The sequence below is a fragment of the Nostoc sp. genome (assembly GCF_036917135.1).
In the GTDB taxonomy this organism is placed as follows: domain Bacteria; phylum Cyanobacteriota; class Cyanobacteriia; order Cyanobacteriales; family Nostocaceae; genus Nostoc.
On sequence record NZ_JBALEA010000023.1, the window covers coordinates 1 to 57,671 of the forward strand.

52 protein-coding genes (1 of these 52 running past the window's edge) are annotated in these 57,671 nt (G+C 42.1%); 31 read left to right on the forward strand and 21 right to left on the reverse strand.

Going from position 1 to position 57,671, the window contains the following annotated elements:
* Window positions 1–912: 912 nt before the first annotated feature.
* A complete protein-coding gene (locus V7K50_RS04675; protein WP_334957731.1) occupies window positions 913–2,259 on the forward strand; it encodes a GTP-binding protein in 1,347 nt (448 codons plus the stop codon).
* Between the two features lie 198 nt (window positions 2,260–2,457).
* Window positions 2,458–2,715, forward strand: a complete 258-nt coding sequence (locus V7K50_RS04680; RefSeq protein WP_334957733.1) for a Calvin cycle protein CP12 — start codon at window positions 2,458–2,460, stop codon at window positions 2,713–2,715.
* Here the strand turns inward: V7K50_RS04680 and V7K50_RS04685 are convergent.
* A complete protein-coding gene (locus tag V7K50_RS04685; protein ID WP_334957734.1) occupies window positions 2,712–3,530 on the reverse strand; it encodes a TlyA family RNA methyltransferase in 819 nt (272 codons plus the stop codon). The genes V7K50_RS04680 and V7K50_RS04685 overlap by 4 nt on opposite strands.
* On the reverse strand, window positions 3,531–3,965 hold the full coding sequence (locus V7K50_RS04690) for a DUF29 family protein (RefSeq protein WP_334957735.1): 435 nt from the start codon (window positions 3,963–3,965) through the stop codon (window positions 3,531–3,533). It lies immediately after the preceding gene.
* A 545-nt stretch (window positions 3,966–4,510) separates the two neighbouring features.
* Here V7K50_RS04690 and V7K50_RS04695 point away from each other — a divergent pair.
* The gene (locus V7K50_RS04695; RefSeq protein WP_334957737.1) at window positions 4,511–4,933 is read left to right on the forward strand and encodes a hypothetical protein; all 423 of its coding nucleotides are present in this window, start codon (window positions 4,511–4,513) and stop codon (window positions 4,931–4,933) included.
* 128 nt (window positions 4,934–5,061) lie between these two features.
* On the opposite strand, the gene apcB is transcribed toward V7K50_RS04695, so the two are convergent.
* Window positions 5,062–5,571, reverse strand: a complete 510-nt coding sequence (apcB, locus tag V7K50_RS04700) for an allophycocyanin subunit beta (protein ID WP_334803930.1) — start codon at window positions 5,569–5,571, stop codon at window positions 5,062–5,064.
* A 359-nt stretch (window positions 5,572–5,930) separates the two neighbouring features.
* Here apcB and glnA point away from each other — a divergent pair, with 359 nt between their 5' ends.
* On the forward strand, window positions 5,931–7,352 hold the full coding sequence (gene glnA, locus V7K50_RS04705; protein WP_334803931.1) for a type I glutamate--ammonia ligase: 1,422 nt from the start codon (window positions 5,931–5,933) through the stop codon (window positions 7,350–7,352).
* Window positions 7,353–7,467: 115 nt separating this feature from the next.
* Here glnA and V7K50_RS04710 read toward each other — a convergent pair whose 3' ends face one another.
* A complete protein-coding gene (locus tag V7K50_RS04710) occupies window positions 7,468–7,668 on the reverse strand; it encodes a hypothetical protein (protein ID WP_334957739.1) in 201 nt (66 codons plus the stop codon).
* Window positions 7,669–7,920: 252 nt separating this feature from the next.
* On the opposite strand from V7K50_RS04710, the gene V7K50_RS04715 reads away from it, so the two are divergent.
* Window positions 7,921–8,820 (forward strand): ferritin-like domain-containing protein, encoded by a 900-nt coding sequence (locus tag V7K50_RS04715; protein WP_334957741.1) that lies wholly within the window; start codon window positions 7,921–7,923, stop codon window positions 8,818–8,820.
* Window positions 8,821–9,460: 640 nt separating this feature from the next.
* On the opposite strand, the gene V7K50_RS04720 is transcribed toward V7K50_RS04715, so the two are convergent.
* From V7K50_RS04720 to V7K50_RS04735, 4 genes are all read right to left on the reverse strand, one after another.
* Entirely contained in the window at window positions 9,461–9,736 is a 276-nt protein-coding gene (locus tag V7K50_RS04720) for a hypothetical protein (protein WP_334957743.1), read from the reverse strand.
* 59 nt (window positions 9,737–9,795) lie between these two features.
* Entirely contained in the window at window positions 9,796–10,020 is a 225-nt protein-coding gene (gene patX, locus V7K50_RS04725; protein ID WP_334803935.1) for a heterocyst-inhibiting protein PatX, read from the reverse strand.
* A gap of 107 nt (window positions 10,021–10,127) precedes the next feature.
* Window positions 10,128–11,945, reverse strand: a complete 1,818-nt coding sequence (locus V7K50_RS04730) for an FAD-dependent oxidoreductase (protein ID WP_334957745.1) — start codon at window positions 11,943–11,945, stop codon at window positions 10,128–10,130.
* Window positions 11,946–12,159: 214 nt separating this feature from the next.
* On the reverse strand, window positions 12,160–12,495 hold the full coding sequence (locus V7K50_RS04735) for a hypothetical protein (protein WP_334957747.1): 336 nt from the start codon (window positions 12,493–12,495) through the stop codon (window positions 12,160–12,162).
* Window positions 12,496–12,823: 328 nt separating this feature from the next.
* Between V7K50_RS04735 and V7K50_RS04740 the strand changes: the two genes are divergently transcribed.
* The 9 genes from V7K50_RS04740 (at window position 12,824) to hetR (ending at window position 28,552) form a co-directional block, all read left to right on the forward strand.
* Window positions 12,824–16,306 carry an RNA-directed DNA polymerase gene (locus V7K50_RS04740; protein WP_334957749.1) on the forward strand — a complete coding sequence of 1,161 codons (3,483 nt, stop codon included), beginning with the start codon at window positions 12,824–12,826 and terminating at the stop codon, window positions 16,304–16,306.
* A gap of 17 nt (window positions 16,307–16,323) precedes the next feature.
* Window positions 16,324–18,780 carry a 3'-5' exonuclease gene (locus V7K50_RS04745; protein ID WP_334957751.1) on the forward strand — a complete coding sequence of 819 codons (2,457 nt, stop codon included), beginning with the start codon at window positions 16,324–16,326 and terminating at the stop codon, window positions 18,778–18,780.
* 243 nt (window positions 18,781–19,023) lie between these two features.
* Window positions 19,024–19,485 carry a helix-turn-helix domain-containing protein gene (locus tag V7K50_RS04750; protein WP_334957753.1) on the forward strand — a complete coding sequence of 154 codons (462 nt, stop codon included), beginning with the start codon at window positions 19,024–19,026 and terminating at the stop codon, window positions 19,483–19,485.
* A 207-nt stretch (window positions 19,486–19,692) separates the two neighbouring features.
* On the forward strand, window positions 19,693–20,154 hold the full coding sequence (locus V7K50_RS04755; protein WP_334957755.1) for a PIN domain-containing protein: 462 nt from the start codon (window positions 19,693–19,695) through the stop codon (window positions 20,152–20,154).
* Window positions 20,155–20,203: 49 nt separating this feature from the next.
* Window positions 20,204–21,250: a zinc-dependent dehydrogenase gene (locus tag V7K50_RS04760; RefSeq protein ID WP_334957757.1), complete on the forward strand. Its 1,047-nt coding sequence runs from the start codon at window positions 20,204–20,206 to the stop codon at window positions 21,248–21,250.
* Between the two features lie 72 nt (window positions 21,251–21,322).
* Entirely contained in the window at window positions 21,323–22,639 is a 1,317-nt protein-coding gene (locus V7K50_RS04765; RefSeq protein ID WP_334957759.1) for an inorganic phosphate transporter, read from the forward strand.
* An 808-nt stretch (window positions 22,640–23,447) separates the two neighbouring features.
* The gene (locus V7K50_RS04770) at window positions 23,448–25,781 is read left to right on the forward strand and encodes an EamA family transporter (RefSeq protein ID WP_334957760.1); all 2,334 of its coding nucleotides are present in this window, start codon (window positions 23,448–23,450) and stop codon (window positions 25,779–25,781) included.
* Window positions 25,782–25,919, forward strand: a complete 138-nt coding sequence (locus V7K50_RS04775; protein ID WP_334957762.1) for a hypothetical protein — start codon at window positions 25,782–25,784, stop codon at window positions 25,917–25,919. It begins immediately after the preceding gene.
* 1,733 nt (window positions 25,920–27,652) lie between these two features.
* The gene (gene hetR / locus V7K50_RS04780) at window positions 27,653–28,552 is read left to right on the forward strand and encodes a heterocyst differentiation master regulator HetR (RefSeq protein WP_334957764.1); all 900 of its coding nucleotides are present in this window, start codon (window positions 27,653–27,655) and stop codon (window positions 28,550–28,552) included.
* 559 nt (window positions 28,553–29,111) lie between these two features.
* Here the strand turns inward: hetR and asnS are convergent.
* Both asnS and V7K50_RS04790 read right to left on the reverse strand, forming a co-directional pair.
* Window positions 29,112–30,503 (reverse strand): asparagine--tRNA ligase, encoded by a 1,392-nt coding sequence (asnS, locus tag V7K50_RS04785; protein ID WP_334957766.1) that lies wholly within the window; start codon window positions 30,501–30,503, stop codon window positions 29,112–29,114.
* Window positions 30,504–30,670: 167 nt separating this feature from the next.
* Window positions 30,671–31,033, reverse strand: a complete 363-nt coding sequence (locus V7K50_RS04790) for a hypothetical protein (protein ID WP_334958361.1) — start codon at window positions 31,031–31,033, stop codon at window positions 30,671–30,673.
* Between the two features lie 121 nt (window positions 31,034–31,154).
* Between V7K50_RS04790 and V7K50_RS04795 the strand changes: the two genes are divergently transcribed.
* Window positions 31,155–31,433, forward strand: a complete 279-nt coding sequence (locus V7K50_RS04795) for a DUF6439 family protein (protein WP_334958363.1) — start codon at window positions 31,155–31,157, stop codon at window positions 31,431–31,433.
* 80 nt (window positions 31,434–31,513) lie between these two features.
* Here the strand turns inward: V7K50_RS04795 and V7K50_RS04800 are convergent, their stop codons facing one another.
* The 3 genes from V7K50_RS04800 to V7K50_RS04810 form a co-directional block, all read right to left on the reverse strand.
* Window positions 31,514–31,963: an ATP-binding protein gene (locus V7K50_RS04800; RefSeq protein WP_334803947.1), complete on the reverse strand. Its 450-nt coding sequence runs from the start codon at window positions 31,961–31,963 to the stop codon at window positions 31,514–31,516.
* A 388-nt stretch (window positions 31,964–32,351) separates the two neighbouring features.
* Window positions 32,352–33,758 (reverse strand): 23S rRNA (uracil(1939)-C(5))-methyltransferase RlmD, encoded by a 1,407-nt coding sequence (rlmD, locus tag V7K50_RS04805; RefSeq protein WP_334957768.1) that lies wholly within the window; start codon window positions 33,756–33,758, stop codon window positions 32,352–32,354.
* Window positions 33,759–33,785: 27 nt separating this feature from the next.
* On the reverse strand, window positions 33,786–34,001 hold the full coding sequence (locus tag V7K50_RS04810; RefSeq protein WP_334957770.1) for a hypothetical protein: 216 nt from the start codon (window positions 33,999–34,001) through the stop codon (window positions 33,786–33,788).
* Between the two features lie 5 nt (window positions 34,002–34,006).
* Here V7K50_RS04810 and V7K50_RS04815 point away from each other — a divergent pair, with 5 nt between their 5' ends.
* Both V7K50_RS04815 and V7K50_RS04820 read left to right on the forward strand, forming a co-directional pair.
* The gene (locus V7K50_RS04815) at window positions 34,007–34,492 is read left to right on the forward strand and encodes an allophycocyanin subunit alpha-B (RefSeq protein ID WP_012407637.1); all 486 of its coding nucleotides are present in this window, start codon (window positions 34,007–34,009) and stop codon (window positions 34,490–34,492) included.
* A gap of 117 nt (window positions 34,493–34,609) precedes the next feature.
* A complete protein-coding gene (locus tag V7K50_RS04820; RefSeq protein ID WP_334957772.1) occupies window positions 34,610–34,822 on the forward strand; it encodes a hypothetical protein in 213 nt (70 codons plus the stop codon).
* Window positions 34,823–35,153: 331 nt separating this feature from the next.
* Here the strand turns inward: V7K50_RS04820 and V7K50_RS04825 are convergent, their stop codons facing one another.
* Window positions 35,154–36,533 (reverse strand): hypothetical protein, encoded by a 1,380-nt coding sequence (locus tag V7K50_RS04825; protein WP_334957774.1) that lies wholly within the window; start codon window positions 36,531–36,533, stop codon window positions 35,154–35,156.
* A 430-nt stretch (window positions 36,534–36,963) separates the two neighbouring features.
* Between V7K50_RS04825 and V7K50_RS04830 the strand changes: the two genes are divergently transcribed.
* The 4 genes from V7K50_RS04830 (at window position 36,964) to purF (ending at window position 42,094) form a co-directional block, all read left to right on the forward strand.
* A complete protein-coding gene (locus tag V7K50_RS04830) occupies window positions 36,964–37,278 on the forward strand; it encodes a hypothetical protein (protein WP_334957776.1) in 315 nt (104 codons plus the stop codon).
* Window positions 37,265–37,657, forward strand: a complete 393-nt coding sequence (locus V7K50_RS04835; RefSeq protein WP_334957778.1) for a type II toxin-antitoxin system death-on-curing family toxin — start codon at window positions 37,265–37,267, stop codon at window positions 37,655–37,657. The genes V7K50_RS04830 and V7K50_RS04835 overlap by 14 nt, the downstream gene beginning before the upstream one ends.
* A 43-nt stretch (window positions 37,658–37,700) precedes the next feature.
* The gene (gene purL / locus V7K50_RS04840) at window positions 37,701–40,181 is read left to right on the forward strand and encodes a phosphoribosylformylglycinamidine synthase subunit PurL (protein WP_334957780.1); all 2,481 of its coding nucleotides are present in this window, start codon (window positions 37,701–37,703) and stop codon (window positions 40,179–40,181) included.
* Between the two features lie 407 nt (window positions 40,182–40,588).
* A complete protein-coding gene (gene purF / locus V7K50_RS04845; RefSeq protein ID WP_334957782.1) occupies window positions 40,589–42,094 on the forward strand; it encodes an amidophosphoribosyltransferase in 1,506 nt (501 codons plus the stop codon).
* A gap of 259 nt (window positions 42,095–42,353) precedes the next feature.
* On the opposite strand, the gene lysS is transcribed toward purF, so the two are convergent.
* Window positions 42,354–44,039: a lysine--tRNA ligase gene (lysS, locus tag V7K50_RS04850; RefSeq protein WP_334957784.1), complete on the reverse strand. Its 1,686-nt coding sequence runs from the start codon at window positions 44,037–44,039 to the stop codon at window positions 42,354–42,356.
* Window positions 44,040–44,151: 112 nt separating this feature from the next.
* Here lysS and V7K50_RS04855 point away from each other — a divergent pair, with 112 nt between their 5' ends.
* The 5 genes from V7K50_RS04855 to V7K50_RS04875 all read left to right on the forward strand — a co-directional run bounded on the left by V7K50_RS04855 (window position 44,152) and on the right by V7K50_RS04875 (window position 50,470).
* Window positions 44,152–44,391 carry a hypothetical protein gene (locus tag V7K50_RS04855; RefSeq protein WP_334957786.1) on the forward strand — a complete coding sequence of 80 codons (240 nt, stop codon included), beginning with the start codon at window positions 44,152–44,154 and terminating at the stop codon, window positions 44,389–44,391.
* Between the two features lie 140 nt (window positions 44,392–44,531).
* Window positions 44,532–44,765 (forward strand): EF-hand domain-containing protein, encoded by a 234-nt coding sequence (locus V7K50_RS04860; RefSeq protein ID WP_334957788.1) that lies wholly within the window; start codon window positions 44,532–44,534, stop codon window positions 44,763–44,765.
* Between the two features lie 273 nt (window positions 44,766–45,038).
* Window positions 45,039–45,377: an RNA-guided endonuclease InsQ/TnpB family protein gene (locus V7K50_RS04865; protein WP_334957790.1), complete on the forward strand. Its 339-nt coding sequence runs from the start codon at window positions 45,039–45,041 to the stop codon at window positions 45,375–45,377.
* A gap of 1,254 nt (window positions 45,378–46,631) precedes the next feature.
* Entirely contained in the window at window positions 46,632–48,524 is a 1,893-nt protein-coding gene (locus V7K50_RS04870; RefSeq protein WP_334957792.1) for a beta strand repeat-containing protein, read from the forward strand.
* Window positions 48,525–48,820: 296 nt separating this feature from the next.
* Complete coding sequence (locus V7K50_RS04875) at window positions 48,821–50,470, forward strand: beta strand repeat-containing protein (RefSeq protein ID WP_334957794.1); 1,650 nt, start codon at window positions 48,821–48,823, stop codon at window positions 50,468–50,470.
* Between the two features lie 77 nt (window positions 50,471–50,547).
* Here V7K50_RS04875 and V7K50_RS04880 read toward each other — a convergent pair whose 3' ends face one another.
* The 4 genes from V7K50_RS04880 to V7K50_RS04895 all read right to left on the reverse strand — a co-directional run bounded on the left by V7K50_RS04880 (window position 50,548) and on the right by V7K50_RS04895 (window position 53,051).
* Window positions 50,548–50,973: a hypothetical protein gene (locus V7K50_RS04880; protein ID WP_334957795.1), complete on the reverse strand. Its 426-nt coding sequence runs from the start codon at window positions 50,971–50,973 to the stop codon at window positions 50,548–50,550.
* Window positions 50,974–51,161: 188 nt separating this feature from the next.
* Window positions 51,162–51,710, reverse strand: coding sequence for a ribosome recycling factor (gene frr, locus V7K50_RS04885; protein WP_334957798.1), 549 nt, complete (start codon window positions 51,708–51,710; stop codon window positions 51,162–51,164).
* A complete protein-coding gene (pyrH, locus tag V7K50_RS04890) occupies window positions 51,697–52,425 on the reverse strand; it encodes a UMP kinase (RefSeq protein ID WP_334957800.1) in 729 nt (242 codons plus the stop codon). The genes frr and pyrH overlap by 14 nt, the downstream gene beginning before the upstream one ends.
* Before the next feature lie 71 nt (window positions 52,426–52,496).
* Window positions 52,497–53,051, reverse strand: a complete 555-nt coding sequence (locus V7K50_RS04895; RefSeq protein ID WP_334957801.1) for a thioredoxin family protein — start codon at window positions 53,049–53,051, stop codon at window positions 52,497–52,499.
* A 447-nt stretch (window positions 53,052–53,498) separates the two neighbouring features.
* Between V7K50_RS04895 and V7K50_RS04900 the strand changes: the two genes are divergently transcribed.
* A complete protein-coding gene (locus V7K50_RS04900; RefSeq protein ID WP_334957803.1) occupies window positions 53,499–54,407 on the forward strand; it encodes an alpha/beta fold hydrolase in 909 nt (302 codons plus the stop codon).
* A gap of 419 nt (window positions 54,408–54,826) precedes the next feature.
* Here V7K50_RS04900 and V7K50_RS04905 read toward each other — a convergent pair whose 3' ends face one another.
* Window positions 54,827–55,015 carry a hypothetical protein gene (locus V7K50_RS04905; protein WP_334957805.1) on the reverse strand — a complete coding sequence of 63 codons (189 nt, stop codon included), beginning with the start codon at window positions 55,013–55,015 and terminating at the stop codon, window positions 54,827–54,829.
* Window positions 55,016–55,145: 130 nt separating this feature from the next.
* Between V7K50_RS04905 and V7K50_RS04910 the strand changes: the two genes are divergently transcribed.
* Window positions 55,146–55,523, forward strand: coding sequence for a hypothetical protein (locus tag V7K50_RS04910; RefSeq protein WP_334957807.1), 378 nt, complete (start codon window positions 55,146–55,148; stop codon window positions 55,521–55,523).
* A 182-nt stretch (window positions 55,524–55,705) separates the two neighbouring features.
* Here V7K50_RS04910 and V7K50_RS04915 read toward each other — a convergent pair whose 3' ends face one another.
* Entirely contained in the window at window positions 55,706–56,407 is a 702-nt protein-coding gene (locus V7K50_RS04915; protein ID WP_334957809.1) for a diacylglycerol/polyprenol kinase family protein, read from the reverse strand.
* Window positions 56,408–56,632: 225 nt separating this feature from the next.
* On the opposite strand from V7K50_RS04915, the gene yidD reads away from it, so the two are divergent.
* The 3 genes from yidD to ychF form a co-directional block, all read left to right on the forward strand.
* Window positions 56,633–56,869 (forward strand): membrane protein insertion efficiency factor YidD, encoded by a 237-nt coding sequence (yidD, locus tag V7K50_RS04920; protein WP_334957811.1) that lies wholly within the window; start codon window positions 56,633–56,635, stop codon window positions 56,867–56,869.
* 241 nt (window positions 56,870–57,110) lie between these two features.
* Window positions 57,111–57,338, forward strand: coding sequence for a hypothetical protein (locus V7K50_RS04925; protein ID WP_334957813.1), 228 nt, complete (start codon window positions 57,111–57,113; stop codon window positions 57,336–57,338).
* A 45-nt stretch (window positions 57,339–57,383) separates the two neighbouring features.
* On the forward strand, window positions 57,384–57,671 hold the 5' end (the start) of the coding sequence (gene ychF / locus V7K50_RS04930; RefSeq protein WP_334957815.1) for a redox-regulated ATPase YchF. It continues 804 nt past the right edge of the window; the window shows 288 of its 1,092 coding nt (coding positions 1–288); it begins with the start codon at window positions 57,384–57,386; its stop codon lies off the right edge, out of view.

Consider the following 57,671-nt stretch of genomic DNA (forward strand, 5'->3'; position numbering starts at 1 on the left):
GAGATTTCATTTCCTCAAAGCTTTATGTAGTTTGAGTCTTGGTGTATTTCACCCTGATTCAGGCTCTCAATATTTAGATGCGTTTGCCCTGGGTGCGCGATAGCGCAGGTGGGGTATTAAGTTGAAATATCCTGCATCAGTATTTTTGCTGTATCAATGGCGAAAAGCTGTAAGTTTAATTTGCGAGGATTTACGCAATAACGATCGCCACAACTTCAACATATTTTCATTAAAAATATTTTTTAGCGCCCAAAGATTAAAACTTATAAGAAGTAGCCACTTCCACATTTGACATCAGAGTATATCGCTTCAATAATGTTCTTATGTAAAAATTCGTACTCATATAGGACGCCTATTTGATTATTGCTAAATATACTGAGAGGCAAAACCTGATCCGGCTAGCTCTCAGTCAGCTTGGCTTTGACAAATCAAATGGGATTGCTATATTAACTGACATTAATAAGGTTGCATTATGCTTTTCTCGAATTCAAAAACCAGTTTAAAAACTCGCCAAAAAAATAAAATAGGTACAGTTTTTTGGACTCATAGTAACATTGTGCTCCTTGTTGGATATTTAACAATTTTACCGATTTGTACACTGATAACTTTTTCCTCATTATTGCCCTTATTCACTGCTAGCTTATCCGCTTCCATTGGAAACTCGTACCACTCTACATCGATTCCTTGGATAAATGATGCATCTGAATGTGAACATACTGGCAGAAATTGGAGCGATCGCAAGTGTTGGGATGATAAACACAGTCCTCTGTTCTGAATGGAGATTGCACTCAGAGGGTATACAAACAATTAGAACAATTGCCTAGGAAAGACAAAACAGGTTAACAGTCCGGGAATTAGATCAAAATGGATATGTAGCCTGTTTTTTGTCCAACCTTAAATCAACCTAACTTTGTGCGAAATTTGCAAGAAACTCATTTAAATCGTGCCCGCGCCAGTCTCAGACAAGCGCTGTCTTGGTATGGATATCTCCGCAAATCAGGACAGCTTTCATCTAACCCAGAATTGCTAGGTTTGATGAAACCAGAATTGGAAGCAATGAATGCCACACTCAACAAGCTGGATTCTAACGTCATTAGAATTGCTGCCTTTGGTTTGGTGAGTCGGGGAAAGTCAGCAGTTTTAAATGCCTTGCTGGGAGAGAAGATTCTGCAAACTGGACCACTAAACGGTGTCACCCAATGGCCTCGTTCTATCCGGTGGCAGCCCGGTGGTAAGGTACTAGTAGAGTTAATTGATACTCCCGGATTAGACGAAATTGAGGGTGAGTCACGGGCAGATATGGCGCGAGAAGTGGTACATCAGGCTGATTTAATTTTGTTTGTCGTGTCTGGTGATATCACGCGCACTGAATATCAAGCACTGCTGGAATTAAGGCGATCGCAAAAACCCCTGATTTTAGTGTTTAACAAAATAGATTTATACCCAGATACAGACAAGTCCGCGATTTACCAAAATTTGCAACAACTTGGTGCTGGTAATCCCCAAGCAAAACCTCTACTACCTGATGAAATTGTCATGGTGGCGGCGGAACCAGCAGCAATGGAAGTTCGGGTTGAGTGGCCTGATGGGCGTGTCAGTTATGAATGGGAAACACCACCACCGCAAGTAGACGAACTCAAAGAGACTATTCTGAATATTCTGAATCGGGAAGGGCGATCGCTTTTAGCTTTAAATGCACTCATCCAAGCCCGGGATGCAGAAGCCGCCATCGCTCAAAAAACTATCGACTTACGCGAAAAAGAAGCCGAAGAGATCATTTGGCAGTTTACCAAATACAAAGCTTTGGCAGTCATGCTCAATCCCATCGCCTTTTTAGATATCCTTGGCGGAACTGTTGCCGATTTAGCTTTAATTCGCGCCCTCGCTAGATTGTATGGTTTGCCGATGACTAGCTATGAAGCCGGGAAAATTTTAAAAACGATTTTATTTAGTTCTGGTGGCTTGCTACTGGGAGAATTAGGTAGTAGTTTCCTTCTCGGTTTAGGTAAAAGTACTGCCGCACTAACCAGTGGTGACAATCCCAGTAATATTACTGCCTTTGCTGGCAGTGCGATCGCTCAAGCTGGTATCGCTGGTTATGGCGCATATTCCGTTGGCAAAGCCGCTCAACTTTATCTCGAAAAAGGCTGCACCTGGGGACAGTTGGGCGCTAGCAGCGTCATTCAAGAAATTCTCTCTCAAGTTGACCAAAATACAATTCTGTATCGGTTACGACAAGAGTTAGGGATAAAATATTGAGAATCAATAAGATTTGTTTCCCCATTGTTACCGTTTATAAGTGTTTATCAACTTCTATCAAGCTCTTCTGACAATTGACTGACATTCCCAATTTGGGATGCAAGATTGAGGGTACAGGTTACAGGGAAGAGGTAATAGGAAATAAAACTATCCTCCATCCCCTAATATCTCTCTGTGTAAATTAAAGGTGACAATATCATGACAACTACCCTAAACTCATTTGAAACTGCTGGGGCGACAAATCTTGAAGAAGCCATTATTGAAGCCATTACTGAAGCCCGCACAACTTGTGAGCTAGATGGCAATTCTGCTGATTGTGCCGTAGCTTGGGACATTGTGGAAGAATTACAAGCTGAAAAATCCGATCAACAGCAAGCAAAATTAAAGAAAACTTCTTTGGAAAATTACTGCGATCGCCATCCAGCTTCCGTAGAATGTCTAATCTACGACGTTTAACTCTTCCGTAAATCAGTTGTTGCTGATTGCGCGATTTGCTTAATTGCCTCTAAATCAGTTGGTGGTGTTTCACTTTCCATTGCCAACCACAAAAGATATTCAATATTCCCAGCCGGACCAGTGATCGGCGACCAAGTTAAACCTTTGTATTTCCATCCTAATTCGTGGGCTACTTGCAACACCTGGAAAATGGCATCAGCTTGGTCGTTTGGATCGCGCACAACACCTTTTTTACCCACACGGGATCTGCCAACTTCAAACTGTGGCTTGACTAACAACACAGCTTCTCGGTTAGCTTGAGTTAGTTGCCACAAAGCAGGGAGAATTTTCGTTAAAGAAATAAACGATACATCCACCACCGCCAAATCAGGAATCTGGTCATTTTCGCCATACAACTCATCTGGTCGAAGTTGGCGTAAATTGGTGCGTTCCCGCAAAATCACCCGCGAATCATTTCGCAACCGCCAGTCAACTTGTCCGTAACCAACATCAATACCGTAAACTTTTGTTGCTCCAGCTTGTAAAAGACAATCAGTAAAACCACCAGTAGAAATCCCACCATCTAAACAAATGCGATCTACTACAGGAATGGCAAATACTGACAAAGCTTTGGAGAGTTTTTCACCGCCTCTAGAAACAAAAGGCGATCGCACCTTAATATTTATTTGAGCCGTAATATCAACCTCTGTCCCAGCTTTATCAACTAACTGCTGATTAACAGTAACTTCGCCCGCCTGAATTAACCTCTGTGCTAAGGCGCGAGAAGTACATAAATTTAACTCTACTAATAGTGTGTCGAGTCGCTGTTTAGCCAATTAATTAGACTCTCCTGGTAAGATTAAAGCCAAAGCACGATTGATAATTTCTTCGCGGTTAACAACTTTTTCTAACTCTTCTGGTTCATAACGACCTTCTTCTACTTCTAAGGAAGCCTCATCAATGGCATTTAAATAGGCTTCTGCTAAGATTTCTAACAATTCTTCTGGCGTGAGATAATAACCTCCATCTTTGTGTAACTTATTTTCTCGTTGAATTTCCCGAACCGAATTCCGAATAGAGACTTCCCAAGAGCGAGTCGTGTGATTTTCAGCTTGTTGTTTAATGAGATGCAACAGCAAAATCACTGCATAGTTACGAATCGTCTTAATTATGTCATTTCGGCTCATTTCCTCTAATTCTTCCACTATAAGCAATGCTCCTTGAACATCGCCCTTAACAAGCAAGTCTTTCAGAGTTAATAATTCTTCCATAATCAACCCATCAAACATCCGCAACTTCTATTGTGGCTTATGGCGGTTGTAGTTTACTCTAGTAATTCCTAGCGGTAATTCATTAATTACCGCTACTGACAAAGTATTTTGCCTAGCCAAAGAAGATAAGAGACTGCCGCAACCTCAAAATGCCCTCAACAAGAACTACCTTCTCTTAATAAGCCGATACTAGGACTTACGCACTGTACAAATGCATCGTGATGTGAATTACCTAAAATAGGTTGTTTCAGGCTTTTGTTAATTATCCTGTTATCGTAAATAGACCATGCTGTAGGGCACAGCATTGCTGTGCCCCTACGAAAGATATGGTTTTTAACCTTTACACATATTTAGTATTTCTTGTCAATGCGTAAGTCCGAGATTTTCATTTTGGACATTTAAGCATAATTACAGTTGAATAGCTTGAAGTTTCAATCTACAAAATTGTATAGACACTCACGAGTCGGGGAAAATCACTCAACTTTTCCGTAAACAAACCTGTGGGACGAGTAGTTATTACAGATACTAAAAACTTCAACTTTATTATGAAACATCTCTTAATCGCTAGTTTATCAACCCTACTTTTTACCGCCGGAGCTTATGTTTTACCAGCTCCCTCAATGGCACAGTTTGCAAATGTCAAACAGCATTTGAATTCTCTGACTACAAGCCGTGTAGCTTTTGCTAGAGGAAAAAGTAGTACCACAATTGAAAATGCCGAAAATAACATCTATATATTAAGAGCTAAAGCTGGACAAACATTGACTTTAAAAGTTAATAGTTTAGGCGCTCGTGCCAGTGTTACTCTCTATGGTGTTAATGGTAAACCTTTGAGTCCAGTTTTCGCTGGTGCTGACGGTGAAGGTAAAAGTTTTCGCCTGCGTCTTCCTAACACAGGTGATTACTATATTGTAGGCGGCTCTGGTTCGAGTAATCATTTATACAATTTCACAGTTTCCATTAAATAACAGATCAAACTTGAATAAAGCCCTTCTCAACGCCTGGTAGATTTGAGAAAAAAGCGATCGCTCTATAAAACCAAAGTGCGATCGCTATTTATAATTATTGTGGGGCAGACACCTTGCCCACCTAAAATCTAAATATCCTGTTCGCTCAACTCGCGTGTGATGTGATCAAACGGTTCATCCACAAAAGCAGTATTAACAACACCTGCGGCTGCCACTTGTTCCTTAATCAGATCCTTAAGAATCTGGATACCGCGAACCGTAGGCCCAATAGGCACTCCTAGAGAATTGTAAGTTTCCCGCAGCCCTTGTAGCACACGCTCGTCCAATACATTTGTGTTTCCAGCAACTAGTGCATAGGTGGCGTAGCGCAGGTAGTAATCCATATCCCGCAGACAAGCTGCATAACGACGAGTCGTATAGGAATTTCCACCAGGACGAATCAATTCTGGCAGTTCTTCATATAACTTCAAAGCAGCCTGCTTGACAAGTGCAGCCGCATTAGAATTTATCGCCGCCGCCGCTTGGACTCTTGCTGTACCACTGTCAAAGTAAGACTTCAGACTATCGATCGCATTCCGGTCAAAATACCGACCAGCTAAGTCATAATTCTTAATTAAACTTGTTACCGCATCGCGCATTCCTTTTTCTCCTAATCCTTGCTATTTATGGTTTGATATTTATTTGGCTGCACTTATGCACCAGTAAACTTTTGTGCTATTTAAAATAGATTTGGCACAAAAACAATTTATCCGCTATTTAAGGATTTTATGCCAAAGTTGACCCCTGATGTGATGAACTTTCCAGTTTTGTACAGATGATCGCTGAAAGGTTAATATAACCTGATAATCCAGATATCTGTAACACAGACTACAAAATCCCCTAATGTCTAGTATTTAAGATATTTCTGGTGTGTCACGGCTTGATTGAGATCAGCAGGGTTAGGATGCTTTGGAAGATTCTGGTATTACTTTAGGAAATTGGTAGAGAAGGAGTAACAATGACAACACCGCAAGAAGTCTTGAAGAGAATTCAAGATGAGAAAATTCAGCTGATTGATCTCAAATTCATTGATACAGTAGGGACTTGGCAGCACCTCACACTGTTCCAAGACCAAATCGATGAGACTGCATTCACTGATGGCGTACCTTTTGACGGTTCCAGCATCCGGGGTTGGAAAGCGATCAACGAATCGGACATGACGATGGTACTCGACCCCAACACTGCTTGGATCGACCCATTCATGGAAGTCCCAACGCTAAGTATAATTTGTAGCATCAAAGAACCCCGCACAGGCGAATGGTACAACCGTTGCCCACGCGTTATTGCTCAAAAAGCAGTAGATTACCTGGTTTCCACTGGTCTTGGTGATACAGTTTTCTTTGGCCCGGAAGCTGAGTTCTTCATCTTTGACAGTGCTAGGTTTGCCCAAACTGCTAACGAAGGCTACTACTTCTTAGACTCTGAAGAAGGTGCTTGGAATTCCGGTAAATTTGAAAAAGGAAAACCCAACTTAGGTTACAAACCACGCTTCAAAGAAGGTTACTTCCCGGTCGCACCAACGGATTCTTTCCAAGATATCCGTACAGAGATGCTGTTGACGATGGCAAAACTAGGTGTACCCATTGAAAAACATCACCACGAAGTTGCTACTGGTGGTCAGTGCGAACTAGGTTTCAAGTTTGGCAAGTTGATCGAAGCGGCTGACTGGTTGATGATTTACAAATATGTCATCAAGAACGTTGCCAAAAAACACGGCAAAACCGTCACCTTCATGCCAAAACCAATTTTTGGCGATAACGGTTCGGGAATGCACTGTCACCAGTCCATTTGGAAAGGTGGACAACCTCTGTTCGCAGGTGATAAGTATGCTGGTTTGAGTGAAATGGCGTTGTACTACATTGGTGGTCTTCTCAAACACGCACCAGCGCTATTGGCAATTACCAATCCCAGTACCAACTCATACAAGCGACTAGTGCCTGGTTATGAAGCACCTGTTAACTTGGCTTACTCCCAAGGGAACCGTTCTGCTTCTATCCGTATTCCTCTATCTGGCACTAACCCCAAAGCCAAGCGTTTAGAATTCCGTTGTCCAGATGCCACTTCTAACCCCTACTTGGCATTTGCTGCAATGCTTTGTGCTGGTATCGATGGCATCAAGAACAAAATCCATCCTGGTGAACCCTTAGATAAGAATATCTATGAACTCTCCCCAGAAGAACTGGCTAAGGTTCCTTCAACTCCAGGTTCTTTAGAATTGGCGTTGCAAGCATTGGAAAAAGATCACGCCTTCTTGACAGAATCAGGCGTTTTCACCGAAGACTTTATCGGAAATTGGATTGATTACAAGCTAGGTAACGAAGTCAAGCAGTTGCAGCTACGTCCTCATCCCTACGAGTTTTACCTCTACTACGATGCTTAATTAAGTACCGTATCTAACTAAGTTGATCAGTTTGGCCACCCTAGAGTAGAGGGTGGCTTTTTTTTCCAGAGTTGGTAGTTGAGACATTCACTCAGAAAATTAAAATTATTAAAACTTAGCTCATAGAAGCATGACTTGGCCCATAAATCATCCGAGCGCTAGCATCTACTTTCCCTTGAATCGGATTCCAGTTGTGGGATGCTTCTTCAGGAAGACCAAGTTCTTGTGCAGCCCTCATCAATATTGATTGTTGGCGATTCTTGACCTGCTGATGTTCACGCACCATTAATGCACGAGATTTATCTGCGATAGACATAACTATAGCCCTCTCTATTTGGTGAATATATAATTTTGGATTTCTTACATAACTAATATAACAAAAAATCTGTAACATAAGCTACTTTTTACAAAACTTAATGTTTGGTTTTGCTGACAATATGTTCAACTCAAGTGATTAATTTTTGTAACTTTTACTCTTTTTTCGGTGAAACGGTACAAAGACAGCAGTTGCAAAAACTAAGTTACGATCAAATAAAGATTTACAAAGATTTACAAACTTAGATAAGTTATGACAGTTGCTTACCCACGTAAATTTCAGAATGTTTTAAGTGCCAGAGATGTATTGAAACAGGTGGTATGCGATCGCGAAATCCATCTAATTACCCTCAACCGCTACCGTTATAGTGAACAACACAGTTGCAAAGACCTGACTGAGTTAATTGAACAACTGAATGGACAGCCACGGGAATTAGTGCGGGATTTGTCTCATCACATCTCAGATGAAGCTCGTCATGCCATGTGGCTAACTGACTTATTGGCAGAACTGGGAGCAGATATTGGTAAGCCGCCTGGTTCCTCCTACATCAATGAATTTGAACGCCTACTCGACCGCGAGCAACAAGATCCAGTCCAGTACCTTGATGATTTCGTGATTTCTTCCCTTGCTGCAATTAACGTCACCGAAAAACGGGGCTGTGAGTATTTCTCTGCTCACATTTATGCACTCAAGCAAGGAGCGCAAACCGCAGAAAACATCAAAATCCGGGAAACCATTGAAAAAATTCTCCCAGAGGAAGTGGGACACGTCCGGTGGGGTAATCGTTGGCTAGGAGAACTCGCGCGTAAGAGTCCAGAACATCAGCAAAAAGTAGAGCAAGCCAAGCGAAAATATACCGCAATTGAACAAGCGGCATTTGAATCAGGAATGGATATCACCTTGGGTGCAGAACTACGGCGAGTTGCCAACCTAGTGGAAGTGGCAAATACCATGCCGCTTTTGCAACGTCCTCAATACCTGATGGAACGCTTACCCCAGACTTTGCTAGCGCCTGAGTTGCAATTTACGAGGATTCGGGCTGCACAAAAAGCTTGGCAGCGCGATCCACAGACATTTATTGAGAAGTTTGTGCCAATGTTCCTCAACGGCATCCAGGGAAGAGAAAATAACCGTAAGAAAACAACGGTGTAAAAGGTATTGGGTATTGGGCATTGGGCACAAAAGGTAGAGGTGTCCAGGGGGAGAGAGGAAAAACTGACTGCAACTTCTCCCCTACTCCCTACTCCCTTTATTTAAGTAAAATCTATCTAAAAAGACCAAACGCAAAATCTTGCATCTGGCCTTAGGTGTAGAATGATTAAAATGACTAAGATGATCTGGCGGATACTTCTTAATATTTATTTCGTCAGGTGCCATCTGCAAGAAGAACGAAGCAGGGGGCAAGAGTAGGTCAAGAATAGTAAGATTTGTTGCTAAGTGCAATAAACTTATATTACTTGTGCGAATCCATGCGCTAGATAAGCAAGAGATGAAACGAAAGAGATTTTATGCTTCGGCATTTATTACTCTCGTCAGATTAAGTTTTAAACCCTATTTTGACGTTAGTCTGCCTGCGCGGACTTTGCTTGTGTAGCCGCGATTTCTAATCGCCTGAATTATTCTCTCTCCAGGGTCATAGAAGAGCGCTAAACTGGTGTCGGAGCAAAGAGCAATTAATTGCTGAGGTAGATCGTCAGCTACTCAATGTATGAGAAAAAATCTATTGGGGAATAAAGTGAAGTTGCCTTAAGACTGTTTCCTCAACAAGCAAAATGTCTGAATTAGATGTGCTTTAGGTTAACTGATAGCCTAAGTAACATCTATTTCTAGAGCGGTTGAGGATTGAGACGCAAAGCTTCCCAGAAATATGAGCAACAGTTGTATAGCTTTTGAGGAGTTGGTAATACTGTTGATCAAGACACTTAATTTGATTTGCGTTTTGATCGGTAGGATTGACACCAACTATATATACAAAGCTTGCAGTTGAAATACTAAGCGATCGCTGAAGATTTTCGTGTGTCAACTGTATATATTTCTGCCAGAAAAGCTGTGTCAAGGATGTTAGCATAACATCCCGTTTTCTGGTAATTCTGTTCTTTTAGGAAAAGAGGTATTACCCTACGATAGTTAAACCACAGCATAGATATTTCGGAGTTTTTGTGTCACTTCTCTGCGCCCACTACCGCGATGACGTGGCGCATCATCTGGACTTTGTTCAGATGCCGCCAGCCACTGTTCTGAAGCAGGCGTGGAAGACAGTCCTGCTGATAATTGATTGACCATTGGTTGGCAGTTAGAAGCTAAGGGGCCGAACACCAGACTCGATATTAAAAGTGAAATGGCAGCACGCATAGCAAATGTCTATTTTGGAACTCTCCACTTCACTGATACTTAACTTTTTGATGAATATCCGGACAATTAATCAAAAAGTATTCTGCTTTACTGAAAATAAACTCCTTTTATCCTCCGTTTAAATGTTCGACTAATAACCAATTACCAGAGTGATTCTGACGACCCCACAATGTAACTAATTGTTCGTGGGGATAAAGGCGTAATTGCTCGTCAACATGCGATCGCAAAGTCACAAGCTGCCAATTTTGCCCTTGATATGCGGTTGGCGCTGTGACAGTGAATCTGTATTCTTGCTGTGACAAGCGATGAAAAATGCCTTTGAAACAGTTACTTTCCCCAATTAATGCCTTGTCAAAAGCAGAGTTAGGGTAATCATTCCCGGATGGGCAAGGGTAATCGCCACTAACTGCATAGGCTTGTGGGTTATCTAAGTAATACAGTTGCCAGTGCCGCCAATCCGAATGATTGGGTGGAAGATTAAATAAAGGAATAATTAGGGCTTTTGAGCGATTATCTGCCAATAAAGCCGTTTGCAGATCCCTCACAGGTAAATCTCTCGGCTGGCAGTTTAACTCAACACACATCGCTGCTGCCATCCCTGCTGCTTGCCCAATGCCCATAACCACAGGTTGTAATCTGGTTGCGCCATTGGCAATATGAGAGACGGAAATATTCTTTTCACAGACCAAGAAACCATCTGTTGTGGCTGGAATGAGACAACTGTAGGGAATTGTAAAGGGAGTCCCCGTCCAACGTCCTCCCCAACGGATAGATTTAGGTTGCAGTGGGAATTGCACACCAGGATAATGATGATCGTTGGCGTAGTTACCAACTGCGATCGCTCCGCAAACGCCTGCCGTAGGATGCCCGAAGGGCTGTAGGGCGAACGCATCATTAAATATAGATGCAACTCTACCTGTTGCGATCGGCAAAATATCCTGTTCTCGGACAGTAGTTAGCCCCACTAAGCGGCGGCTTTCCCGATAATAAGGATGCAGTGCAAAAGCTGTAGGGGCGTGAGGAAATACTTTTTCTGCTAAACCATAGCGACGACCAAGCTGTTTTTGGATAAAATGAGCAAAATTTTGGCTGTGCCAGCGAGATTCTTGGATAAATTCACCTCTGGATACATCTGACTCTATCAACCGCCCTACTCCTTCGCCGTAGTCATTGCCACCGATTGGCCAATTCATCATAAACAGGCCACCAGGCAAACGTCCATAATTCAAAAATGTCTCTGCTCCATACCCATCCCAAGCACCTGTAAACTGGGATGGATTATAGTTAGGTGCAGCCGGAATTTCTGGGGCAACGGCTTCACCAAAGTCCTGCATAATTACTACATAAGTGGGCGCTTGCACAGGATATCTCTGGGTTAAAGAGTTAAAACTCACTGGGGCGCTGGGTTCTCCCCACTCCGATTGCAATTCCCAACCCCAACGGTAAGGTATTTCAGCTAACGCCAATAAATCTCCCAATTCTGTGCCATCGAGAATAATTTGGGCTGTGACAGCAAAATCAGCAAAGCGCACACCAGTAATCAAATCACCTTGACGGAACACTTCTATTGGCACTTGTCCAGAAATCCAGTGCAGATTGGGCAATTCCTGCACCCAATCGGCAAAAATCTCTGCTCCAATTCTGGGATCATAACTAAAAAAGCTTACCCAGCTATTATCTAATCCACCAGGTTGTCGTTGTCGCAATTCCTGCAAAAACGCGCCCCATAACCCCGTTTGAAAGGCTTCTAATTCGTTGCCATCGGGTGCAGATACTCCAGCCGAAGTAAGCATTCCTCCTAACCAAGGAAATTCACTCACCAAAATGGTTTTAGCTCCCCGTCGCGCCGCTTGGATAGCAGCTGCGGTGCCTCCGGTTCCACCGCCAACAACTAAGACATCTGCTGTGTATGTCTGATTAAGCATTGCTTCACCTATCTGGAATTTACCCAGTTAGGTTACATCACACAAGGTAGTTTTAATATCCGTTGCCAAAGAAAGGTATAAATAACTTCCTTTTTTGGGCATCTCAACGTATAAAATAATATATATTTAAATTGCATAGGTAAGGCGGGCAAGATGCCCACCCCACAAGAGTTTGCACAATTCAGAATGTGCAAGTTAAATGTCCGAAAGCTTGTTATGCTACTGACAGATGTTTGAACGGACGATCTCGATCTCTTAATTGTTGATCTAACTCCTCTTTGTAAGCCTCAAGTTGCAAAGTTGTCATTGCTTTGAGAACGCGCTGATTACCAGAGGGAATTCCAAGCTGTGCAAGCAATCGCATAATCTCTTGCATTAAATAGCCACGTCTCTCATCATCTCGTAGTTCCTGAATTTGTTGGTTTTCTGCTTTTTGGATAAGAAACCCAGTTTCCAAAAATTTAGTTCCTTCAGTCAGAGAATCAGCACGGGAGGCAACTGTCTTCAGTAACTCAACTACCGATGAGCTATTATTAGATATGGTTCTCATTTTTAGTGACTCCTAAATTATTTAGGTGAATTTGAGGGCTTAATTTTTACGAACGATTTAATTCAAACAAGTTAATAAGCCTGTCCCAAAAGGAACTGGGAAAGGTTAAGCAAATCAAAAGACATTTCAGCAGCCACTGAAGTGTCTTCTTTTTTACCTACCAGCAATTGTTACACGCTAATCTAAATATGTCAAGCCTATTTCTTCTCTGACTTTATCAGCGATTATGTCACTGAGTAAAATCCTAGCTAACTATATTATTGACGTAATACAAAAATAGGGGTAAGCTGAGTTTATCGTCAGCTAATACATAGGAAAGCAGACAAAAATGATACAAAAAGAAGATTTCGATCAACGTCTAAAGGAGTTGGACTGGACGCTTTACAGACTAGCCAAAGAATTTGCAGAATATCGAGCCGTAGGAGGAGATATTTCCCCGGCTTCGCGTTATCACAGTTCTATTAGTAAAGCAATAGAAAGTCCTGGTAAATCTAGACTAGAAACTATTGAAGATATAGTTCAGGTTCTCAACGGAGAGCTAACTATTTTATGGGAAGCGGAAAAAGTAGTTACTATTCGACTAGAAGATGAAACCTTAGAAGCTTTAAAACAGAGAGCCGAAAATGATGGAAAGACTATTAATGAGATAGCCAAACAACTCCTATTACAAGCACTGTCAGGATTTATTGCACAGAAGTCAAAACAACTCAATTTAGTGATGGCTGAAGAAGCCAAAATTTATCGCTCTTTTCATCCTGTGATTGCATCTGCTTATTCTGCTGTACATCAATGGTTGTCAGAAATTCCAGACGCAAAGGGATATAAGGAACTTGACTATTCAAAGGATATTTCAAATTCTTTAGATAAAGCAGATTTAAAAAGTGCAGCATTTCAGTTTTATGCCCTATTTGCTCGGAACTACTTTGAAGTAGCGCATATTTTAGATAATGTTATTAATTCAACTAGGCTAGTCCATAGCATTAAATATAAACCGCGCATTTACTTACTAGATGTTGGTTGTGCAATGGGTGCTGCTACGGCTACTTTTATTGAAAAATTTTTAACCTTGCAAAAAGATGGAATTAAATCAAAAAAAATAGAAATTATTTGTGTAGGTATAGAACCCAATATTTATAGGTATGCTATTTATACAAAGTTGATGCAGGAACTCCAAGACAAGATTAAACCATTTAATATTTTTTTAGATTTCAAGGCAATCAATGAACCTCTTTCACAAGCAATTTTGACTACAATTACTCACCTAAAAAACAAACTAAATGATAAAGATTCTCCCGTGAAAGCTTTGTCTAATCTTTTTGTAATGCAGCTTGATATTGCTTCAGCTATTGGTAAAGATGACGTTATCAAACGAGAAAGAGATAAAAAACTCAAAGCATTAGGATTAGAACCAGAAAGTGATACAGAAATAGAAAAAGAGTTTTGGCAAGATGAAGCACTTTCCTTAAAACGATTATTAGAGGAAGTACCTATTGAAAAGTTGCATTTGATGACAATAGGAACAAAAAACTTAGAAAAATCTCTTCAAGAGATAATTCAAGTTAGTGATATTAATGAAGGAATCAACGCTATACACAAAGCTATTGAAAACCTTATTGGTAAAGTTCATAAAATTTCTGATGTTATTGAAGGTCAACAAGCAGTTTATTTTGAAAATCCCGTTAGTAGTTATTGGCAAGATAAAAACATTTTAAATCATACTGCTCAATTTAATGCTGTTTGTCAAACAATTAAAAACATCGAGCTTGAAGAGGACAATGAATGGAATAAATTGATAAGTTTGGAAAATATAGAAAAAGCTTGGGTTAAAGCTAGAAGTAATTTATTTAATGAATCTTTTTATGACGAAATAGAAATCCGGTTATTTGAAAATAATCTTGATGAAAATTTGCAGATGCTTGTTGATAACTTAGTTGACAGGTTATATTCAGATAATTTTCTGCCGTCGAATCAAGATATTGACTATAAATTTGTCAAGGGGAGAGCAAAAGGTCGTCCAAAGCAGCTAACTCGTTTAGAAGAAGAAATATTAGCTATTGCTATTCTGCAAACTATTGGAAAAAAAAATAAATCTGATGGACAAAAAAATAAATCTGAATTTTTTTCCTATCAACTAAATTTAGAACCAACAGAAGATTTATATGAAAATTACTTTCCTAACTATAAAAAGTTTTTAAAAGTATCAGAAAACAGTGCTAGAAGTTATCAAAATGGTGCTGTTTTAAGAACTGACATAGAATCATATTATGTCAAAGTTAGACAAGAACAGTTAATTGATATTACTGAAAGAGAATTACAAATTAGCAGTATACGGATTAAGTGGTTACTGAGTCAAATTCTCCAAAAAAAGTTGGATGGACATCAAGATGATATAGGACTTAAACAAGGAACTTTGACATCAGGCTTTTATGCTAATTTGTATCTGAAAGCTGTTGATGATTATTTCGCTAATGAACCAAAGTGGAAACATAAAATAAATTTTCACCGTTATGTTGATGATATTATTGCAGTTGTTCCACACGCTAATGATCTTGAAACACTTGAAATAGAATTGAAAGATAAACTCAGCAAACGAGGACTGAATCTTAATAAAAATAAAACAGAATATTATGATAATATATTAGAATTTTTGCCAAGTACAGAACTAGATAATGATTTAGATAAATTAAATGAGGAATTTAATCCAATACTTTATCGTTTATGGATAATGAATTATGATTACCGCACTGAATTTGAGTTAGCTAATAGTAGTCATGATGAAAAATCATGGTGGAAGCTTATCAAAATATATCAACATTGTTTGTATTCTCTAGGAATTTATGTTCCAGAAACGCGGTTGAGTCGGAAAATATATCAAAACTTAAATTCAGAAAACTTAAACATCAAAAAGAAATTAGACTTTCCATCTTTCCCTACAGATGATAACTTTATCATCATTTCTAAATGGGGTAGTCAATTCCAAGAATTGAATCATACTTGGATTTATCGCAAAAATCAAATTAAATCTAAAGTTGTTAATCTTTTTAAAAATAGCTTAAAAGAACTACAAGAAGTTATCAATAAAAAAGATGATTTTATTAGTAAGCAAGAAAAGCGGAAATTAAATATAAAACAAAGACAATTAGAAACTCGCATTAGAGCATCGGTCAAAAAGTTACGAATTCTAGGGTTTGATGAAGTATGGCAAGAAATCGTTTTCATAATGTGCGACTTATTTATAATCCGTGATTTACTGGATGTTGTCATTGGTTTAGCTTCTCAAGGACATACAGATGCTATCAAGCATCTATGGAAACACTATCAAAGTGGCAAAATAGCAGATGAAGAAGCAAGTGAATATGTCCGTGCTATTTTACTTGAAGCATTTCGCTTTCTCCCAATACTTGAGTTAGAGAATTGGCAATTAATATTTCAATCTGCAACAGCAGCTAAATCTGATATCGAAAAGCTGAAATCTACAGAAACTTGGCTATATTTAGGACATCTGGCAAAGCCTTATGTGCAACCTCAGCATCTTCAAAATGTTGTCAAGGCTTTAAATAGTGTTCCTTCTCCATTTACTCGACTCAAGAAAAACTACATCTTGATTTTGGGGATGTACAATTACAACTTGCCAGATAATATTCCATTTTCAGATGAAGAAAAAAATGATTATTTAATCAAAGATGTTTTGAAACTTGCAGAATCAGGAAAAGTTTCAGAAATATTCAGAGAAATTGAACCAGCAAGAGTTAGACAATATTACAACCTGAAACAAGCAGCCGTTACTAAAGATGAACAATATTCTCAGTAAAAATTATCATACTTTCTATGTCTCAAACCCAAGCAAACCCAGAACAACTAAAAATCATCAACCACATCAACGGAGCAATATTAGTACTTGCTCCTGTGGGAACTGGTAAAACCCGCGTTTTATCAGAAAGGGTTGTAAAAGCTATTAATAGCGGTATTCCTGCTCAAAAAATACTATGTCTAACTTTCACTAACCGCGCAGCTAAAGAAATGAGCGAACGGTTAGCAGAAATTTGTCCAAAGGAGTTCCGCTACATTACCATCAAGACATTTCATAGTTTATGTACTTCAATACTGCGAGTAGAAGCTCGTCAAATTGGTTTACCAGCAGATTTTGTAGTTTATGATGATGGTGACTGTCTTGGACTAATTAAAGATATTTTCCGTCTCACAAAAGACAAAGAAGCTCAAGATAAGTTTTCTCAATTAACTGATTGTAAAGTTAAAGCTAGTCAATTGCAGTTATCTCCCAATTATCCCTTAGAAAAATTATTTGCACCTTTAGGAATAGGTGATGCAAAATTAGCTAGTCAATATCAAAGCATTCTCCAAGAACGTCATGCTCTTGATTTTGCTGACTTAATCTTTTATGTTCGTTCAATACTAAATTCCTATCCTGAAATTCAACAAAGATGGAAGCAACGCTTTGACTTTATCCAAGTTGATGAAGTACAAGATACTCATCTATCTGAATATGAAATCGTCCGTTGTTTAGCTTCTCGTACTGGAAATATTGCTATGATTGGTGATTTAGACCAAACTATTTACGAGTGGAGAGGTTCTGAACCTGATAAATTTATTAGTCAATTTAAACAAGAGTTTCAACCTCAAGAATATTCTCTGACTTGGAATTATCGCGCTACTCAAACCTTACTTAATGCTGCTTCTGGTTTTGCTGACTCTTTTGAACAAAGATACACAAAAATTAGCCCTGCGCCTAATTGTGAGGTTGGAGAATTAATTCCAGTTTATGCAGGTAAAAATGAATTGGATGAAGCAAAATGGATTGCAACACAGATTCAAAAATTAGCTAATAATGACCCCAATTTTCTCTATAACCGTATTGCTGTTTTAACTAGAAATCATAAACGAATTGAGGTTATTACTAAAGTTTTAGAAAAGTTAAATGTTCCCTGTGTAACAGTTGAGCAACATCAATTCTTCATGCGTCAGGAAGTTAAAGATGCTTTGGCTTATCTACGATTAATATTAAATCCTTTTGATACAGGTTCAATGCGTCGGATGTTACTGCGTCCAAATCGGGGAATTGGTTCTGTCACTATTGAGAATGTTATCAAAGAGGGAGAAGATTGTGGGTTTAAACTCACTGATATGGCTTCAACTCAAACTTTTATTGATGGTGATCCTTTTAGTAATTTACTAATTGCTTATAATTCTGGCACAATTGTTGTTTTTGATGTGGAAACAACTGGTTTTTCAGCGAGTCAAGATGAAGTTATTGAAATTGCTGCTTCTAAATTAGTTGCAGGGAAACTAGAAGCAGAATTTCATGCTTATATTGCCAATACTGTTCCAGTGGGAGAATCAGAACAAATACATGGTTATAGTGATGATTTTCTATCCGCAAATGGTAGACCTTCAATTGATGTTTTACAGGAATTTTTAGGCTTTACTCAAGATGCTTTTTTAGTTGGGCATAATCTTGGCTTTGATATCAAGATGATAACAGCCCATGCTCAAAAAGTCGGTTTATTCACTCCGAAATTTAAATGGGCAGATACTTGGGATTTAGCTAAACGCTTTATAGAATCAGATAGCTATAGTCTTGAAGCTTTGGCAACTAAGTTAAAGCTGACTCAATTACCCAGTCATCGTGCAATTGACGATACTCGCACAACGGTTGAATTGCTGGCAATTTTAATACCTCTAATTGGAATTCATACTGACTATCGCCAAGCTTTAGTCTATCGTTATGGAGAAGAGTTTGAAAATTTAGCTAATGATATTGAGAGTTGGAGAGATGCTAGTCAAAAATTACGCCCAGCAGATTTATTAGGTAAAATTTTAGTTGAGTCTGGTTTATATGACTATTATCACCAGGACAAATCAAAACGCTTAGAGAATATCAAACGGCTAGTAAAGATTTTTCAAGCACAGGATGATTTAGAACTTCATCCAGATACAGCACTCAGAAGTATTATTGAGTATACTGCATTAGCGAAAAACTTAGATCAAATTTCTCAAGATAATAATCAAGTCCTTGTTATCACAATTCATCAATCAAAAGGCTTAGAATTCGATACAGTTTTTCTAGCAGGTATATCTGAAGATGAATTTCCTACTTATTTCAGTGTGCGTGATAGTAATTTAGAAGAGGAAAAACGTTTATTTTATGTAGCTATGACAAGGGCAAAAAAACGCTTGTTTATATCGTTTTTTATGAAAGATTCTAAAAACTACTCGAAGTCCAAAAGTCAGTTTATTGCTTCACTCCCTTGTGAGTATTTAGTTTAAACTATAGGAATCCAACTTGAGTATTGCTAAGTATACTGAGAACCAAAACTTGATCTGGTAATATTTCAGTCAGCTTGGCTTTTCAAAAATCAAATAGTATAGATAAAAGCGGGCATCTTGCCCACACCACAAGATTAGATCAATTATTTTTTACCCCTGGAATATAGACAGGTGCTTGATTTTTATTTCGTTTATTGCGTTTGTGTAATACAATCAAAATAAAATAGCAAGCTAACCCTCTTTATGAATACCTTCTTATCTAACCAAAATCTGCCGACTGATTCCAGTCGGATTACAGAAGCCGAAGCTGAGGCTATAAAGCAACTTGAATACATACTCAATCAGGAAAAAAATCAACTGAAATTAGCAGCAAATGGCGAAGAAATGACTATTCCTGATTCTGTATTTCGTGTATTACGCCAAGTAGTGCAGGCAATGGCATCAGGCAAATATGTATCTATAGTTACACATAATCCAGAGTTAACAACACAACAAGCGGCTGATTTGTTGAATGTATCACGTCCCTATCTGATTAAATTATTAGAGCAGGGTGAGCTTCCTTATATTATGGTAGGAACTCATAGACGGGTGAAATTTGAGGATTTAATCAAATATAAACAGCAAAGGGATACTAAACGTGGACAATTGTTACAGGAACTAATAGAAATGAGTCAAGAAGCTGGACTTTATGATTATGAAGAATAATTAAAATAGTCAAATTACTATGCCTAATGTAATCTTAGATGCTTGTGTTTTGTTTCCAATGTACCTACGAGATACCTTACTTTCTACAGTTGAGGCTGGTTTGTATGGACATTACAGCGCTTCCCGCTATTATGCAATACAGTTTTCTCCTTGCCCCTCTTTTAGCATAGCTTTCAGCTTTGAGGATGTACCTCATAGCTGCCGTAAGTGCTGTATTGGTCACAAAAAATCTTAGATGAAGCAATAGGAAATCTGATCAATAAAGGATATATGTCAAATGAGGGAGCGAGAAATTTAGAAGCGGTCATGAAAGCAGCTTTTCCCGAAGCGATGATTGAAGTACCTATAGGACTGGAAGAATTAATGACAAATCATCCTAAAGATCGTCATGTTCTGGCTGCTGCTGTAGTTGCTAAAGCAAAGATTATTGTTACCAGAAATATTAAAGATTTTCAGGATCAAGATTTAAACTATTGGAATGTAAGAACACAGTCACCAGATGATTTTCTTTGTGATCTATTTGAACAATATCCTAAAATAATGGTTCAAATTTTGCTGAAACAATCTCAAAACTATAAAAGAAATCCTCGGACTGTTGTCGAATTACTAGATAAGCTGAGTAACCAGATACCAAAATTTTCCGAAAAAATCCGCACTTTCATAACCTAACCTGAACCGCTTGATGTTACATCTATAACATCAAGCGGTGAAAATCAACATGAAAGCACAGGTATTTAGAGGCGTTAATCAACTTTCTTACGAAGATATCCCAGTTCCAACTCTGGAACCAGATGAAGTGCTGGTACAGGTGCGGGTTGTGGGGTTGTGTCAGTCAGATATAAAAAAAATTCGTTATCCGCTTTATGAACCGCCGCGCATTTTTGGACATGAAACTGCCGGCACGATCGCAGCAATAGGCAATAATGTCAAAGGTTGGCAAGTTGGACAACGGGTAGCGGTGATGCACCACATCCCTTGTATGCGTTGCGCCTACTGCCTAAATGATAATTTCTCCATGTGTAATGTTTACAAAAACATCTCCACTACCGCAGGTTTTAACGCCAGTGGTGGCGGTTTTGCCGATTATGTCAAGGTTCCTGGACATATTGTGGAAAATGGTGGGTTGATTCCCATCCCGGATAACATCAGTTTTGAAGAAGCCAGTTTTGTCGAACCGACTAATTGCTGCTTGAAAGCTGTGAAAAAAGCTCAAATTGCTCCAGGACAAACTGTATTAGTTACTGGTGCTGGGCCAATTGGGTTAATGTTTATCATGTTGGTGAAGTATTTCGGAGCAAAAGCGATCGCTACCGATTTACTACCCTCTAGAATTGATAAAGCCTTGAGTGTCGGTGCAGAGGCGGCTTTTGATGCCCGTGATCCCGATTTAACCGCCAAAATTCATGCCTTAACTGGTGGACTAGGTGTTGATATTACCTTGCTGGCTGTTCCTAGCGAGAAAGCCTTCTTTCAAGCACTTGATAGTACCCGCAAAGGCGGTAAAATCTTGTTTTTCGCGGAATTCCCTGATGAAGTGGAAATTCCCATTAATCCCAATGTCCTCTATCGTCGGGAAATCGACTTGATCGGTAGTTATAGCTCATCTTATCGGCTTCAGAATCTCTCAGCCGATATTGTGTTTAATCAGCGAATTGATGTAAAAGCGTTGATTAGCGATCGCTATCCCTTAAAAGATTTATCAGCAGCTGTAGAGCAAGCGATCGCACCCACACCGGATACTTATAAAATCTTAATTTATCCGTAAAAGAAAGATGAGGGGAATGAGGAAGCAATTTTTCTCCCTCATCTCCCTCTGCTCTTCATCAGCCTAATAAAAATGCTTATTACCCAAGTTGCAGTCGCTCTACTAGCTTTCTACGTCGCCTGGAATCTCGGAGCAAATGATGTCGCTAACGCGATGGGAACCTCTGTAGGTTCTAAAGCTGTTACTCTCAAACAAGCGATAATCATTGCAGGGGTATTAGAGTTTACGGGTGCTGTATTGTTTGGACATGAGGTAACGGAAACCCTAGCAACGAAAATTGCTAATCCCGCCTTATTCGCAGCTACACCCCAAATATTCGTTGTTGGGATGGTAACGGTGCTAATTTCTTGTGGTGTCTGGTTGCAAATTGCCACATCACGGGGTTTACCAGTGTCATCTTCTCATGCCGTTGTTGGTGCGATCGCTGGATTTAGTTGGGTAGCTTTGGGATCAGGTGCAATTGATTGGTCATCAATTGGCTTGATTACCATTGGCTGGATTTTAACACCGTTAATTAGTGGTGCGATCGCAGCTTTATTTTACAGTCAAATCAAACACTGGATTTTGGATCAACCGAATCAAGTAGTCCAGTTACAAGAATGGATTCCCTGGTTGAGTACTCTGCTGCTAGGTGTATTCGGCGTGATTGTATTACCATCGCTGACAGAACCGCTAACCAATTTTGTAATTGAGCAAGTTGGTTTTACAATCCCTGCTTACGACATCCCCCTATTAACGGGTGCAATAGCAGTTGTTGGACTCACAATAATTAGTTGGCGACAATTAGGGGAGATTGAAAAAGGGGGATTGGAGGAAACATTTTTACCCCAGACTCAGGAATTACCATCAATCCAAAATCCAAAATCTAAAATCCAAAATCCCGTTGAGGGCATATTCGCCCGATTCCAACTGCTAAGTGCTTGCTTCGTAGCCTTTGCTCATGGTTCTAATGATGTGGGAAATGCGATCGCTCCTTTAGCTGCGATCGTTTACATTAATCGTACTGGTAGCGTACCCATCGATGGTATCACTATCCCCCTTTGGATTTTAATCCTTGGTGGTGCTGGTATTGTTGGTGGTTTAGCCGTCTGGGGTAAAAAAGTCATCGCCACCATCGGCGAAAACATCATTTCCTTGCAACCTAGTAGTGGATTTTGTGCCGAACTTGCTACGGCTACTACCATCCTCATCGCTTCCCGGCTCGGTTTACCAGTCTCCACTTCCCACGCTCTCGTCGGTGGTGTAGTTGGTATTGGACTGGTGCAAAATCTCAAGTCGATTAAGTTCCAAACACTAAAAGGCATTGCCGCCGCATGGATAATTACAATCCCCGTGAGTGCTGGACTAAGCGCTGCCATCTTTAGCATCGCCCGGATTTTATTATTCTAAAGGAACTCCAAGAAATAAATTATCCAATATTGTGGGGTGGGCAACATGAACGCCTAGTTGATATGGCTCTCGTGTCGTCCACCCCACAAGAGTTAATTGGATATTTTTTTATTTGTCAGTCCCTAAGAATTATTAATATTTTCCTTATTTTTTCCTCTACTGCATTTACTCAATGCAAAACCGAGACTGCAACAACGCCAAAAAAGTGTCCTTTTGCAGAATTGCTGCTGATTCATTAGAATGTTGTGCAGGGGACAGCGTAATCTTTGAATTTCCACAGAAAGATACTTTAATCTCGATTTAGAGATATAAACTGTCACACAAGTTACATTCCACACAAATTTGCAGCTAGTTTCGCAAATCAGACAGTTTTGTGGCAGTAGCGCACACCTGCAAATCTTTGAAAATTCTGATTGGCAGCAAAACAATAAATATTTATTTGGAGTGAGATTTATTTAAAAGTAAAAATCTCATTGGCAAATAATTGATGAAAATTAAACTGGACAAAAACAAAACAAGTCCCAGTTAAAGCCACTTCCAGGCGTAGCGATAAATCCCAAATCTCAAATCTCAAATCTCAAATCGAATGGCTAACTGCTTGTCAATTGTGAAGAAAACACGGTGTAGTAACCCGTAGACCAAGTTTAATGCTTTGCTAACCTGTGTCTAGTATGACAGAATTACGTTGAAATGCGGAAGTGCTGTTAAAATTTTTAATTTATCTGACAAAATACAGGAAATTAGGATGACCGCCAATAAAGTGTACCGGAAGCAGCTTTATCGTCAAAGTGTTAGAGGTTAGAAGCTAATGGGGCGATTCGAGAAGCAACCAGAAAACCCAAGAGTCAGAGGCGAGCTATCCAGAGCAGCAGAAAATGCTCTTTGGGCTGTAGTTGAAGATTTAGAGAATCTTCAGCAGAATGTCCTCAGAGCCTTGCAGGAAGACGTAAAGCGGCTTCAGTCAGAAAAAAACCGGTTATCTGATGAAATTCAAAGCTTGGTAGAGGAAAAAGAGCATTTACAACAAGTGCGCCAAATTACTGAGCAGCAAGTGTTAATTCGGCAACTGGCAGAAGTTCTGGCCAAGCATATATCTTCACAACTGCAATCCTCTCTGGCAACTTTAGCTAATCAAAATATAGACGGCAAATCTTATGAACAAGCGGCGCTAAAGTCTGCTGAAGTGAGCAGCAATGTAGTAGGTGAAATCAATGAAAAAGTCGAACACATGTTTGACAGTCTCGATGACACCGTTACTGTTACTTTTAACTCGTTGCAGCAGGAGTTGAAAAACTATCAAAGTAATCTTTCCCAACAGTTGTCACGGATGTACAGCCAGCAGCAGCAAGGGGAAACGATTTTGACGGAGTTTGTTAATCGCCTGCATGGAGAACTAGAAAAAACTATAGAAGAAACTTCCCGCAAGCCACCAACAGCAGGTACACCTACTGTTTTGCAGTTTACGGAACCAGAGAAAAACAGTTCTTTTGAGACATCCCCACCACCGTTTGGCGAAGTAGCAAGAAGTTATCCTGAGCCAATTCCCCCGATTCCCAATAAATTTTCAGAAGGGGAAACCATATCAGAGCCAACCGTTGTTAGAGAAAATGCCGCAAACCTAATTTCTACCCCCAGCCAGGAGTTGTCCCAAAGGGAAAGGACATCAGAGCCGCAGGTTGTGAGAGAAAACGCCGCGAATCCAATTTCTACCCCCAGCCCGGAGTTGTCCCAAAGGGAAAGGACATCAGAGCCGCAGGTTGTGAGAGAAAACGCCGCGAATCCAATTTCTGTCCCCAATCAGGATTTGTCCCAAAGGGAAACGACATCAGAACCGAACTCGGCTGTAGTTCCGCCACCAAAGGACGATGCTACCGAACCAATTTCTGTCCTCAATAACGACTTATCGGAAAACGAAACGACATCAGAGCCTCCCCTTACATCTTTGCTACAGCCCAGAGTAATGCGGCCTTCTCCAAAGAATCCTAATGAACCACTTATTGTCCGCCGCAAGAACGTATCAGAGAGCAAAGCTAAATCCTCACCAACTACTGAGCTAGAGCCGCAGCCGGAAGCAAAACCCCCACAATCGCGATCGCCTAATTCCTCTGGCTTATCCACACTCCAAATCGGTTTCTTGTTGATTGTCTCATCGGTAGTGGTATCGTCGCTTTACAACGTAGCCATTAAGGTGATTTTCCACGAAGGTTCTCAGATTTTTGGAGTATTAGAGGTAGAGCAGTTGCTACCCCCGACTTTGGGCAATACTCTGTTAATTTTGACGCTCCGGTTTATGGTAGTGGTACCACTGATGGTATTGTTGTCTCCTATATTGCATCCAAGATTATGGCAAGACTTGGACAACTTGGCCGCTTCAGTGCGAGGAAACCCCACACCTACCAATGCCGCTACGAAGCAGATTTTGATATTGTCCATTGTGAGTGGGTGCTTTTTATTCTTGTCTCAGGTGCTAATCTACATTGCGATCGCTCAAGTCCCAACTGGAATGGCGATCGCACTGTTCTTTATCTATCCAATGGTTAGTGGATTATTGTCGTGGTTTCTGTTCCGCGATCGCCCCACCATCTTCCGGATCGGTGCGATCGCCGCCATTTGCTGCGGTGAATTGTTGGTTTTAGGTGGTTCTCCCAATATCGGTATCAGTAATACTTCAATGGGAAGCAGCACCGCCATTCTTTCGGGCGTAGCTTTTGCTGCTTACATAATTCTGACGCGGGTTTGTGCCAGCAAACTGCATCCGGTGACTTTTACTTTAATTAACTTCGCTACCATGTTGTTATTGAGCTTTATCTGCTTGATGCTACCTTTGCCAAGTAGTTGGAACTTGGTAGTAGTTGACCCCTCGAAAATGCTGGAACTAGTTTTAAGCGCATTTATTTTGGGTGTGCTGACTCTTGCCGGCTATTTGCTCAACAATATTGGTATTAGTAAACTAGGTGCCTCGCGTTCGGCGCTCATCGGTGGTAGCATCCCAGTTTTAACCGTGATTTTCGCTGGGCTAATTATTCAAGAAAATTTAGATATTGTGCAAATTCTGGGAGTGTTATTTGTAACCTTCGGCGCGGCTGCTTTCAGCTTTGAAACAATGCGAAATCAGGTTAAACCCTCTAGTCCGACAAACTAAATGACGAGTTCAATCAGCTTAAGTGTGATGGGAGCTACTTTATCTCCCATCACCCTCAGCATGAATCGTGACGCTAAATCATCTGTGATCAACCAGATCCCCGACTTCGTAAAAGTTGTCGGGGATTTAAGTTTTTAGGAATGATTTTGGACTGGTGTATGGATGCAGATAAGCTAAACCACATCTAGTTTGCATATTCAAAATTAATATAACTCTTGTGGGGTGGGCAACATGAGCGCCTTAATTATACAAATTAAATACGCAACAGCTTAATACTTAATAGATCAGCAAGAAGTAATCAGAATAACTTAACTTGTAATATATTTTTAGGGATTTTGCCTGATACAGGTAGGGAAAACACGTATATATAAGCAGTACTACTCATACTGACTCCAGCAGTTCAGCTTGAGTACTTGCTCAGAGAGGATATTGGCAAGGAGTTAAGACCATTGCAGCACATTTTGGAACTAGGAGATGAAGAGTTGCAGATACATGAATATGTGGAGCGATCGCCCGTAAAACAGCTAGTACCTTTATCCTACGAAAAACCCTGCAAGTAACGCGAAATTCAAATTTCCTTATTTCGATACTCTTGTGTTTCGTGAGATGGTATCTTTATTTCTGTCGGTCTTGACTAGTCAATTTAGTCTGCGTAGGCGTAGCCCACCGTAGGTATCGCCCAGATGCCCAGAAAAAGCAGCTTATATCGTAGTCGGCTGAGGACTATCCTCCTTTTATAGCAACAAGTATCTACGTAATTCAAGTCTCCCAAATATATAAAACAGCGAGGTGAAAACATACTTGAAAGTAGCCAGTGAATTAGTTAAATCATGAAAAATTAAAATTCTTTCATGAAAAAAATATAAATTCATTGAAAAAAGTCTCTACATAATCATCAGATGTAATCCAAGATGTTTTATTATATGTATGGCTAGTAAATAATATTTCCGTTATTAGGAAAAGCAACAAAGCCTTATGGCTACGCGATTCAGTCAGAATTAATCGCGGTATTCTGTGTCAAATTCTCAAAAAAAATGATAAATCAGACTTGGATTTAATAGTCAATATGAAATATCATCAAACCTTGATTTAAGCAGAATAGAAACTATTTAAATACGCATGATTGATAAACTTTAAAATATAGAATTTTATTTCATAAGCAAAAAATAATGATATGATAATAAACAATATGTGAAAAGAAACAGGTATTTTGAAATTGGAATTATTCGCTCTACTTGATGCCTACTATCTTCCCTCAAGCCAACGGCTGATAATGCCGAGACATCACCGGAGGTTGTTAACGGGATGATATTTCACTAAGAGCCGTGTGGCTCAACCTCTAAATGTGGCTACACCTGGTAAGCGATTTCTTTTTAGACCACTCCCAATTATTTCTAGCCACCTGTGTACTACAAATAATTCATCAAAGCTGAAAAACCCATCTTTTTCTAATAACAGATATCCCAGATGAACCGTGCAAACTTATTTTTACTCCCAGTCGGCATCATGCCATAATTAGGTGTAATCGGTTTGATCTTGTTGCTCTTAAAAGATGAGAAAAACCCCAGAAAACTGAAAAGCTTTGTAGATTAATTGCAACATAGTTGACTTTTGGGACGTAATCGCCCTCAGCTAGACTTGGCGATGTTTGTAATTTTCTGGTCAAATGTAGGGACAGTTATTAGTAACAATACTAAATCTGCTTATGTTCCAGAAAATATGCGAAAATGGTAGTTTGCGCTACCGCCGATCTCATAGTTATCGCATACTAATATAATCTGAAGTGGAAAAATCGCCTTCAGCCAGGTGTCTACTACCTAATTCTCACTCGATTAAAAATTCTGTAAACGTGCTATTCAATTGTCTGTAATATGAGTAACGATATAGATCTGATCAAACGTCTTGACCCCAGTGCGATGGATCAGATCATGCTTTATCTGGCTTTTAGTGCCATGCGGACGAGTGGGCACAGGCATGGGGCATTTTTAGACGCAGCCGCAACAGCAGCAAAGTGTGCAATTTATATGACCTATCTTGAGCAGGGACAAAACCTGCGGATGACAGGGCATTTGCACCACCTAGAGCCGAAACGAGTAAAAATTATTGTAGAAGAAGTCAGACAGGCGCTAACAGAAGGCAAGTTGTTAAAAATGCTGGGTTCTCAGGAACCTCGCTATCTAATTCAATTGCCTTATGTCTGGCTAGAGAAGTATCCTTGGCAACCGGGGCGATCGCGTGTTCCTGGTAGCAATCTGACAAGTGAAGAAAAAAGACAAATTGAGCAGAAACTACCAAGTAATCTACCTGATGCCCAGTTAGTAAGCTCCTTTGAGTTTCTGGATTTGATTGAGTTTTTGCACAGGCGATCGCAAGAAGACTTGCCAACCGAACACCAAATGCCATTGAGTGAAGCCTTGGGTGAGCATATCAAGCGGCGTCTACTCTACTCAGGCACGGTAACACGCATTGATTCTCCTTGGGGAATGCCCTTCTACGCTCTTACCCGTCCTTTTTATGCCCCAGCAGACGATCAAGAACGTACCTACATCATGGTAGAAGATACCGCTCGGTATTTCCGCATGATGAAAAATTGGGCAGAACGGCGACGAAATGCCATGCGCTTACTGGAAGAACTTGATATACTGCCAGAAAAAATGGAACAGGCTATGGAAGAATTGGATGAAGTTATCCGTGCCTGGGCAGATAAATATCACCAAGATGGTGGTATTCCAGTGGTTTTACAGACGGTTTTTGGCGAAAGAAAAGACTAGTAAGCTGTTGTGCCTTTAATTTGCACTAATATTTTTTGAATGTGATTGTGGGGTGGGTATTTTGCCATTGGTGTCAAGTTAAGGTCGATGCCCAGATATCAAGCAATCTTGAGGCAGTGCGTCAGCGACACCGACGCACTGCCTTAAGCAATCCTATGGAATGTTGATCCTCGACTAACCTTTCTTAGGAGTTGTAGTTGTGGATTTTGTGTAGGCATAGCCCAACCTAGGCATCGTGCGCCATTGAAAAAATATAAACTGCGAAAAACCATCTCCAGGGAAATACGTTCTAAGGTTTGTTGCAAAGCCACAGCGATATCAGCAAACAAATCACAAACTTGCTGTAGTGAAAGTTGTTGAACATTAGTCCTTGCGTACCTGGACTGATTAACTCAAACAGTCTATATTCCAATACGCTTGGGTTAAGGATTTTTGGTGCTAATTTTAGACCTGTAGAGATGCGAAATTTCGCGTCTCTACCAAGGGTTTTGGGCTTAACTGAACGGTATTGGCCTATATTCTATTTCTTGGCTTGATGAGTCAGTGTGGGTAATTCACACTAAAACTCAGCACTTTGGGGTGTACGGGGAAAGGGAATCACATCACGAATATTTGCCATACCCGTTATGAATTGCACAAGTCGTTCAAAACCCAACCCGAAACCAGCATGGGGGACACTACCATAACGACGCAAATCTAGATACCACCACAAATCTTCTGGGTTTAATCCTTGCGCTAACACGCGGCGTTCTAATACTTCCAAGCGTTCTTCGCGCTGGGAACCGCCGACAATTTCGCCAATTTTCGGTGCGAGAATATCCATTGCGCGGACAGTTTTTTCATCGTCGTTTAAACGCATATAAAATGCTTTGATTTGCGCTGGGTAATCTGTAACAATTACTGGCTTTTTGAACTGTTGTTCAGCTAGGTAGCGTTCGTGTTCTGATTGTAAATCTAAACCCCAACTCACGGGATATTCAAATTTAACATCAGCTTTTTCCAAAAGTTTGATGGCTTCTGTATAAGTTAAGCGTTCAAACTGATTATTAATAATATTTTCGGCTGTGGACAACACAGATTTATCAATGCGTTCATTGAAAAATTCCATGTCTTCTGGGCAAGTTTGCAACACATATTTAAAAATGTGTTTGAGAAACGCTTCAGCTAAATCCATATCGCCTTCTAAGTCACAAAAAGCCATTTCTGGCTCAACCATCCAAAATTCTGCTAGGTGGCGCGAGGTATTGGAATTTTCTGCACGGAAGGTAGGGCCAAAGGTGTAGACGTTAGAAAATGCCATCGCCATCACTTCCGCTTCCAACTGGCCGCTAACTGTTAAATATGTGGGTTTCGCAAAAAAGTCTTGGCTGTAATCTACTGCTTGATTATCTGTGCGGGGAATATTCTTTAAATCTAAACTGGTAACGCTAAACAGTTCACCCGCGCCTTCGCAATCGCTAGCAGTGATGATGGGTGTGTGTACCCACAAAAAGCCTCTTTCTTGGAAAAATTGGTGAATTGCTGCCGAACAAGCATTTCTGACGCGGAAAACGGCACCAAAGGAATTGGTACGCGATCGCAAATGTCCAATGGTTCGCAGAAACTCAAAGGAATGGCGTTTCTTTTGCAGAGGATATGTATCGGGATCAGCTTCGCCGTAAACTTTCACTGTCTCGGCTTTCAACTCAATTCGCTGTCCTTTACCAAGAGAAGCCACTAGTACCCCTGTTGCTTCGACAGCAGCACCCGTATTTAGTTTTTTCAATATAGCTTCGTAATCTGGCAAATCCTGATTAATGACGACTTGCAAATTAGCTAGTGATGAGCCGTCATTGACTTCAATAAAAGCAAACCCTTTGGATTCGCGTTTCGTCCGCACCCAGCCTTGCACTTTGAGGGACTCATCAGGTTCGCCACTTCGCAATATTTCTGCAATCCGTCGATTTGCCATATTTTACAACTTATATTTCGTCAACGTAGTGAGTACAAATATTAAAGAATCTTAACCATTTAATCCAATTCAAAATCTCAAATCGTTCGACTGAGCGACTTGTGCCGAGCATCTCGACTTCGCTTGATGGAGCCGGAGCCGAGGTAAGCCGAAGTCCAAAATTGAGATTACCCAGCATAAGACTTTAATATCCAGCCTATGATAACGCCCATTCCACCAAAGCGGACGACTTGCCAGAAAGGTTTTTTCAGGCTACGCCAAGAAAATAACTGACTTTCTAAGTTGAGTTCTAGCATTTCCAACTGCCGTTGAATTTGCCGTAACTCTGCTTTGATTTCTGGTGTCTGAGATTTATTGTGCTTCAGTTGATCCCGACGCTGTTGCCATTGTGCCTGTTGTTGGCGATCGCGTTGCACTTGATCGTAACGTTCTTTTAAGGAGAGGAGCGATCGCTCTACTTCCTCTAATTCTTGCTCAAAGTCTGGTTCTGGATTTTCCCCTGGCGGTTGTGATTGTTTAGACGGCTTCATGTACAAGTAGTAAACTAAGATTAAATTGTGAACCAATAGTCATTAGTCATTGGTCATTAGTCATTTTCGGTTATTCACCAAGGACAAAGGACAAATGACAAAGGACAAAGGACTTAAAATTATGTCTCAATCTACCCAGCTGCCCAAAACCACTCAACTGAATGAACTTAGTACTTTGGAACTAGCTCAAGCCCTAATGGAAAGGTTGAGCATTTCCCCTGACGATTGGCATCGCCTCAAGTCTAACCGCAATTCTCGCGCTAATGAACAAGTGGCAGCAGCGATTGTGTATCTTTTAAAGAATCAGCCACAAGAAGCTCAAGCTAGATTAGAACAAGCAGTTGGTTGGTTAGATCGCTCCATTTCTGCGCCTCCCTGTCCGAGTCACGGAAAAAGTTAGGAGTGAGGAGTTAGGAGTTAAAAGTTTTAAGCTCCTAACTCCTGTAGAGACGCGATTAGTCGCGTCTCTCTTAACTCCTCTTATCGTCGCAGAGATAATCCCCGGCGATTCTCCATTTGTTTACAAAGCCTCAATTCTGTGCCTTTGCGATTCCACTGCACCTGATCAAAAATTTGATGCAGAAGACATAAACCACGACCACTTTCTGCCTCATCTGGCGGTAAATAGTCTGTTGGTTCTTCATCACTAGTTGATGAAGGAGTAAAGCCGCTACCCTGGTCTGATATTATCCACCAATATTGATTATCTATTAAGGAAAAACGAACTACAACTGTTTTACTGGGATCAAGATTATTGCCATGTTTAGCTGCGTTTACAAGGGCTTCTTGAAGTCCTAAGCGCAGTTCTGCTTGTAATTTTGCTGGAATTTCTGCCAACAATAAATCTAAGATGGGACAAAGGTAGAGGGTTGAGGCAAAACTAATAGTGCCCCAATAACGTCCAACTGGACGGAGTGAGATAGTAATCACAAGAGAAACCCCATAGCTTTCAGTTAGCTAGACATCAGTTTGCTATTACAGTCACCCTGATAAAACTTGAGGTGGTCATGCTGCCTTCAAACTTGCGTCTTTAAAACTAAATTTTGAAAATGCTAGGGAGCATTGGCTCTATAGTATGAGTTGGAATTGGTTATATATCTCGGCTGGAATAAGTTTGATAATGATGTCAGCAAATTAAAAAGATGCTGTTAATTTTAGAGAGTATTAGCATACTCTAGTTATTTGCCGATTTATAATTCACACAATTCACTTCATATTTTTAAGAACCTATGCAACTTGAATTTATTTAAAAAAAATGAATTTCTATTTTCAGCTTAATTCAATTTTAGCATCTTTAGTATGCACTCGACTACAAATTTCAAATTTCAGTTTTTTTGAAGGATTTAGTATCATTCTCCAAATGTGATAGCGCAAGAAAGGCGGCAGCTTCAACATGAGCAGTTTGAGGGAAAAAATCAGCCGGTTGTACCCGTGTGATGGTATATTGGCCATCTTGACAAAGCAATTTTAGGTCGCGGGCGAGGGTAGCTACTTTACAGCTGACGTAAACGATCCGAGATGGTTTCAATTGCCGTAAAGTTTCGATGACTGCGCGATCGCACCCCTTACGTGGCGGATCGAGTATTACTACTTCTGGTATTGTGCCCATTTTGGGAAGCAATTTCTCTACTGCCCCGACTTGGAATGTCACATTATCAATTCCGTTGCGATGGGCATTCAAAATAGCTTGTTCGACTGCTGCTGGTTGCACTTCTAATCCTGTAGCAATCCGCACTTTTTTGGCGAGAGGTAAAGTTAAAGTCCCAATACCACAGTAGGCATCAACTAGCAACTCATGCCCTTGAAGATTGAGTTCTGATTGAATTACCTGCAATAGTGCCTCTGCTGTTTCTGTATACACTTGGAAAAATGTATCTGGGCGTACTTGAAATTCCAGTCCAGCAAAGTTCTCGCGCAGGTGGGGGACTCCAGCGATGCAACGGGTTTCTGATCCAAAGATAGCATTTGTGCGATCGCCATTGCGATTGAGTGATACTCCCACTAACTGCGGATAGCGCTTTAACCATTCCTGGGCTTGGGTTTCAATTCCTGATAAATTCCAGTCTTTTACTACCAAAGTCAGCAACATTTCTCCTGTGTGTCTGCCAATGCGTAAACCGAGATGGCGAATTTTTCCTTGATGGCGCTGTTCGTCGTAAATTTGCCAACCCTGCTGTTGGATATCCTGCTTAACTTCGGCAAGTAAGGGATTTAACCGTGAGTCTTGGACTGGACATTGATTTAAGTTAATTAATTGGTGACTACCTTTTTGATAGTAACCAGCTTGTACTTGTCCTGTTGCCGATGTGCCAAGAGGATATGTAGATTTATTACGGTAGCCGAAAGCAGAAGGGGCAGCAAGTACCGGATCTACTGGTGGTTGAACAAAACCGCCAATGCGCTCTATTGCTTGGATAACTTGATTTTGCTTGGCTACTAGCTGGTAATCATAATTAACATGCTGCCACTGGCAACCACCGCACTTGTCCGCCACAATACAACTAGGTCTAATCCGGTGGGGGGATGGTGACAATAGCTGCTGGAGCTTCCCGTGGGCGTATTTAGGTTTAACATGAACTAAGCGGACAATGGCGCGATCGCCTGGTACAGTATCTGGGACAAACACTACACGCTCATCAGCGCGTCCCACACCATCACCTGTATCACTCAGGTTAGCGATCGTTACTTCAATTAATTCACCCTGTTGCCAAATTATTTTAGTCATTAGTCATTAGTCATTAGTCATTAGTCATTAGTCATTGGGCATTGGGCATTGGGCATGGTTATTTTCCTCATCTCCCTCATCTCCCTCATCTCCCTCATCTCCTTCATCTTCCCACTCCCCAGTCCCCAGTCCCCACTCCCCACTCCCCCAAATAGATAAATTCAATACATAAGTAGCTCCGAACCCTTCACTTGTGTACCTCCAACTCGGTAAACTAACAGATAATATTTCAGGTGATTTCAATAATCATGACTGTAATTAGCCAAGTTATTCTCAAAGCTGACGACGAACTGCGTTATCCCAGCAGTGGCGAACTTAAAAATATCAAAGACTTTTTGCAAACCGGCGTACAACGGACGCGGATTGCGGCTACCTTAGCCGAAAACGAAAAGAAGATAGTTCAGGAAGCTACCAAACAACTTTGGCAGAAGCGTCCTGACTTTATCTCCCCCGGAGGTAATGCTTATGGAGAACGCCAACGCTCTCTATGTATCCGTGATTTTGGCTGGTACTTACGCCTAATTACCTATGGTGTACTTGCCGGTGACAAAGAGCCAATTGAAAAAATCGGTTTGATTGGTGTGCGGGAAATGTACAATTCATTGGGCGTTCCCGTGCCTGGAATGGTAGAAGCGATCAATTCCCTCAAAACAGCCTCCCTTGGCTTATTGAGTGCGGAAGATGCTGCCGAAGCAGCACCCTACTTTGATTACATCATTCAAGCGATGTCTTAATACAAAGTGTGTGCTAGTTCTAGGAGTATAGTTGCAGTCTACTAAAGTGAGTGCAAGATATTATCGCTCAATAGGCATAAGATCCCCAATTTGATCATACTCTCCCCACATTTGGTAGTGGCTCTGGCAAAATCTTTGTCAAGTTACCAACCAGTTGTGGGGAAATTTTATAGATTTTGGCATTGGGCATTGGGCACTTGTACTGAGTTTCGACACTTCGACTACGCTCAGTGCATCGCTACGCTCAACTACCGCGTTCGCGTAGCGTCTCGTAGAGAAGTCGTTGGCGCAGCCTCTCCAAGAGTTGTATTGGGCATGGGGGAAGAATGACTAATGACTAATGACAAATACAAAAAACCGACAGTCCTTTGTTAAGGCTGTCGGCAATTAAGTGTGTTCCCTATTAATGACTCGGCTAGAGTTCAGTTGTCATTAATTATGCCTAGTTAGCGATCGCAACGTGACGATCCTAATCATCGATATGTGTGATTCTCGTCACTTGGTTGTTACATATAAACTGCATATCCCCGAATAATCTCTGAGTTACAGTAAATCTATGCAAGTTTGGAGCTAAGAGTATATCTACTGCTAGATACTTTAGAGCAAACAACGCCAGTTAGACAATTAGCGGGTAAAACATCACATAGGCGAATTAAGAAACTCATGCGCCGTTTGTTAAAGTGCTGTAAGAGAAAGAGTTATCTGCAAAGATAAATTTATCAAAGCCAGTGGTAGACAAGCTAATGGAGTTTCCATTATTGTTGAAACTGATGTTGGCAGAGTTAAGGGTATTGCCAGAAATAACACCAGATACGATCAGTTCAGAGCGATTGAAAGCTCTAAGATCGAGGGTGTCAAAACCGTCCCCGCCATCCACCGTAGCAACACCGAACCCTTGGAAGTAGTCATTGCCACTGCCCAAAGCAATGTTGATGCCGCCACCGATAGAAACTTTTTGTTGAACTCCATCTAGGATACTGGTGGCAATAATTTTGTCATTGCCATCGCCAGTCTTGATGATTCCTTCTCCATAAATGCCGTAGGCAAGACCATCGTCGTAGCCAACACCTTCACTTGTTGCTGTTGCCTGTCCAATCAGCGTGTCAGCATCCTTGCCTGTATCAATGACTCCATTGTTGAAGATGCCATAGGTGGTGGCGTTTGCTCCTGAACTGTTCCCATTACCGGTAATCGTGTCCTTGCCCGTCCCTGTAGTGATGGTGGCGTCTTTAAGGTTCTGGATGCCGATCGCAGCACCGCCGTAGCCGACGAAGCCGCCGTCGCTGGTTTTGCCGCCATTACCCATGCCAGTGATCGTGTCGTTTCCGTTTCCTGTATTCAGTTCGCCACTGTTAGCAATCCCAGTGCCAGTACCACCGTTGCCGTTGGTGCCAAGGAGGGGAATATACTTGTCGCTGGCTCTGCCGCCCCCAATGCCGCCGTTGCCGCCATTACCTGTGCCAGAGATCGCGTCTTCTCCGTCCCCTGTATTCAGTTTGCCACTGTTAACAATCCCAGTTCCAGTACCGCCGTTGCCGCCGTTGCCGCCGCCGCCACCGGTGGCGTAATCAGTATTGTTAACATAGCCGCCGTCGCCGCCGTCGCCGCCCTTTCCTGTGCCAGAGATAGTGTCGTTTCCGTCCCCTGTATTCAGTTTGCCACTGTTAACAATCCCAGTTCCAGTACCGCCGTCGCCGCCCTTACCACCGTTGCCGACATCGCCGACATCGCCGCCCTTGCCGCCCTTGCCGCCGTTGCCTGTGCCAGCGATCGCGTCTTTTTCGTCCCCTGTATTCAGAGTGCCACTGTTAGCAATCCCAGTCCCAGTACCACCAGTGCCGCCAATGGCACCATCACCATCTGTGCTGCCGTTGCCGCCATTACCCGTGCCAGCGATCGTGTCTATTCCTGAGCGCGTATAAATGAAACCTCCAGTTAAAATATCGATACCTATTGCTGGAGATGCATTTAACTGTTCCCCGATTAAAGTGTCTGAACCAGGGGTGCCGATGAAATTGGGTGGAAAGGTAAGTCTAGGCATGATCAAAATCCTCTTAATTAGGTTAGTAAGGTCAGTTTGTTTATTTGAATAAGTAAACTCTCAAACAATTCCCGGAATACATTTCTCCAAAAGCTATTCAGTCATTGAGTCTGTTAGGCATTTAAAAGTAAAGAGAATTTTATTACTTTGTAATTATCAGTATAATTACCAGTATTTCACGATTTAGTACAATCTATCTTTAGAACTAACTCACCAGACACAACTTGTAAAATTACCTACTTTTGTTCATCCACTGCGGCGTTAATCTCAAAACCATTCAACACTAGAAATACTTCCATCGCAGCGTGAAGCGATCGCCAGATATGGGATTATTTCACTCCACTAGGTTGCGATCGCAAGTCCCTTACTCAGCGCGATAAGCTAGAGTTAGCAGCAAAACTGATTCACAACGACCTAGCTTGGAGTAACAATGGCAACAGAACAAAAGCACAGCACTTATTTATCAGAAGCCGAAAGCCGTTTGCGTCAGCTTCCTCCTGAGAAGTTGCGAGTAGCAGTTGCAATTATTGCTTATCTACAAAAAACAGAAGCAAGCGAAGCTACTGAAAAACTGTTATTAAATATTCCTGATTTTGCCCAATCTTTCCGCGAGATTGAACAAAATGAAGACAAGTTAGAAAATACTACCTCAAATCAAATTGCCTCAGATGAAGAAGTATTGCAGGCTTACTTAGCAGTTGAAAAAAAATGGGAAGAGGTATTCCGTCACCTTGCAGACTCCTAAATTTCTCACTATTTCTCAAGTCTTAGATATTCACCAACGCCAAATTCAAAGATTTGGTGGAACATCTGGTGTCAGAGATGAAGGTTTACTAGATTCAGCACTGGCACAACCTCAAGCTACTTTTGGCGGTGAACTTCTCCATCCAACAATTCACGAGCAAGCAGCAGCGTACCTGTACCATTTAGCAATGAACCATCCGTTTATTGATGGCAACAAGCGCACTGCTTTCGCTGTTATGCTTATTTTCTTGAACTTAAATGGCTACACTCTCAACCTATCTCAAGAGCAAGCTTACAACTTGGTAATTCAACTAGTTCAGAAAGAAATATCCAAAGAAGAATTATCTGTATTTCTGGAACTGCATTTACAGCGCCTGTAAATCGATAGAATAATGCTCTGTCCCCCCAGAGTGCATTACTTCCATGACTGCAACCTCAAAACCAGCCTTTTCCTCACAAGAAATTGCGGCTGTTGGTCTTAAACCAGAAGAATACGCAGAAATTGTCCGTCGGTTAGGCCGTCATCCCAACAAAGCTGAACTGGGAATGTTTGGCGTAATGTGGTCAGAGCATTGCTGTTACAAAAATTCTCGACCTCTACTCAAACAATTTCCCACCGATGGCGATCGCATCCTCGTAGGGCCAGGTGAAAATGCTGGTGTTGTAGACTTGGGTGATGGACTCCAACTAGCCTTTAAGATTGAATCCCACAACCACCCCTCAGCAGTCGAACCATTTCAAGGTGCAGCAACGGGAGTAGGCGGTATTCTCAGAGATATTTTTACAATGGGTGCGCGTCCCATTGCTCTATTAAATTCCCTGCGCTTCGGTTCCCTAGAAGATGCCAAAACTCAAAGGCTGTTCCAAGGCGTAGTATCAGGAATTGCCCATTATGGTAACTGCGTTGGGGTACCCACCGTTGGCGGTGAAGTTTACTTTGACCCTGCTTACTCTGGTAATCCTCTGGTGAACGTTATGGCACTAGGGTTGATGGAAACAGCAGAAATCGTCAAATCTGGAGCATCTGGCTTAGGCAACCCGGTGCTGTATGTTGGTTCCACCACTGGGCGCGATGGTATGGGAGGCGCGAGTTTTGCTAGTGCCGAATTGAGCGATCAGTCAATAGACGATCGCCCGGCGGTGCAAGTGGGCGATCCATTTTTAGAAAAGTCTTTAATTGAAGCTTGTCTGGAGGCGTTTAAAACAGGTGCAGTTGTCGCCGCCCAAGATATGGGAGCAGCCGGCATTACCTGTTCTACCTCAGAGATGGCAGCAAAAGGCGGTGTGGGAATTGAACTGGATTTAGATAAAATCCCCGTCAGAGAAACGGGAATGGTTCCTTATGAATATCTACTTTCAGAATCTCAAGAACGAATGCTGTTTGTTGCCCACAAAGGGCGTGAGCAGGAATTAATCGACATTTTCCATCGTTGGGGACTTCAAGCCGTTGTTGCCGGGACAGTCATCGCTGAACCCATCGTGCGGATTTTCTTTCAGGGTGAAGTAGCAGCAGAAATTCCGGCTGAGGCTTTGGCGGAAAATACCCCACTATATCATCGGGAGTTATTGACAGAACCACCAGAATATGCACGCAAAGCTTGGGAATGGACTGCTGATTCCTTACCTGATTGCACAACTGCTGGAATAGAATTCGAAGGAAACCTGCAAAGTTGGAATGATATTCTGTTAACTTTGCTCGATACACCCACGATCGCTTCTAAAAATTGGGTATATCGTCAATATGACCATCAAGTACAAAATAATACTGTCATCCTACCAGGTGGTGCAGATGCCGCCGTTATCCGTTTGCGCCCTTTAGAACAAATCCAAAATCGCTCGACTGAGCGACTTGTGCCGAGCATCTCGACTTCGCTCGATGGAGCCGGAGCCGAGGTAAGCCGAAGTCCAAAATCCAAAATCGTTCGACTGAGCGAAGCCGAAATCCAAAATCCAAAATCAGGTGTTGCTGCCACAGTAGATTGCAATCCTCGTTATGTTTATCTTGACCCCTACGAAGGAGCTAAGGCAGTGGTGGCAGAAGCTGCACGAAATCTTAGCTGTGTGGGTGCAGAACCTCTGGCGGTGACAGATAACCTTAATTTTGGCTCTCCAGAAAAACCCATTGGTTACTGGCAATTGGCAGAAGCTTGTCGCGGCTTGGCGGAAGGTTGCCGAGAATTGGCGACACCAGTCACAGGCGGAAATGTCTCTTTGTACAACGAAACTGTTGATGCTCAAGGCATCCCCCAACCCATTTACCCCACTCCTGTTGTCGGTATGGTGGGCTTGATTCCCGATCTAACCAAAATTTGTGGTCAAGGTTGGCAAACATCCGGCGATGTGATTTATCTTCTTGGATTGCCTCTGGCATCGAAAATCAGTTTGGGAGCATCTGAATATTTAGCCACTATCCACGGGACTGTTGCCGGAAAACCGCCACGGGTAGATTTTGACTTGGAACGCCGCGTCCAGAAAGTTTGTCGTGAAGGAATTCGTAATGGTTGGGTACGTTCAGCCCATGATAGTGCTGAGGGGGGAGTGGCGATCGCTCTAGCCGAATGTTGTATTGCTGGCAACCTTGGTGCCGAAATCAATTTAGAAATAGCATCAACACAGTTAAACCGCCTCGATGAGGTGCTGTTTGCCGAAGGTGGTGCCAGAATTTTAGTCTCTGTAACATCAGCACAACAAGGCATTTGGGAATCATACTTACAGGAAAATCTCGGTCAAGATTGGCAAAGACTAGGTACAGTTAGCAATTTTGAGACGGGTTTGGGGGTTTTCACCACTGATAATCAAGCCTTAATCAAAGTTAATATCGAAGATATGAGCGATCGCTATTCCAATGCGATCGCTAGACGTATCAACATCCACACCACAACCCCCGAAGAAGTTAGGAGTTGAAAGTTAGGAGTTAGGAATAAAAAGCATAACTCCTAACTCTTTTGTTAACTTTCTTGAACATAATTGCGGTACTGTTTTAATGGATGGTTAAAGATTTATTAAGAACTCTACCACCATCTATATAATCCCAGTGACTTGACTACAGATTTTGAATTTTAGATTTTGGATTGGGGGCGTTGCTTCTGGTTCATGTCTTGCTCCTAGTAAGCGAAACAAATCTAAAATAACCATTCTTAAATCCCAAGCTGCATCACTACCACGGTGCGATCAATCCAAAAGACGCTCTCTACGAGACGCTGCGCGAACGCGGACTCGCTAACGCTCCGCTATCGTCAATCGTTCGACTGAGCGTAGCCGAAGTCTCAAATCCAAAATTGATTGACCCCCCCACCAGGAGCAAAGCTAGCATGATTTCTATTCATTCTGTCACTTCGGATGAATACCCCGACCCCGATCCAACCAACAACCCAATCAATAGTCATGAAAATCAGCCTGACAAGCCAGAAGAAGCTTGTGGTGTTTTTGGCATCTACGCCCCAGGAGAAAATGTTGCTAAACTGACCTACTTTGGATTGTATGCCCTTCAGCATCGGGGTCAAGAATCAGCTGGTATTGCCACCTTTGAGGGAACACAAGTACATCTCCATAAAGATATGGGCTTGGTGTCTCAAGTTTTCAATGAATGCGTCTTGGATCAATTGCCTGGTAGCCTTGCTGTTGGTCACACTCGTTATTCGACTACAGGTTCTAGTCGCAGAGTTAATGCCCAGCCGGCAGTGCTAGAAACCCGTTTAGGTTCATTAGCTCTTGCACATAACGGTAATTTAGTCAATACTGTACAACTACGTCAAGAGTTGCTTGAGAATAAATGTAACTTAGTTACAACAACAGACTCAGAAATGATCGCTTTTGCGATCGCTGAAGCCGTCAATGCTGGTGCAGATTGGCTAGAAGGTGCAACTCAAGCATTTCAACGTTGCCAAGGAGCCTTTAGTTTAGTTATTGGCACTCCCATCGGCGTTATGGGTGTCCGCGATCCTAATGGCATTCGCCCTCTAGTAATTGGGACTTTAGCTGGTAATCCAATTCGTTACGTTTTGGCTTCCGAGACTTGCGGTTTAGACATCATCGGAGCCGAATACCTGCGAGACGTAGAACCAGGTGAATTAGTTTGGATTACTGAAGAAGGTTTGGCTTCTTATCATTGGAGTCAAAAATCTGAGCGGAAATTGTGTATTTTTGAAATGATTTACTTTGCCCGTCCTGATAGCGTCATGCACAACGAGAGTTTGTACAGCTATCGGATACGTTTAGGGCGGCAACTAGCACAAGAATCTAATGTAGATGCCGATATTGTCTTTGGTGTTCCTGATTCTGGTATACCTGCTGCCATTGGATTTTCTCAAGCTTCTGGTGTCGCCTACATGGAAGGACTGATTAAAAATCGCTACGTTGGGCGAACTTTCATTCAACCAACCCAAGCCATGCGGGAGTCGGGTATTCGGATGAAACTCAACCCCCTCAAAGACGTGCTGGCAGGTAAACGAGTCATTATTGTCGATGACTCAATTGTTCGCGGTACCACCAGCCGTAAACTAGTCAAAACCTTGCGTGACGCTGGTGCAGTTGAAGTACACATGCGAATTTCTTCTCCGCCTGTAACTCATCCCTGTTTCTATGGCATCGATACCGATTCTCAGGATCAGCTAATTGCTGCTACCAAGTCAGTAGCGGAAATTGCCAAGCAACTGGAAGTAGACAGCCTCGCCTATCTAAGTTGGGAGGGAATGCTAGAAGCGACACGAGAAGACACCAATAGTTTTTGTTCTGCTTGCTTCACTGGAGATTACCCAGTGGCGATTCCTGAGCAAGTGAAACGTTCTAAGTTGATCTTAGAAAAAGTAGTAGTGTAGGGGCTGGGGGCATTAGGGAGGTGAGAAGACAAGCCCGCACTCAGACTTTTAGCTCCTGCTCTTGAGAGGCTTTGAATTCTCCTCCTTCTCTAGTATACGGTGTACACACAAGTCCTAAAATCCTTGCTTGGTAAGAGATACAAGCCTTTCCTCGTCCTATGCTCCGCATAGGACGAGAGACACTCTAGGCGAAACTCTTACCAAATCCGAATCAAGTTGATGAATAGGGCAAGTCATCGCCCCATTTACTTTTACTAACTCAACTCAATTGTTCAAATTTAAATTTCCCTTTAATAAACTTGTTAAAGTATTGACCATCAGACGGTGCATTTTCTAAGCCTTCCTTTACACTAAGCGGTACTTTGAAATACTCATAAACACTTCCATTGTCAAATTCAATAGTTAGTGTTTGAGTTGTTGGATCATAACGAAATTCTTTAATCAGGCTGCTGGAAGGTTTGAGTAAGGGGAAAGCGATCGCATCCCGAATACTGGCACAATCAGTTAATAACATCACTAACCGATCGATCCCAATCCCTAAACCACCTGTAGGCGGCATCCCATATTCCAAAGCTGTCAGAAAATCTTCATCTACACCTTGGGCTTCTAAGTCACCAGCAGCTTTCCGCGCCGCTTGTGCTTCAAAACGTTCTCTTTGATCGATCGGATCGGTAAGTTCTGAGAAGCTGTTCCCAGTTTCTCGCCCGACTATAAATAACTCAAATCTCTCCACCAAACCAGGTTGAGAACGGTGTGGTTTTGCCAAGGGCGAAATTTCTACAGGGTAATCAATTACAAAGGTAGGTTGAATTAAATTGGCTTCTACCTTCTCTTCAAAGGCTAAATTTAGTAACTTACCAATTGATTGGGCTTCATTTATACCAGGAATGCCAGCATTTTTACTTGCTGTTTTTGCATCTTCCAAACTTGGGAATGAATTAAAATCCAAGCCTGTAAATTCTTTAACTAAATCGTGCATAGTCACCCGTCGCCAAGGTGGTGTTAAATTTATAGGTTCCCCTTGGTAGGTGATTTCCAATGTGCCGAGTACCTCTTGAGCGACAGTGGTAATAATCCCCTCAGTCAGCACCATCATATCGTTGTAGTCGGCGTAAGCTTGGTAAACTTCAATCGTCGTAAATTCGGGATTGTGTCGAGTCGAAATTCCCTCATTGCGGAAAACCCGCCCCAATTCAAACACCTTTTCAAAACCACCCACAATCAACCGCTTGAGATGGAGTTCTGTGGCAATTCGCAGATACAGCTCCATTTCTAAAGTATTGTGGTAAGTGATAAATGGACGCGCATCTGCGCCCCCAGTTTCACTTTGCAAAACTGGCGTTTCAATTTCCAGAAAATCTCGCTGTTCCAAATAGCGGCGAATACCAGCAGTAATTTGAGCGCGACGGCGGAAAGTTTGCCGCACTTCCGGGTTTACAATCAAGTCAACGTAGCGCTGACGGTAGCGCTTGGCAACATCCGTTAATCCATGCCACTTGTCGGGTAGGGGCAACAGGGATTTAGTGAGGATAGTATATTGTTTAACGTAGACAGATAACTCGCCCTTTTCAGTCCGTTTAATAGTACCTTTGGCTCCTAAAATGTCACCTGCATCTGTAAGTTGCTTCAGGTGATTGAAGGCATCAGCATCAATATCTGCCATACCTTCTTGGATGCGATTTTTATCCAGATAAAGCTGAATTGTACCGGTTTCGTCTTGCAAAGTGAAGAAAGCCAATTTACCAAAAACGCGACGCGCCATAATGCGTCCCGCTATGGCAACTTCTAAATCAACTTCTTCACCACTGACTAAATCGGCAAATTGTTCTTGCAACTGCGCTGCATGATGGGTAGATTCCCAACGATAGGCATAAGGGTTAGTCCCTAGCTGCTTGAGTTGTTCTACTTTCTCCAGCCTGGCGGCTCGGATATCTTCTTCCGACATGGTAACGAACTAAATAGGGCAAGATTAATTATAGATGCTGCCAAAGTTGAGAGTAAGCAATAATCGCCTAAAAGTGATGTGCGTAGGCGTAGCCCGCCACAGGAAATATACAATGACACAAACTAAAGTGCGCCGCCTGTGGACTGTAAACGAATATCACCAGATGTTTGAAACGGGTATTATTACAGTAAATGAACGGGTAGAACTCATTGATGGGCAAGTTATCTCGATGAGCGCCAAAAATGGGAGCATGCAGCAACAACACTGTGCGCGTCTGACTACCTCCGCTAGTAGAAGTTGCCTTAGTTCGGGTGCAAAATCCCATTCAGTTGAGCCAATACTCCGAACCTGAGCCAGATATCGCTGTTGTCCAGATTGATGCGTGAAAGTATACTGATCGCCATCCCACACCCAATAAAATCTTTTTATTAACTCTCCTTGCGTATTTGTCAAGATTTTGAGATATTGAAAAATCAATTCAGATAGAAACTTATGACAACCGAGCAAGAGCTTCAATCTCTTTTTAATACCTTAGATGGCGATCAAGACGGCAAAATCTCCATTAATGATCTTTTTTTAAGTCCTGGCTTAAGTGCAATCATCTCATCAGAAACAAATACCACTAGTCCCCAGGAGTTACTAGGAGAATATGATTCGGACAAAGACGGTAGTATTACCTTTGAAGAGTTAAAGGAAGCAGTTGAGAAAGCAAATAATTTAAACTAAACCTCGTCCATTTTGAAACCTGGAGTAGTGCGGGCATCTTGCCCGCTAGTACAATATCCTTGATTGCATTTCCAGAAATTGAAGTCCAGGTTTAGCTAAAACAGCAATTCATCTCACATCTCACCGTCGATAGGAGTGTGAGATGAATTGCGCGTGAGTTGACGACAGTCCTCTGACTGATATTGAGCGTAAGCGAAATTAAGGAAGAGGGCATGGAGTAAACGAGCAAATATTGCGCTATCCTAATTTATAGCAAATTGATTTCACTCTAAAATGTTAAAGGTTGTCAAAGTCAGATTATATCCAAATACCCAACAACAGCAATCACTAGCGCAAGCTTTTGGTAGTTGCCGTTGGCTTTGGAATTATTGCCTGAATTTGATGAACCAAATATACAAAGAAACTGGGAAGGGCTTGTCTGAGTATGAAGTTAAAAAGCTAATTCCACAACTCAAAAAAGAGCATGACTGGCTGGCTTTGACTTACTCACAGTGCTTACAAAAAGTCTGCTTAAATCTGGGAGTAGCTTTCAATAACTTCTTTGAGAAAAGAGCAAAGTACCCAAACTTCAAGCCGGGGAACCCGTCCAACGCAGTGACTCACGAATTTTGACCTCTGGAACAGGGGATAAAGCCTGTCGCCCAGATGTAAGTCGCAGTAATAGAGGACGCAAGAAATCTACTATTGCGCTTTCTGTTGGACAGGAAGCCTACACTGTACTCGAAGAGTCAGTGTAGGTAGTTCACTCAGATGTTTCCATAAGCTTGGCGATCGCAGCCTAATTTATCGTGTTTATAAAGAATTTACAACCTGATTATGAAATATAAATAAACTCTCAATAAATTTTAAATAATTAAATTATATTGTGTATGTAATCTCTATTAAACAATTTTTGGAGTTTAAGTACGTTTTTATAACGTTTCAAGTAAATACACGTAGATAATTAAAGGTTTGTAGTAGTAAGTGGAGACAGTTACTATTATCCTGTTTAATTAAATTTACGTTGAGTAACATAGTTTGATTTATTCTTGCCCACTTAACTTAAAGTTTGAGAAGGCAATTCCCTAGAGATTTGGCGGTGGAAATCATTAATTTGCTTGGATTGAGTTGTAGGAAAACCCAAAATGGAATTGGGTTGTCCCACAACTCAACGAATGTCGCAAATTAGTAGTTTTTTATCGGCCTGGCACAGCACTGTTTACAACAGCATAATAGTTCGTGCTATTTAACAAAACTCACTCGTGAATAGTCAGTGAGCATTAGAAAAAATACTAAGGACTCGTAGTAGTATCAACGCCTGACTTTTCAAGTCATGTGGAAAAGCGCAGGAAAAACCCAACCCTCTTCCCCTATCGGGAAGCAGGGTAGCTTCATACAAACAGAGAAAAAACTGCAACTAGCTTTCAAAGCCTCCCGAACTCTCGGAGAGAGGTTTGCAGAGGGGTCAGAATCTATGGTTTTACACGAAAAATAAAGAATTCCATCTTTTTATTTTTTCGCATGAAATAAACGTGCCTTTCCTGATACGGGAAGGGGGAAAATTTAAAGTCTCTGTCCTAAAAGGCTACGGTGTACACACAAGTGTAAAAAAGCTCGATTTACCATTGTTCTCTCATTCTCATACAGAGTATGGGAATGCCTGACTAGGGGCTGCTGTCTCCAGTCAGGCATTGAGCCAGAGACTCAATGAATGCATTCACAGGTTCCGCCTGGGAACGAGGAAAACCTTATCAAGTGAGGTTTTTAGAACTTGTGTGTACACTGTAGGCTAAAAGGAGAGAGGTTTTCCAAATACCGTGAAAAATCAGGTATCAAGACAAGCTTGAGCGCAATATTTATACACCGTAAAAAATCAGAGTAATTTCCATGTCTATATTTACCGTTACTAATACTAACAACAGTGGTGCAGGTTCACTGCGGCAGGCAGTTCTAGATACCAATGCCCTCACAGGAAAAGACATTATCAATTTTGGTGGACTCTTTACTGATGGACTCGCTCATACCATCAGTCTGACTGGTAGTAGTCTGAGTATCACAGATAGCCTTACCATTGAAGGCATAAATCCGAGCTTAGTAACTATTAGTGATGATAGTGCTTCTCGTGTTTTTGATATTGGCAAAGGTGTAACAGCTGCAATCAACGGGCTGACTATTACCAATAGCTACAAAAACGCCGGAGGAGGCGGTGCCATCTCCAATGAAGGAATCTTTACCTTGAGCAACAGCACCATCATTGGTAACACTGCTGCATACGACGGTGGTGGCATCTTCAATCAGGGCACTCTATCGGTGAACAACAGCACCATCACTGGCAACTCGGCGGCAAACAACGGCGGCGGTATCTACAGCGAAGGTACTATAACCGTAAATAACAGCTTCATTAGTGACAACAATGCCAGCGAGGGCGGCGGCATCTTCAGTTCTGGCATTCTATCGGTGAATGATAGCACCATCAGTGTGAACACTGCATACAGAGATGGCGGTGGCATCTACAACTATGTCTTTAACGAGGACAACAGCCACAATGTAGGCTTCCTGACGGTGAGTAAGAGTACTATTAGTGGGAACACTGCGGAATACGGCGGCGGCGGTATTTATGGTTACGATTATGGCACTATAACCGTGAATAACAGCACCATCAGTGGCAATAGCGTCAGCTTCAGATCGAGCTATTACGGCGGCGGCGGCATCTTCAGTTCTGGCACTCTATCAGTGAGTGATAGCACCATCACTGGGAACACTGCGGAATATGGCGGCGGTATCTATGGTATTTACCAAGGCACCATAACAGTGAATAACAGCCTCATCAGTGGCAACAGTGCCAGCGATGGCGGCGGCATCTACAGTTCTGTCACCCTATCAGTGACTAACAGCACCATCAGTAGCAATACTGCGAAATATGGCGGCGGTATCTATGATGGCGGCGGTATCTATGAGGGTAATAGTCTTGACGAGGGCAATGGTACTATAACCGTAACTAGCAGCATCATCAGTGGTAATTCGGTAGGGACAGACGGCTTCGGTGGCGGTATATGTATTGGCGGTACTACAATCGGCGGTACTACCATTGGCGGCACTATAACAGTGAATAACAGCCTCATCAGTAATAACCACGGCCACTTAGGCGGCGGTATCTACAATCAGGGCACTATAACCGTAAATAACAGCTTCATCAATGGCAATACGGCAATGGAAGGAGCCGGTATATATAATCCAGGCTTCATCACCCCCGGCTACTATAGTCCAGATGTCATATCATATAGTAGTGTATCAATCAATGATAGCACTATCAGTGACAATCATGCAACCACTGGAGGAGGCATCTACAATCAGGGCACCCTATCGGTGAGTAAAAGCACCATCAGGAATAACTATGCCAGCGACTACGGCGGCGGTATCTACAACGAGACATTAGGTATGGTTACCGTGAGTTATAGCACCATTAGTGGCAATCAGGCACACTTTGGCGCTGGCATCTACAATACTGCCACCCTAACAGTGGGCAACAGCATTATCAAGCACAATAAAGCTTTTGGGATCGAACTCAGTTCTGGTGGTTATGAGCCTGGGACCGGTGGCGGCATTTACAACTCTAGCTCTGGCACTGCAACAGTGGACTACAGCAAGATCGGTTGTAACTTTCACACAGCCCAAGAGGATTCAAATAAGGTTATCAAGTCTGATGATCTGGTAGGTAAATTCATCAGCAAACACCATCAGAACCGGATTCGCAACCGCAGTGGGAGTACTTTTTCTTAGAATTAACCAGGCTTTTTCGGGTTAAACCCTTGGTTTTTCAACAGAGGAAATCGTCGATGCCGAAGGCGCAGAGCGTTTCCCATATCTGGCGGCAAGCTACACTGTCTGTTAAGTATGGTACATAGTTTGGTTTCATCGCGCCTACTTAACTGCACATTTGTAGGGCGATCGCAGTTTTTGAATTTGACCTCTCACTACAGGTGAGCATTAGGAAAAATGGTTGCAGACTCGTAGTAATATCAGCATGATTCTTGATATCAATTTTTATACAAGGTCAAAAAATAGGAGTCATCTGAATGTCTACATTTACCGTCACTAATACTAACAACAGTGGTGCAGGTTCACTAAGGCAGGGAATTCTAGATGCCAATGCCCTTTCAGGAAAAGACATCATCAATTTTAGTGGACTGTTTACTGATGGGCTGGCTCATACCATCAGTTTGAATGGTAGTGGTCTGAGTATCACAGACAACTTGACCATTGAAGGCAGATGTCCGAGCTTACTAACTATTAAGGATGATACTGCTGACCGTGTTTTTGATATTGGTAAAGGTGTAACGGCAGCAATCAACGGGCTAACTATTACCAATAGCTACGAAAACGCGGTAGGAGGTGGTGCGATCTCCAACGAAGGTGTCCTGACCTTGAGTAATAGCATCATCACTGGCAACACAGTAAGCTACATCACAACAGGCACATACAGCTATAACAAGGGCGGCGGCATTTACAACTCTGGCAGCCTCACAGTGAACTACAGTATCATTAGTGGCAATTCGACAAACGGCGACGACGGCGGCGGCATCTACAATTCTGGCAGCCTCACGGTGAACAACACCACCATTAGTGGCAACACAGCAACCTTTGGCGGCGGCATTAAAAACGATGGCAGCCTCACGGTGAACTACAGCACCATTAATGGCAATTCGGCATACGACGGCAACGGCATTTTAAACGATGGCAGCCTCACAGTGAACCACAGCACCATTAGTTACAACTCCAACATTTACATCTACGATTCGGGCGCTGGTGGTGGCATTTTCAACAGTGGCAGCCTCGCAGTGAACTACAGCACCATCAGTGGCAATTCGGCAGGCGAGGGCGGCGGCGGCATTAATAACAGTGGTAGCCTTACGGTGAACTACAGCACCATTAATGGCAATTCGGCAGGCGAGGACGATGGCGGCGGCATTTTCGACGATGGCAGCCTCACAGTGAACTACAGCACCATTAATGGCAATTCGGCACGCAAAGGCGGCGGCATATTCGGCTTTAGGGACGGTACCCCCATATTAGTGAGTAACAGTACCATCAATGACAATTCGGTAAGGGACTCCTACGGCTCCGGCGGCGGCATCTACAGTGAAATCAGTCTATCAGTGAGTAACAGCACAATCAGTGGCAATTCGGTAAGTAACTACTTCGGAGAGGGCGGCGGCATCTATATTACCAACACAGTTACCAACACAGTTAATTCCCCCACTACCCTATCAGTGAGTAACAGCACCATCAGTGACAATTCGGTAAGGGGCTACTACGGCGAGGGCGGCGGCATCTATAACATATCAATGGCTACAGTGACCAATAGCACCATTAGTGGCAATGAAGCACACTTGGGTGCTGGCATCTACAATGAACCATACTTATACTTTAGTGATGGCATCAAGGATACTACCCTAACGGTGGGCAACAGCACTATCACGCACAATAAAGCTTTCGGGATCGAACTCAATTCTGGTAGTTACGAGTCGGGCGATGGTGGTGGCATTTACAACTATAGCCCTGGCACTGTCACAATAGACTACAGCACGATCGCTTGTAACTTTGACACACCCCAAGAGGATTCAACTAAGGTTATCAAGTCTGATGATCTGGTAGGAAAATTCATCACTAAATACGATCATAACCGGATTGGCAACCTCAACGGCAGTACTTTTTCTTATAATTAACCACGCTTTTAAGCGTTAAATCCTTGGTTTAATTAACCAGGCGTTGCTTAGATAGGCGCGGAAATAAACAGATCATTTTATTTCTGTCCTATTTTCAGCGAATGTCTAGATGAAATAGCCTTCATTTTCAAGTTAGTAAATTGCACGATCGCCTTTACCAACTCTTGCTGTTCTGGTTGCAAATTCAGTTTTTCTAGCGCTTCCTTGATATTATTCCCAGCCCGGAGATTGTGAGTAAGTTGGGCACGCTGGGCTGAGTTTAACACTGCCTCAATTTCCCTGTTTCTTCTCTGACGCACAGCCTGGAATTCTTGGCGTTGTACGGGAGTCAGGTTAATCTCCGACGAAGTGAAGTAGCTTGCAGTTTTAGTAGTTTGGGCGAAAATCACACCAGGAGTAGTATTGATTTGAACGGGTACAGCTAAGGCAATTCCCGGCATGAAGAGGACAAGAGCAAGAATATTAGCGAACACAGATAGCCGTTTTGTCAAGTAAATTGCCATATTGCCATATTAAGAAATGCCTAGTACAGGTCGGTTATCCACACATAATCTTACCCATAATTTTTGCTCCTGAATTAGTTTATTTTTTATTGAGATACTTGATTTATTTTTGTTAAATACCTAAGAAATGATAAAGGCTGAAGAATTTATCCATCATCCTTCAGCCTTTATGCTTCAGACTTTAGACCTTAAACAGTCGTAATGTCTTTTTCTTTTTCTGCCAGTAATTCGTCGATTCGGGCAGTGTACTTGTTTGTCAGTTTTTGCAATTTATCTTGCTGATCTCGTGCTTCATCTTCAGGAATTTCAGCGTTTTTTTCCTGTTTGCGAATGGCATCGATGGCATCGCGGCGGATGTTGCGAATACTAACACGACCCTCTTCAGCATACTTAGATGCTATTTTGACAAGTTCTTTACGGCGATCGCTTGTCAAGGGCGGAATATTCAGCCGAATCACGGAACCGTCATTACTAGGGGTTAAACCGACATCTGACAAAGAAATCGCTTTTTCGACTATATTTAAACTGCTGCGATCGTAGGGTTGAATTAAGATCGTCGTGGCATCTGGCGTGCTAATGTTTGCCAGTGATTTCAAGGAAGTGGGCGAACCGTAATAATCCACCAATACCTTATCTAATAGGCTCGCATTGGCGCGGCCAGTGCGAATCGAGTTAAAAGATCGTTGAGTTGACTCAACGGTTTTTTGCATCGTACTCTCAGCTTCAGCTAATTTCACAAGAACCTCCCACAAGGGTACCGATGGATTCTCCCATGACTGCTCGGTGGATGTTACCTCTCACCGTTAGGTCAAAGACCAAAATTGGGATATTATTTTCTTTACACAAGGCGATCGCAGTACTATCCATCACCCGCAAATCTTTGGCTAAAACGTGTGCGTAGGTAAGGCTATTGTAACGCTTGGCGTCAGGATAAATATGAGGATCGGCATCATACACTCCATCTACCTTGGTGGCTTTAAAAATCACCTCGGCATCAATTTCTGCTGCCCTTAATGCCGCAGTTGTATCTGTAGTAAAGAAGGGATTTCCAGAACCAGCGCCAAAAATTACCACCCGCCCTTTTTCAAGATGACGGATGGCACGACGACGGATATATGGTTCTGCTAATTCTTGCATAGCGATCGCAGTTTGCACCCGCGTCTGTACACCTATATGTTCTAGCGAATCTTGCAGCGTCATGGCGTTCATTACCGTGGCAATCATCCCTATGTAGTCAGCAGTTGCTCTGTCCATCCCCGCCGACGCCGCTTTGACACCACGAAAAATATTGCCGCCGCCAACGACGATGGCCATTTGAACGCCAGTGGCTATTACCTCTGCTACCTCTTCTGCTATTCCTTTGACCACCTCTGGGTCAATGCCATAGCCCATGTTGCCCATTAAGGCTTCACCGCTCAGTTTGAGTAAAACCCGTCGGTAATTCGTTCCCATGAAGTTCCGCTTTATCAAAAAAGTTGCAATTGCCTCCAATTTAAGATAACAGTTACAGGGACTATCTATGTCTAGTTACGCCAAATCAATGTAGTACCTATTGCTTCTGTTTGTGGTATGTCTATTTCTCGACCATCAAACAGAGAAGCGATCGCAGTTCTCAAATAATCCTCTCCCACCAATGATGGGTTTTGAGGATGATTATCAATTTTACCTTTATAGCGGACGATACCATTAGTATCTATTAAAAAAGCTGTTGGTGTTTTTGTCGCCCCAAAACTACCGGTGACATCTTGGGTCGAGTCCCACAGGTAGGGGAAGTTCAACTGGTGACGCAGGGCGAAAGCTTTCATATTTTCAAAGCTTGGCCTAGTAGCGTGATCAACATTACTACCATTCAGGCCAATTAGTGTGAAGCCTTGTGGTGCAAATTCGGCTTGAATATTTTTTAGCCTGCCTATATACCACTCGACATAAGGACAGTCATTACACATAGAAATAACGCCGACTGCTCGGAACTTCTCAAGATAACGCCTGAGATGGTGTACTTGACCATCAATTCCTGGCAGTTCAAAATCTGGTGCGTAGCTCCCAACGGGAGTATCAATTGTTTCTAGTAGATTCATGATTTCTGGCTCGCAGAACTAGGAACAAGAAAAATGTTGTTAAATTCAGCGTCAGTTTCCAGTTGCAATCCACCCCTTAGCCGATGCCTCATATTCGACAATGTTATAGACCAAATTTGCGATCGTAAATTGTGAAACTACTGAATCTAGCAATGATGCTAATTCACTCACATCTCAAAAATAGCGGAAATATTACTCACATTAGAGAAGTTATGATTGCTAATCCTGACATAATCTAAGTTGTGAGTAAGTTACATCTATCAACCGGATGAAAACTCTCTATAGTTAATAAAACTATCAGCTTGATGCTTTCACGGGATATGTATAAGCTATCACTATAGCAAAAGATTTATTTTGAAAATCTGATAAATTTTATTCAAATTCCAAACAATTTTACTTGCGCCTTGCTGCTGAAAGGCTTTTACCCTTGTTATCATCAAATTTCCCATGACAACCTCAAGTTCAAAAACAGCACTTCCCTCAACAAAAACCTGGATTTGGCAAGATTTCCCGATCTGCTATCAAACCCAAGGAACCACTGGGCCAGCCGTTGTCCTGGTGCATGGATTTGGCGCTTCTTGGGGGCATTGGCGGAAAAATATTCCCGTATTAGCGGAAAGTTGCCGTGTTTATGCTATTGACTTGATTGGTTTTGGCGCTTCTGCAAAACCTCAACCTGGGGAAAAAATTACCTACACGCTAGAAACCTGGGGACAGCAAGTAGCAGATTTTTGCCGCGAAGTTGTTGGTGAGCCAGCTTTTTTAGTCGGAAATTCCATTGGCTGTATTGTAGCCATGCAAGCAGCAGTAAGCAATCCAGATATTGCCTTGGGAGTTGCTTTGCTCAACTGTTCTTTAAGGCTGTTGCACGATCGCAAAAGGGTAACTTTACCTTTGTCTCGTCGTTACGGGGCGCCTGTAATGCAACGCCTGTTATCTATCAAAGCAGTTGGCGATTTCTTTTTCAACCAACTCGCCAAACCGAAAACGGTGCGGAAAATTCTACTCCAAGCTTATGCTAACGCTGAGATGGTGACAGATGAGTTGGTAGATATTCTCACTTTACCAGCAAGCGATGCGGGTGCTGGTGCTGTGTTTCTGGCTTTTACTTCTTATTCTACAGGGCCACTACCAGAAGACCTTTTACCACTGTTAGCGTGTCCTGTGATTATCTTGTGGGGAACGGCTGATCCGTGGGAACCAATTAAATTAGGGAGAGAATTAGCTAATTTTCCGCAAGTAGAAAAGTTTATTCCTTTAGAGGGAGTGGGGCATTGTCCGCAGGATGAAGCGCCGGAGTTAGTCAATCCGATTTTACTTGATTGGATTTTATCTCAGTATAGCGCTTATATATAGCAATCCTATCTGAATTTGTGAAAATTATCGGTGTCCAGATCCCCGACTTCTCAAAGAAGTCGGGGATCTAAGCGTCTCAGTGTTTGTAAATCAAATAGGATTACTATAGTTTTTGAAGTATTAGTCCAAGAACTTTTAACTACTTCTGCCTATCTTCATCTAGTGCTTTTTGGAATAGCTTGGCGACAAAACTCAGGAGGATCGTCCTTAGCCTTTACCTATTCATTCATTTCCTTGGTGAAACGGAAGTTTAATTGTTCGGTTAATTCTTTGCTTGGTTGGCTTCCAAAATTTTCAGGTTTACCCTTAGCTTTAGCCATTTATGTAGAAACGTAAACATAGCTTGACTTAGCGATAATGCCCTCTGTAACAGAAGGGCTTTTTTATAGTTATTAAAGTATTAGTCCAAGAACTTTTAACTACTTCTGCCTATCTTCATCTAGTGCTTTTTGGATAGCTTGGCGACAAAACTCAGGAGGATCGTCTTTAGCCTTTACCTCTTCCTTCATTTCCTTAGAGACTCTAAAACTTAATTGGTCAGTTAATGGCTTATCTCCCTTTGGTTGCGCTGGTTCAAAATTTTGAGGGTTCCCTTTAGGATTAGGCATTGTTGAGAGATGTAAATATAGCTTGGTACTAACGAAACCATTAGAATAGAGTTTTAGATCGGTGGTGATACCGAGTCTACAAAACAAGTTCACCACCGATACCACTTTTACAAATGGGTAACTCTATTTTATGTTCACAAGGTCAGAACTCGAAATCAAAACCACTGCTGAGTTGAGAGACTTGTGTAGGCGTTACGGATTGAAGCCTACTGGGAATGGAGGGTATAAGACTAGTTGGATTGTTACCTTGATGGCATTTCCACAGATAGCACTTGCTCAATTAAGGCAAGGAAGAGGGTTGAAATCACCAGGCTTCAGCGTTATTCAATTCCTTGAAGGGGTGGTAGATGAGATGAACTCACCCACTGATGAGCAAGCGGCGCTGATTAAGCTAACAATGGAGGGCAAAGCTATGAGCTACCCTGACAGATACGACCAAGAGAGCCTGTTTAACTTGCATAAAGCTAAGATACACCTTGAAATGGCGATCGGACTGCTAAACCAGTAAATCAGTTTTGAGGGTTTGTAGTAAGCACTTTAGTGCTTAGAAAATAAGAAGGACTAAAGTCCTTACTACAAACTTCCTTACCGTATTGGACTCAACCCAGAAGCCCTATATTTATTAACTAACAATAAATTTTTGGCGCTATCTCTTATTTGCTCAATTAGGAATAGCACTCAAAGCAATTACTAATTCAAAACCAACTGACTTAAAAAGAAGGCAAGGGTTGCACTACCCAAAGGAACTGTTAAATTGTCAATACCCAAAAATGAAACAGCCTCTAAAGCAGTAGCTATAACTGCCACTATCAGCGATATCGTCCAAGTTTGCCAACTGTTTCCTTGAGTTCCAACTAAAATTAAACTACAGACAAGATAACTAACGAGCATCATAGTTAGGGAGCCTTCCCAACTTTTTTGCGTCCCAAAAACTTGATACTTGTGTGTACCAAAGCGTTGTCCAATTAAGGCTGCTAATCCATCTCCCCAAGTCATAATCAAAATTCCTAGTGCTGCGTACTGGGGTTGTTGCAAGTACCAGAACCAGGCAACTAAAATACCGAAACTGACAGAGTAAAAAAATGTCCCTAAACTTTGTCGTCCAACGCTATTAATACCAGGAAGAATGGGCAGTCGGTAGGATAATAAGGTGATTACACTCGCTAAAATAGAAGCTGTAATCCCTACACTGGCAGGAATATCGAGCCACCAAGCGATTAAAATTACATTACCAGTGCCAATATGAACTATCTTCCGCACGATTTCTGGCTTGTCGGCAAAGCGGTTTACCACCCATGCAATCAGCAGGATGACTAACACCCAAATTGCAGCCAAGGCAATTTGCAGCCATAAAACCGGAATTGAAGTGAAGTCAGAAAATGTAATTAACAAAGATGCGACAAGATGAAAATTTTTACCCCTGTTACGCAATGTGCAACTTATTTTTAAAACGCCTCTCCAAACCTCTCTCCGTTTCGGGGAGAGGCTTTGATTCTTGCTCCCCTTCGCGCACTTCGTGCCGCTACGCGAACGTAGGGAAGGCGTTGGGGGTTAGGTTTGCGAGTAAAGTTGCACACGGCGTCCCTGTTACTAATTTATAAGATTTGGGTAGCTGCAATGAAATTATTATTTATTTGGCTGATTCGGGGCTACCGAATGTTTATCTCACCGTTGTTTCTCCCGACTTGTCGCTTTCAACCAACTTGTTCGATGTATGCTATTCAAGCCATTGAACGATTTGGAGTGTTGCGTGGTAGCTGGATGGCAACTCGGCGAATTTTGCGCTGTCATCCGTTTCATCCAGGTGGTTACGATCCAGTGCCAGAGGTGGTGAAAAAGGTAAAGGAGGAGTAGTTTATAGAATTGGGGCATTGGGCATCCCTTCTCTACGAGACGCTGTTCGCGCAGCCTCTCCAAGAGTTGTATTGGGCATTGGGAGAATACCTGCTTTATATCTCTATGCTGCAAGTGTGCGGGTGAAGGTTCATACCACTTTTAGAAGGGGGTGTAGGTGGGTATAGCTATTTGGGGAGATGTCAACAGATGAGGTTGTCATCTAGCGTGGGAAGGTTGAATAATTTAATTTAGACTTACCATGATTAATCCCACTGCGATTTCTATACCAGAACCACAAATTCCTACTCCTGGGCCGAGTCCACTACCTAGTCCCAATCCTGAACCGAATCCGCTACCTAGTCCTGAACCTGTACCGGGGCCAGCGACACCCCAACCGTTACCGGGGCCTGTACCAGAAACAGTACCTGCTCCCATTCCTCAAACAGTTCCAGGGCCAATTCCCCAAACCATACCGGAACCTGTTTAGATTAACTTGGTAATGTAATCTCAAATCTCAAATCTAAAATCCAAAATGCTAAGAGCCGGAATTGTCGGACTTCCCAACGTCGGAAAATCTACTTTATTTAATGCTGTAGTTGCTAATGCTAAAGCAGAAGCAGCTAACTTCCCTTTTTGCACGATTGAACCGAATGTCGGCGTTGTCGCAGTACCGGATGAACGGTTAAATGTTCTTGCTAAAATTGCCAGTTCGGTACAAATTATCCCGGCGCGGGTTGAATTTGTAGATATTGCCGGTTTAGTTAAAGGTGCAAGTCAAGGTGAGGGACTGGGGAATCAATTCCTGTCCCACATCCGGGAA

Coding starts and splice junctions, on each gene's coding strand:
- asnS (WP_334957766.1), bottom strand. CDS start 30,503: ATGGCAAATCGACGGATTGCAGAAATATTGCGAAGTGGCGAACCTGAT.
- V7K50_RS04870 (WP_334957792.1), top strand. CDS start 46,632: ATGTCTATATTTACCGTTACTAATACTAACAACAGTGGTGCAGGTTCA.
- V7K50_RS04895 (WP_334957801.1), bottom strand. CDS start 53,051: ATGAATCTACTAGAAACAATTGATACTCCCGTTGGGAGCTACGCACCA.
- V7K50_RS04760 (WP_334957757.1), top strand. CDS start 20,204: ATGAAAGCACAGGTATTTAGAGGCGTTAATCAACTTTCTTACGAAGAT.
- V7K50_RS04720 (WP_334957743.1), bottom strand. CDS start 9,736: ATGCTAACATCCTTGACACAGCTTTTCTGGCAGAAATATATACAGTTG.
- V7K50_RS04775 (WP_334957762.1), top strand. CDS start 25,782: ATGACGAGTTCAATCAGCTTAAGTGTGATGGGAGCTACTTTATCTCCC.
- V7K50_RS04865 (WP_334957790.1), top strand. CDS start 45,039: ATGTTAAAGGTTGTCAAAGTCAGATTATATCCAAATACCCAACAACAG.
- V7K50_RS04770 (WP_334957760.1), top strand. CDS start 23,448: ATGGGGCGATTCGAGAAGCAACCAGAAAACCCAAGAGTCAGAGGCGAG.
- V7K50_RS04790 (WP_334958361.1), bottom strand. CDS start 31,033: ATGAAGCCGTCTAAACAATCACAACCGCCAGGGGAAAATCCAGAACCA.
- V7K50_RS04750 (WP_334957753.1), top strand. CDS start 19,024: ATGAATACCTTCTTATCTAACCAAAATCTGCCGACTGATTCCAGTCGG.
- V7K50_RS04690 (WP_334957735.1), bottom strand. CDS start 3,965: ATGGAAGAATTATTAACTCTGAAAGACTTGCTTGTTAAGGGCGATGTT.
- V7K50_RS04745 (WP_334957751.1), top strand. CDS start 16,324: ATGTCTCAAACCCAAGCAAACCCAGAACAACTAAAAATCATCAACCAC.
- V7K50_RS04680 (WP_334957733.1), top strand. CDS start 2,458: ATGACAACTACCCTAAACTCATTTGAAACTGCTGGGGCGACAAATCTT.
- V7K50_RS04880 (WP_334957795.1), bottom strand. CDS start 50,973: ATGGCAATTTACTTGACAAAACGGCTATCTGTGTTCGCTAATATTCTT.
- V7K50_RS04875 (WP_334957794.1), top strand. CDS start 48,821: ATGTCTACATTTACCGTCACTAATACTAACAACAGTGGTGCAGGTTCA.
- V7K50_RS04795 (WP_334958363.1), top strand. CDS start 31,155: ATGTCTCAATCTACCCAGCTGCCCAAAACCACTCAACTGAATGAACTT.
- hetR (WP_334957764.1), top strand. CDS start 27,653: ATGAGTAACGATATAGATCTGATCAAACGTCTTGACCCCAGTGCGATG.
- V7K50_RS04900 (WP_334957803.1), top strand. CDS start 53,499: ATGACAACCTCAAGTTCAAAAACAGCACTTCCCTCAACAAAAACCTGG.
- V7K50_RS04925 (WP_334957813.1), top strand. CDS start 57,111: ATGATTAATCCCACTGCGATTTCTATACCAGAACCACAAATTCCTACT.
- purF (WP_334957782.1), top strand. CDS start 40,589: ATGATTTCTATTCATTCTGTCACTTCGGATGAATACCCCGACCCCGAT.
- V7K50_RS04855 (WP_334957786.1), top strand. CDS start 44,152: ATGACACAAACTAAAGTGCGCCGCCTGTGGACTGTAAACGAATATCAC.
- V7K50_RS04910 (WP_334957807.1), top strand. CDS start 55,146: ATGTTCACAAGGTCAGAACTCGAAATCAAAACCACTGCTGAGTTGAGA.
- V7K50_RS04860 (WP_334957788.1), top strand. CDS start 44,532: ATGACAACCGAGCAAGAGCTTCAATCTCTTTTTAATACCTTAGATGGC.
- V7K50_RS04715 (WP_334957741.1), top strand. CDS start 7,921: ATGACAGTTGCTTACCCACGTAAATTTCAGAATGTTTTAAGTGCCAGA.
- apcB (WP_334803930.1), bottom strand. CDS start 5,571: ATGCGCGATGCGGTAACAAGTTTAATTAAGAATTATGACTTAGCTGGT.
- V7K50_RS04815 (WP_012407637.1), top strand. CDS start 34,007: ATGACTGTAATTAGCCAAGTTATTCTCAAAGCTGACGACGAACTGCGT.
- V7K50_RS04710 (WP_334957739.1), bottom strand. CDS start 7,668: ATGTCTATCGCAGATAAATCTCGTGCATTAATGGTGCGTGAACATCAG.
- yidD (WP_334957811.1), top strand. CDS start 56,633: ATGAAATTATTATTTATTTGGCTGATTCGGGGCTACCGAATGTTTATC.
- rlmD (WP_334957768.1), bottom strand. CDS start 33,758: ATGACTAAAATAATTTGGCAACAGGGTGAATTAATTGAAGTAACGATC.
- lysS (WP_334957784.1), bottom strand. CDS start 44,039: ATGTCGGAAGAAGATATCCGAGCCGCCAGGCTGGAGAAAGTAGAACAA.
- V7K50_RS04695 (WP_334957737.1), top strand. CDS start 4,511: ATGAAACATCTCTTAATCGCTAGTTTATCAACCCTACTTTTTACCGCC.
- pyrH (WP_334957800.1), bottom strand. CDS start 52,425: ATGGGAACGAATTACCGACGGGTTTTACTCAAACTGAGCGGTGAAGCC.
- V7K50_RS04830 (WP_334957776.1), top strand. CDS start 36,964: ATGGCAACAGAACAAAAGCACAGCACTTATTTATCAGAAGCCGAAAGC.
- V7K50_RS04740 (WP_334957749.1), top strand. CDS start 12,824: ATGATACAAAAAGAAGATTTCGATCAACGTCTAAAGGAGTTGGACTGG.
- V7K50_RS04765 (WP_334957759.1), top strand. CDS start 21,323: ATGCTTATTACCCAAGTTGCAGTCGCTCTACTAGCTTTCTACGTCGCC.
- V7K50_RS04905 (WP_334957805.1), bottom strand. CDS start 55,015: ATGCCTAATCCTAAAGGGAACCCTCAAAATTTTGAACCAGCGCAACCA.
- V7K50_RS04730 (WP_334957745.1), bottom strand. CDS start 11,945: ATGCTTAATCAGACATACACAGCAGATGTCTTAGTTGTTGGCGGTGGA.
- V7K50_RS04735 (WP_334957747.1), bottom strand. CDS start 12,495: ATGAGAACCATATCTAATAATAGCTCATCGGTAGTTGAGTTACTGAAG.
- V7K50_RS04825 (WP_334957774.1), bottom strand. CDS start 36,533: ATGCCTAGACTTACCTTTCCACCCAATTTCATCGGCACCCCTGGTTCA.
- purL (WP_334957780.1), top strand. CDS start 37,701: ATGACTGCAACCTCAAAACCAGCCTTTTCCTCACAAGAAATTGCGGCT.
- glnA (WP_334803931.1), top strand. CDS start 5,931: ATGACAACACCGCAAGAAGTCTTGAAGAGAATTCAAGATGAGAAAATT.
- patX (WP_334803935.1), bottom strand. CDS start 10,020: ATGCGTGCTGCCATTTCACTTTTAATATCGAGTCTGGTGTTCGGCCCC.